Raw genomic sequence first — 56571 nt, 5'->3', positions numbered from 1 at the left:
GCCTATCTGCGCCATCCGAGCATCAGCGCCGAGAACATCGGCATCGCCGAGGTCGGCGCCCTGCTTGTCGAGATGCTCACAGGGATCGGTCTCGACGCCGGTCTTGTCCCCACCGAGGGTTATCCGATGGTGGTGGCGCGCTGGGAGAAGGCGCCTGGCAAGCCGACCGTATTGCTCTACGGACATTACGACGTGCAGCCGGCCGATCCGATCGAGAAATGGATCTCGCCGCCGTTCGAGCCGACGATCCGGGACGGCAGGCTCTATGCGCGCGGCGTCGGCGACAACAAGGGCCAGCACTTCGCCCAGATCCTGGCGATCGAATCCCATCTCAGGGTGCACGGCGAACTGCCCTGCAACGTCATCCTGCTGCTGGAGGGCGAGGAGGAGATCGGCAGCCCGCATATCGCCGGTTTCGTGCGTGCCAACGCGCATCTGTTGAAGGCCGATCTCGCCGTCACCGCCGACGGCCCGCGCCATGCCAGCGGCGCGCCGACGATCAAGTTCGGCTCGCGCGGCGTCGTCTCCTTCGAGCTGCGCTGTCGCCATGCCAACCGCGATGTCCATTCCGGCAATTTCGGCGGCGTCGTGCCGAACCCGATCTGGACGCTGGTTCACCTGCTCGGCACGATGAAGAACGCGGCCGGGGAGATCACCATCGAGGGGCTGCATGATGCCATCGAGCCGCCGGCATCAGAGGAATTGGCGGCGATCGAGCGTCTGCCGCTCGATATCGAGGCCATCAAGAACAGCCTTGCCCTGAAGCGCCTCGACGCGCCTGCCGACCGGCCCTTCTACGACCGTCTCTGCTTCCAGCCGACGCTCACCATCAACGGTTTCCACGGCGGCTATGGCGGCCGCGGCAGCAAGACGGTGCTGCCGAACGAGGCCTTCGTGAAATGCGACATTCGCCTCGTCGAGGCGCAGGACGCCGAGGACATCCTGCGCAAGGTCCAGGCCCATGTGGCGAAACATGCCCCCGAGGTCGAGTTCGTCGCTCAGGAGATGGGAATGCAGCCCTCGAAGACGCCGATCGCCTCGCCCTACACCGCGTCGCTACGCCGCGCCTTCGTCGCCGCCCATGGCGAGGAGCCGCTACTGGTCCCAGCCGGCTTCGGCAGCCTGCCCAACTACGTCTTCACCAAGCTGCTGGGCATCCCTGCCTTCGTCACGCCCTATGCCAATCCGGACGAAGCCAACCATGCGCCGAACGAGAACATGACGCTGGACTGCTTCTACAGCGGCTTGCGGACGGGGGCCGCATTGTTGCATGAGCTCGGCCAGTTCCGGCACGAGGGCTAATGTCGCGAGAACGCGGATGTATGGATCGCAAGCGGTGCAACAAATGCGGTGTCGTCCCGGGCTTGACCCGGGACCCATAACCACAAATGCGAGTTGCGTTACGATGCTGGGGTCGCGATCCCTTTCACAACCGAACCCTGTGGTTATGGGTCCCGGCTTTCGCCGGGACGACGAGTTAGCGTTGCCGCGGGCAACGCAATCCACGTCAGGGCGCCACTCACTTCATCAACGCCTCGACCTCCTTGCGGAACGCCTGGCGCGAGCCGTCGCGGGAGTAGAACATGTGGCCGCCGGGATAGACCACGAGCTTGGTGCGGTCGCGGCCTACGAAGGCCGGCAGCTGGTCGAGGATGATCTTCGAGGCGAAATACGGCGTGGCGAGATCGAACAGGCCGTGCCCGATCAGGAGCTTCAGTTTCGGATCGAGCGCCAGCGCCTGGCGCAGCTGCGTCACCGACTCCGCCGGCGCGGTGCCGCGGCCGAAATCCCAGGCCTTGTTCACGCTCTCACTGAGCAATTGATAGGAGCCATCGGGGCGCCAGTTCAGCTTGCGCGTGGTGAGATCGACGGCGGCGCTGGTCAAGGGCGCCATCAGGGGATCGCCGGAGGGATCGCCGAAATGGAAGTAGCTGGAATCGGGATAGGGATCGAAGCCTTCGACAGAGGCGTCGTAACGTCCCGTCACCTTGCCGTTCTTGCGATCGAACTCCCTGCGGAATTCGCCGATGTCGAAACGCCCGACGAGCCTGCGGCTCACGGCCTGGTCGATGCCGGTGAAGCTTGCGACCTTGTCGGCGAGCCGCGTGGTGGCCTCAGCGTCGGCCTGGCCCTTGACGAGGTCGAGCAGGAAATCGCTGCGTGCGTAGGCTTCGACGTCGGCGAGATTCTCGCGCGTCACCGGCCCCTTGGCCTGTCGCGCCACCGCCGTCATGGTCGGCAGACTCGCGACATATTGCAGGATGCTGGAGCCGGAATAGTCGCGGAAGTCGAGCACCGGCGAGATCAGGACCAGGCCGCGCACGCCGACGCCCTGCTGCATTTGCAGATTGTGCACGACCTTGGGCCCGCGAATGCCGCCATAGCTTTCGCCGGCGACGTATTTCGGCGATGGCAGCCGGTCGTATTTCTCCAGCCAGCGGCGGATCACCAGCGCGACCGAATTGACGTCACCATCGACGCTGAAGAAGCGCTTGCGGACGTCTTCGGCCGTGGTGACGAAGCGGCTGTAACCGGTGCCGACCGGATCGATGAAGACGAGATCGGTGAAGTCGAGCCAGGTGTCGGCATTCGGCGACAGCTCGGGCGAGGCCGACGACACCGCGGCTTCGCCGTCGAACGAAAGCCGCCACGGCCCGACATTGCCGAATTGCAGCCAGGCCGACGCCGATCCGGGTCCGCCGTTGAACAGGAACGTCACGGGACGGTTCGCCTTGTCGGCGCCGTCGAGCTGGTAGGAGGTGTAGGCGATGTCGGCCAGCGGCTCGCCCTTGTCGTCGAACACGCGGATCGAGCCGGCCGTGGCGGTGAAGGCGAGCGTGCGGCCCGGCAATGCCAGCGACTGTTTGGTGGTGGAATCCGGCGGCAGGCGATGCGGTTCGGCGGTGGACGTGTTGGCAGAGGCGCTGGCATTGGGGCCGGCCTCGCCGCCGCGCCCTGCCCGGCCCTTCTGGCCGCTCGGGGGCTGCGTGCTCGAGGTCTGTGCGCTCGGCGATGGCTGCGGCTGCGGGGTCTCGTCGTCGGCGCGCGCCGCGGTCACAAGGCAGGCCACCAGCAGTGCGGCTGCGAGCCGTGTCGCAAAACTGTTAGCCATGTCGTTCACTCCCTGCGCCCAGATTTACGGATTCCCCTGCAAACTGCGATAGCTTGGCGACATCCGCAAGACATGAGACCATCCGACCCCCATCTCGACAAGGCCGCCGGGGATGTATAGACGAGCGCGGCGTAATCAGTGGCAAACGAGTTCGTGAGCGATGGCTAGCCCCAAGCGCTATGACAAGATCGCCTTCGTCGCCAGCGCCAGCGTGGAAGCGCAAGCCGCGCTCGAGCAGCTCACCGCCGCGCATGGCAACCACCCGATCGACAGCGCCGACGTCGTGGTCGCACTCGGCGGCGACGGATTGATGCTGCAGACGCTGCACGCCCAGATGCGCAGCAGCAAGCCGATCTACGGCATGCATCGCGGCACGGTCGGCTTCCTGATGAACGAATATTCGACGCACGATTTGCGCACGCGGCTTCAAGCAGCCCGGGAGTCGCTGATCAATCCGCTGCTGATGCGCGCCACCGACATCCACGGCGCCGTGCACCTGCATCACGCCATCAACGAGGTCGCGCTGTTCCGGCAGACCTATCAAGTGGCAAAACTGCGCATCCTGATCGATGAGCGTGAGCAATTGCCGGAGCTGCTGGCGGACGGCATCCTGGTGGCGACGCCGGCCGGATCGACCGCTTACAATCTCTCCGCCGGTGGGCCGATCCTGCCGCTCAATGCGGCGCTGCTGGCGCTGACCCCGATCAGCGCGTTCCGGCCGCGGCGCTGGCGCGGCGCGCTGCTGCCGAACTCCGCCTTCGTGGTGATCGAGGTGATCGAGGGCGACAAGCGCCCGGTGGCCGCGGTCGCCGACCACGACGAGGTCCGTGACGTCCGCCGCGTCGAGGTGCTGTCCGACAAGACCATCGCGATGCGGATGCTGTTCGACCCCGGCCACTCGCTCGAAGAGCGCATCCTGCGCGAGCAGTTCGGGCACTGATGGCGGCGTCCCCTCGCGGCAACCAATCATTAACCTCGGGCAGGATATGGTTAATTTCGGGTAATACCGCGTTGGCCCGGTATGCCCGTTCAGGACCGGACCATGTATCGCATCGACTTCAACAAGCTGCGATTTCTGATTTGCGACGACAATCCGCACATGCGCCGCATCCTGCGGACGCTGCTGCATTCGTTCGGCGCGCGCGAAGTCTACGAATCCGAGGACGGCGCCACCGCGCTCGAAATGTACACCCATTACGTGCCCGACATCGTCATCACCGACTGGTCGATGCCGATCTTCGACGGGCTTGAGCTGGCGCAGATGATCCGGCAACCGGAATCCAAGGGCAATCCCTACGCGCCGATCATCATGCTGACCGGGCACTCCGAGAAGCGCCGCGTGACCGTCGCGCGCGACGCCGGCGTCACCGAATTCCTGGCCAAGCCGATCTCGGCCAAGGGGCTCTACCAGCGGATCCTCAACGTGGTCGCCAATCCGCGGCCGTTCATCAAGACCAAGACCTATTTCGGCCCCGACCGCCGCCGCAACACCACCAACGCCTATATCGGCCCCGAGCGCCGCGGCAGTGGCGAGGTCGAGGTGATGCAACAGCCGTCGCTGCTCGATAAAGCGCGCACGAGCATCTAGGAGCCGTCATGACCAAAGACAAACCCGGCACGATCGAGGTCAAGAGCTTCGGCACGCACCACGTGATCACCCAGCCGAACCCGCTGCGCAAGGTGCTGCTGCGTGTCCCAGAGAGCGATCTCGACGATCCGGTCGGGCGCGCGGAGAAGGCGCTGGCCGGGCTGTCGGGCGAGTTCAAGGACTGGATGACGGTCGAGGCCGACCGCCTCTCCGCCGCTTATGCCGAGGTGCAGCGCACAGGTTTCAACCGTGAGACGCGCGAAGAGCTGTTCCGCGCCGCCCACGACATCAAGGGCGATGCCGCGACGTTCGGTTATCCGTCGGCGGCTGTGGCGGCGGAAAGCCTGTGCCGCATCATCGAGCACGCGCCGGATCTCAAGGCGGTACCGCCAGCGCTGATCGCGCACCACATCAATGCCGTGCAGGCGATCGTGCGCGAGCGTACCAAGCTCGACACCGTTGTTGTATCAAGCGTGCTGAGCAAGCAGCTGCGCGGCATCACCGACGAATTCCTGACCTACGCCAACCGCGACCGGCCCGAGCATCTCGAGGCTATCCTGGCGCCGAGCATCGTGCCGAACGAATAGCGGCGCGCGATTGGTCACCGCAGTTGCGGCAGCCGCTTCAATCGCCATCTGTTGCTGAAATGCGGCTTAAGCCGCGATGAGATCGTCGTAAGGCAGCGCCGCGATCGCGTCTTCGGCGGCGAGCTCATCGCAGAACATCCGCGCATCCTCCCGCGCCGATTCCGTCGCAAAGCGGCGCAACAGGATCAGCAAGGGTTCGGCGGCGGAATGGTCGGTCTCGCAATGCGTCAGCACCCGCTCCACCATGCGGCGATGCAGCCGCGCCGCACCGTCGCCGCTGTCGACATAGCCCATCTCGTGGGTGGCCTCGAGCGCAACACGAAATGCCGCGAAAGTAGAGTCCGGCAAGCCGGCGCGGATCAGCAGCGCCTGCAGGCCGCTGCCGCCGCGATCGTTCAGCAGCGCCGACACGCGCGCATGGGGCAGCCCCGACAATTCGGCGAGCGCCGCCCCGAACAGCTCGAGGTTGCCGGACAACAATGCACGCAGGATCAGTCCGGCGGTGAGCTGGCCGGTGGCGCGCAGATGGGTGATCAGGCCGCGCATGTCCTCGCCGAACGATTGCGCCGCGATGTTCACCGTGGAGCGTTCGCGCGCCTCGCCCGTGACCCGTTCCGCCCGATCGGCGCCGAGCCAGTTCCGCGCCACCGCGAATTGCGCCAGCGTGTCGGACAGCTTGGCGACCAGCACCATGCGCGTCGCCGACGGCAGGTCCTCGAGCTGCAGCAGCGATTCCCTGATCGCCGCGAGATGACCGTGGCGCTCGGCGATGCGGTCCCAGGAGAACGGCGCGAGGCCGGCGTATGGATTCTCGATCAGCTCGAGCGCCGCCGCCGGCGAACCGACTTCGGCGATCGCGGCGGAGACCGAGGCCGGCAGATTGATGCGGCGCGCGATCGCGCATTGCATCTCATCGTTGCCGGTCGCGACGAGGTCGACGAGGTCGGCATCGATCAGAAGTGGGGAATGTTCCAGCACCGGAAGCGCGATCGAGGGCTGGTCGACCGACAAGGCCTGCACGATCGCGGCGGGCGCCTCGGCGCTGCGCGCGAACACATCGGCCATCGCCTGCCGCACCAGCGGGGACGGATCGTCGAGCAGCATCAGCAGCGCGCCTTCGGCTGCGATGCGATCCTCCTCGGTGAGATCCGAAATGAGCCAGGCCCGCGCCAACGCCCGGGTTGCCTCTGCCCGCTCGCCTGCGGGAGCGGTCCTAATCCAACTAATGAACTGCCGAACGATCATGGTCCTGCCGGCTTACGCAACGAGACGGCATCGGCAACGCGATGCCACTACAAGGAAAAATAAACCATGACGCTTAACAAAGGGTTCACCATAAACGTTTGGGATTATTGACGTTTCGTTAAGACGCCCGAGGCCCGTGAAGGACGCGCGCGGGCCACAGCGTCGCTAGCCGCTGCTGTAGGTGCCGGAGGGATCGCTAAACAGGTCGAGCCGACCGGTCGCGCGGCCCGTGGTCGCCGCCGATGCGGTCGTTGACGACGAACTGCCCCACAACTCCTGCACCACAGGCGAAATCGGCTCTGAACGTTCGCCGCCCTGGAACAGCGAGCGGAAGGCCGGCACCTGCTGCGCGGACGCCGTCGTCTGCGAGGTCGCACTCACCGGCGTGACCGCCGGGAAGGTCGAGAGATAGGACGCGGTGTCCATGGTCAGCGCAGGCGTCGGCGTTGCACTTGCGACCGCATAGGGGTTCGTCGTCTCGCCGCCGCCCGCCGCGGCGAAGGCGGTCCGCGTATCCTTCGAATTTGCGGCGGCGGCATAGCGCGTGGTCAGGACCGAATAGACCTGCGAGACGCTGCGCGCACTTCCCGACTTGTCATAGAAGATCGACTGGTTGGCGGAGGCGGCTTTCGGAAACATCGCAGCCGCATTGGCGCTCGGTGAGTCCTCGGCGCTCGAAATCAGCTTGGCGGCGCCGCCGACCCCCATGAAGTGGGCCATGTAGAGCTCGGAGTCGGTCGGGCGGCGGCCGAGCTTGCCGGTGAGCTTGAAGCTGTTGGATTGGGTCAGCGCCGCCGCCATCGACGACGACGCATCGGCATTGTCGCGCAGCTTCATGATCGCGTTGCGCGCGGAGGGATCACTGACCGAATAGCTGCCGTCGGAATTCCTGGTGATGGCGTCGGCATATTTGCCGTAACCGAGCTGGCCGCCGGCCTCCTTGACGGTGCCGAGCCAGGTCTGGTCGATGAATTGATAAAGCCCGTGTGCCGACGACGTCGAGGCGCCGGCCTGCGGATTGAAATTGGATTCCATCTTGGCGGTCGTGAGCAGATATTCGAAGCTCGTGCCGGTGGTCGAGGCCGCCTGCTTGATCGAGTTCGCGATCTGCAGGCGTGAGGAATCGACACCTGCCGCAGCCGAGGCATTGATTGTGTCGACCGCCATCTGTCCGATGCCTTGGCGGGCGCCGGCAATCGGCACCCAAGCCCTGTCAGCTTGCCGCAATTATGGTTAATGGCGCGTTAAGGTATACCCCATCAGGGCTGGGCCGCGTAGTAGCGCGCAGCCTGGTCGATCTCCTCGGGCGTCATCTGGCGGGCGACGTTGCGCATTTGCTGGCTGATGTCGTTGCGCCGCGCGCCCGACGCGAGGCTCTGCAGCTGTGCCTTGATGTAAACCGCCGACTGACCGCCGAGCCAAGGGCTGCCCGCCTTGTTGTCGATGTCGCCGTGACAAGAGCCGCAGGGCGGTATGTTGCGCATCGGCGCCCCCGTCACCACGATCGCCGGCGCCGGAAGCCCGGCATTGAGATTGTTCGAGGGCACCCGCGGCAGATAGGCGTAGTAAGCCGCGACGTCCTTCATGTCCTGGTCGCTTATCGCCGCCGCGAACGGGCTCATCACCACGCTGACCCGCGCGCCAGCCTTAAAGTCGTTGAGCTCCTTGTAGGTCACCGCGGCGAACTGCCCGGCGAGGTTCGGCGAGTTGGCGTCGCTGACGCCCTGCGGTCCGTGGCAGATCGCGCAGCGCTGCGACAGCGTCGCGCCTCGCCCGATCGAGACCTGGTCGGGCTTGGTCAGCATTTCCGAAGTCATCACGACGTTGGAGGTCCTGAACTCCGGCTTGATGGAGGCGTCCTGCACCGTCGCGCGCGGCACGCCGGCCGCGCTGCAGATCGCATCCCAGATGCCGCTGAGTTTCAGGTCCGGCTGCGCCAGCGGCAGCCAGATCAGGCCCACGACCGCCGAGAACGCGGCAATTCCAACCGTGATACCGACGCCGGCGACGAACCAGGGATTGCGCAGCGAGACCAGCGGCTGATCGCTCATCGGCTCGCTCCGACGTAGACTGCGGGCACGCTGGTCTCGTTCAGCACCATCAGTTGCGCGATCGGAAAGCCGTAATTCACGACGGTGAGGCCGATCATCAGCGCAAGCCATAGCCCGAAGGAATTGAGTGCGACCGGGATCCGCGCGGGCATGTGCAGAGGCACACTAAAGCGGTACGCACCCGCCTCCCCCCTCGTGCCGAATTGTCCGCGGATCAGCACGAGCATGAAGAGAATGCCGGATACCAGCAGGATGAATCCGCCGATGGCCGACACCACGACCGAAAAGGCCTGCGGCGAGATCGCGGGATTGGCGTAGTCGTAGAAGGCCATACGGCGCGGCATGCCGAGAATGCCGACATAGTGCCACGGGAACGTGGTGACGATCATGCCGATGAACCACAGCCAGAGCTGCGCGCGCATCAGGCCGAAGCTTTCGAGCGCACGGCCGGTCAGATGCGGCCACAGATCATAGGCGATCGCGAAATACATGATCACGATGGCACCGCCGAAGATCAGGTGGAAATGGCCGGTGATCCATTGCGTGTTATGCACGCTGGCGTCGAGCTGATAGCTCATGTTGATGAGGCCCCCGGCGCCGCCGAAGCCGAGCATGACCAGCGACAGCGCGGTCGCGAGCATGATCGGATTGGACCACGGCAACGCCGTGATCCAGCCGAACGCGCCCCGCCCGCCGCGCAGCCGGCTTGCAATCTCAGCCGACGCGCAGATCGTGAACACCGTGAGCAGCGTCGGCAGCGCGACGAGGCCGGTAAACGCCGAATGCATGAACTTGAAGCCGGCGCCCACTTGCGGATCGGCGAACAGGTGATGAACGCCGATCGGCATCGCCACCACGACAAACAGGATAAAGGAAATCCGCGCCATCGCATCGCTGTAGAGCCTGCCGCCGATCGCGCGCGGGAAGATCGTGTAATAGGCGATATAGGTCGGCATCAGCCAGAAATAGACAATCGCGTGCAGCGTCCACGAGAAGAACACGCGCGCCAGGCCGGCATCGATCGTCGACTTGAACCCTAGCGCCACCGGCAGGATCTGCAGCAGGATTTCCAGCGCCGCACCGACCGCGGTCCAGCCCCACAAATAGGAGCCCGCGACATTGGCGAACATCGGAAGCGGCACCGGCTTGCCCGGGTTGTCGCGCTTCCAGATCGTGAAATTGATCGACGTCAGCGCGACCCAGATCCATGAGCCGACCACGACCATCACGACGCCGATGTAATAGAAGGGATTGCCGATCATCGGCGGATAGAAGGTGTAGAGCACCGAGGCGAGCCCGAGCGACACCGGAACCATCGCGACAACAGCGCCGACGGCAACCAGCAGGAAGCCGACCCAGGCCCAGCGCCGTCCGACCAGCGGCTTCTCCAGCGACGCCTCGGTGATGGCGTAACCAAACCCCATCGCGATCAAGGTCGGAAAGACATAGCCCATCGCCGAGCCATGCGCGGTGACCGAGCGATAGTAGAGCTCGGGATTGAAGTGCCAGGCATTCAGCGGACTGCGCACGAACATCTGCCAGGCGCCGAGCACCAGCGCCACGGCAAACACGATGAAAGCGAGCCAAAAGTGCGCGAGGATAAGCCGCTTGTTAGTCAACACAGGTCAGCCTCCGCTTTGCCGCAGCCATGTTCAGGAATGCGGCCTTGTCGACGACCTTGACCTTGCCCCACATGCCCTGATGGCCGATGCCGCAGAATTCCTGACACGGCATCATATGCTCGCCGGGCGCCTTGAAGCGCACCTGAAGCGCCGAGACATAACCGGGCACCAGCATGGTGTTGATGTTGGTACCCTCGATCAGGAAGCCATGCACGACGTCGGCGCTGGTGGCGCGGAAGGTGACCGGCGTCTCCGACGGCACCACGACGCATTGCGGCGTAAAGGAATATTGCTGCCCGATCGCACGCACCGTGACGGAGCCGTCGGCTTCCACCGCGCTGCCGAGATTGCTCTCGATAAACTCGCCCGCAAGATGCAGCGTCTTGGGATCGGCGGTCTCGACATGGCCCTGCGGCATCGTCGCCTGATGGATGCCGATATACGCCGCCATGCCGACCAGCAGGCCGACGATGATGATCGACAGCGTAGCCCAGCGGCGCTCGATCCGCGCCGTGACGGCTTCGCCGGGGCTGTGCTCCGTCTCGGTTGCCATCAGCCCGTGCTCCGCGGCAGGAACACCAGCAGATAGAATGCAAACCAGAGCCCGATCACGATGGCCGTCGCAATGCCGGCCACCGCGACCGCGCCGCCCGGACCAGCGCGCACGATGACTTCGACCGCCTCGTCTTCCGAGCCGGTTACCGACGATTGCGGCGAAGATGAATTGATCATGATCGCGCCCCTAATTCAGCGTTGCCGCGCGCAGCTCATTGGCCTGCCGCGCCGAGACCGGTTCGCCGCGGTTACCCCATGACGCCCGGATGTAGGTCACAACGGCCGCGACTTCATCGTCCGAGAGCTTGTGCGCGAACGGCGGCATGCCAAAGGGCATCGGATTGCCGGCCGTGCCCGGCGGATAGCCGCCATTGAGCACCATGCGGATGGCGTTGACCGCGGAAACCATCTGGATCGACTGGTTGCCGGCGAGCGGCGGATAGTCCGGCGGCATGCCCTGCCCGTTCACGCCATGGCAGCTTGCGCATTCGCGGTCATAGAGCTGCTTGCCGAACGAGAGCAGCAGGCTGCTTTCGGCCGACGGCAACGGCGCCGCCGCCTTTTCCGGCGACGCGCCCTGCGCAAGCCCCTTGAGATAAACCGCCATCGCGCGGACGTCATCATCGTTGAGATATTGCAGGCTGTTGTAAACGACCTCGGCCATCGGCCCGTACACCGCGCCCTTGGCAGAGACACCCGTGCGCAGATAGTCGACGATCTCTTCGATCGTCCAATCGCCGAGTCCCGCTTCCTTGTTCGAGGTCAGCGACGGTGCGTACCAGTTCTGCATCGGGATCAGGCCGCCCTCGAACGCTTGCGACTGGGAACTGCCACCGAGCGCGTTGATCGCGGTGTGGCACATGCCGCAATGGCCGAGGCCTTCAACCAGGTAGGCGCCCCTGTTCCACTCCGCCGACTTGCTCGGGTCGGGTTCGAACGCCCCTTCCTTGAAGAACAGCGTGCGCCATCCGAGGATCAGCGAGCGGTTGTTGAACGGGAAGGTCAGGTCATGCGGCTTGTTGACCTGCTTCACCGGCGGCACCGTGCGCAGATAAGCGTAGATCGCGTCGCTATCCTCGCGCATCACCTTGGTGTAGGAGGCAAACGGCATTGCCGGATAGACCAGGCCGCCATCCGGGAAGCGGCCGCTGTGCATCATCCGGTAGAACTGGTCCGACGTCCACGTACCGATGCTGGTCTGCGGATCGGGCGTGATGTTGGACGTATACAGCGTGCCGAACGGCGTCTTCATCGCAAGGCCGCCGGCGAAGGTCTTGCCCTCGCGCGCGGTGTGGCAGGCGATGCAATCGCCGGCGCGCGCGAGATATTCGCCCTTCGCAATCACGACTGGATCTACCGGCTTCTGCTGCGCGTACACCGCGATCGGCGACAGCGTCAGCATCAGTGCGGCAAACATTCCCTTTGAGCCTCGCGGCATCGGTACGATCCCTTCAACGCGGTTCGCTGCCGCATTCGAGCGGCATTGGGAGGCTCCCACGTGGCGCGAAGGATGGATCCGGTGGCGCCGGGCGCGACGACAGATAGGCAGCGACCGCCTTTACGTCGTCCTCGGTCAAAAGGCTCGCGACGATTTGCATGCAGTCGGGCGCAATCGCGGTGCGCGTGCCGTAGCGCCAGCCGCCGAGTTGGCCGCTGATGTAGGCCGCGCGCAGGCCGAGCAATCCCGGAATGCCCGGCTCCATTCCGCCGAGGGTCGGGCCGTGGCAAGCCGAACAGGGCGGAACGGCATGCTGGGCGTCTCCGTTCTTCACAATCGACTCGCCGCGGGCCAAAACCTCCTTGCTGTCTGTCGGAGGAGCCGGCGCCGGAAACGGCGGCCGAAGCGAGGCAAAATGCTCTGCAATCTTCTTCAGGTAATCGTCAGGCAGAAACTCCAGGAGAAAGTTCATCGGCGGATATCTCCGCCGTCCGTCCCTGAAGGCAATCAGCTGATTGTAGAGATAACCGGCAGGCTTGCCGGCAAGGCGCGGGAAATAGACGTCGCTGGTGCCCTCGCCCTCGGCGCCGTGACAGGACGCGCAGGCAAGAACGCGGGCGGCCATCGTATCGGGCGCGCGCTCCGTCGTTTGCGATTGCGCCCCACCGATTGGCGATGCGACGAACGCGAGAACCGCGATCAGCCGCAGAAAACGATGCATCACCGTTCTAGGCCTCCAGCGCGATGATGCGAGACTATAGTCACATCGCGAGGCAGGAGGCGCGCCTCAATTCAATAAGTCAATTGCTTCCGTTCAGTTAAAGCTATTTGCGATAGATTTTTGCCGGATCGAACAACCGCTCAGCATCGACAAATGACAAACTGATGTCACCCCCCGCGCCATTCACCCTGCGGTAGAAGCACGAGCGCCGCCCGGTGTGGCAGGCCGCGCCGGTCTGCTCGACACGAAGCCACACCGCGTCCTGGTCGCAATCCATCCGCATCTCGACCACGCGCTGGGTCTGGCCGGAGCTTTCACCCTTGCGCCAGAGCGCATTGCGCGAGCGGCTGAAGTACCAGGCTTCGCCGGTCGCGATGGTCTTGCGCAGCGCTTCGTCGTTCATGTGTGCGACCATCAGCACGTCGCCGGTTGCGACATCGGTCGCGACGCAGGTCACGAGACCTACCGCGTCGAATTTGGGCTGGAACGCCAGCCCCTCTTCGCGATCGTGATCGTGGGTCGATGTGGACACGGCAAACCTCGCTTAAGGGAATGCGAGGTTACCGGTTCGGTCCTCGCACCAGGGACAGGAAACGCTGCTGCTCCGCCGGATTGTCGCGGAAGACGCCGGTGAAGCGGCTGGTGAACGTCGTCGCGCCATGCTTGGCGACGCCGCGCACCGACATGCAGGTATGCTCCGCCTCGATCAGCACCGCAACGCCACGCGGTTTCAGGACCTCATCGATCGCAGCCGCGATCTGGGCGGTGAGATGCTCCTGGGTCTGCAGGCGGCGGGCGAAGATGTCGGTCAGCCGCGCAAGCTTGGATAGGCCCACGACCCGCTCAACCGGCGTATAGGCGATATGCGCCTTGCCGTAGAACGGCATCATGTGATGCTCGCACTGCGAGGTGAATTCGATGTCGCGGATCAGGACGAAGTCGTCGTATCCAGCGGTTTCGCCGAAGGTGCGGTTCAGCACCTCGGCCGGGCACTGGTGGTAGCCCTGATAGAGCTCGTCATAGGCTTCGACGACACGGCGCGGCGTATCGAGCAACCCTTCGCGGCCCGGATTCTCGCCGATATAGCTGAGCAACGTGTGCACCGCCTGCTCGGCCTCGGCCCGCGACGGGCGCGGCTGGTCGGCGCGGACGGCAGCGGCCATGAATTCAGAAGGGTCGAGCTCGCCCGGACGAGTCTCGGGACTCTTGCCGTCAGATGGCTTGTTCGGGCGGATCGATTTGATCAAGGCGTCCATGTCTTCTCCGTTCGACCGGCCCAGGCATTTGCCCTTGGGCCGGAGGTGTCACCGGGCAGACGGGGCGGATTTACAAACCGCCGGGCGCCTGAGTCCCATCCTTAAAGCACCGCAACGACCTGATCAGGCCGCAACGCTGGCATGGCCGGACTATGCTTCCGCCACTGCTGTTCATATATAGGACGGTGAAACCCAGCCGCCAAGAGCGCCCGGCACCACCGGAACCAGGCATCTGCCCCCATGCTGAACGACATTTACAACAAGCGGATCATCGAGTTGGCCGGCAATATTCCGCGTCTCGGCAGACTGGCCGAACCCGATGCCAGCGCCACGGCCCATTCCAAACTGTGCGGTTCGACCGTGAAGGTCGACCTCAAGATGGACGGTCCTGTGGTGACCGACTTCGCCCATGATGTGAAGGCCTGCGCGCTCGGCCAGGCCTCCTCCTCGATCATGGCGAGCCAGGTGGTGGGCTCGACCGCTGACGAGTTGCGCGAATTGCGCGAAACCGTCCGCAAGATGCTGAAGGAAAATGGCCAGCCACCGCAGGGCGGCAAATGGGCCGATATCGCGCTGCTCGAGCCGGTTCGCGATTACAAGGCTCGCCACGCCTCGACCATGCTGACGTTTGACGCCGTGGTCGATGCGATCGGCCAGATCGAGGCCAAAGCGAAGCAGCCAGCTTAGGAATTCAATTGAGCCCTATTGTGCGGGCTGAGTCGGCGCCGCTGCGCCACCGGTCGGAGCAAGAACCTCCGCGGTCTTGGTCGCCTTCGCGGTTTGCGATTGCGCCTCGCCGTCCATCGCACTGCTGACGAAGCGATCCCTGGACTTGGCTTCCGATTTGGCTTCCGCGACCGGGACGCCGCTGTCCTGCCGCGGCAGCACGTCGGCGACAGCATCGGTGGTCACAAGATTGGTCAGCCGCAGTTCGGCCGGCGACAATTCGTGCAGCTCTTCCCACGGCGGCACACTGAGCGCCAGCGACAGCAGGTCGCCTGCACCGCCCATGTCGAAGGTGTATTTGGCGAGGCGGCCGATATCGCGCTCGACAATCATCAGATCCTGCGCGTTGTAGCTCGCGGCCCTGGCATCATCGGCGCGGTCGCCCATCCAGATCTGGTGGACGCGGATATGGGCGGCCTGCGGGACAAAGCGGGTTTGGCCCGACAGCAGCAGGAACACGCACATCGACTCGCAATAGGCATCCGGCACGACGCTCGCGCGTTCGCCCTGCGGCGTCTGGCTGACGATACTGGTGCCGACGGTGGTCAGCGCGCCGAGGCCGCGGAACCGGCGGCCAAGCGTGATCGCGTCATTGACCGACCCACCGCTGGAGTCGAGCACGATGGTGGCGCCATTGAGCTGGCGGCCGCGCGCGAACTCGTCAAAATCCTTTGGGCTATCGACGGTGATGATGCCGACCGCGGACACCCAGCCCCTGCAATTCGGCTGGCACGCGATCCAGCTGAACTTCATCGGCAGCTTGCGTTCTTCGAGGGTCGAGCTTGCCTGCGCCGAAGTGCCCAGCGTCGACACGGTGCCGGGAATTGCGATGCAAAGGCCGACGGCGCCGAGAAGCGCCCAGCCGCGCAATGAAAGCGACCTCACAAGCCTCAATTTGGTTCCTTCCCCCAAGCCCCTGAAACGAGCGGTGGCAACGGCCCCATGTCAACGCGCCATGATTCTGTCACTGCAGCGTCGTCGAAACGGTAACCTTGCTGACCCGGACCGTCCATAGCACCCTTGTTGCAGCGCCATTCGCGCGCTGCGATAGTTGCGAACTGTGGCGTAAATATCTGCAACAGCACAGTTCCTTGGCTTGGAACCCCCGCAAGACTACGTACATAGTTGCGATATGCCGCCGACAGATCATTCATCCTCACATCCAAACAGATGCACGGAGTGTGCCAGCATCACGCGCCGGTTGCCGCGCAATTTCGGCCGCGGCCTGATCTGGATCTACCGGCACACATTGTCGCCGCTGGTCGGCTACAACTGCCGGCACCTGCCGACCTGCTCGGTCTATGGCGATGAGGCGATCGAGCGCTTCGGACTTTGGGCTGGCGGATGGATGACATTGGCGCGGTTGCTGCGCTGCCAGCCCTGGGGTACGTCCGGGATCGACAATGTGACGCCGACGAAACCGCCCGGCGCGCGTTGGTACTTGCCCTGGCGGTATGGCCGCTGGCGCGGCGTCAACCCGAATTGACGGATCGCTGCAGCGCTTCCAGGCACGCCGCGCATTGCTGACACGCGGAACCGTGGCTGACTTGCCGCATTGTTTGTTTGCCCCGGTTGGGAGGAAACAACAATGCGCTGGAAAATCAGCCACAACGGGCACGATCCCCGGCAGATCGATCTGCTGGCCGTGCTTGCCTTGCTCATTCTGATTGTTGCCGCGTACGACTACTTCATGCACCGCCCGGAGACGCCGAGTACCACGGCGTTCATCGTGCCGAGCCAGAACGTGCACTGGTGATGCGGCGAACCTTGGTTCGGGGCTAACGCCAGAACCAGGAGCCGCCTTGTGGTGGCGGCGGCGGTGGACGCGGCTTGCGTGGCCGCGGCCTTGGCGGCGGTGCCGACGGCGGCTCGTCGGCCGATGAGGTCGCCTCTGCCGTGCCCGTGCCGTCATCGGGCAGCCTCACAGACAGCAGCAGATTGGACTCGTGGGTACGCCAGCGATAGCCGATGCCGAAATCGATCGGCTGCGCGCGGCGAAACAACTCGGCGTAAGACTCCTGGTAGCGCCCCGGGAATTCGCCGATCGGGCCAAGGTAGCGGCCGAACGGGAAGAAGCGCCACTTCTTCGGGCTGTAATAGCCAAGCGGGACTCCGGAATCGTCCTGGATGATCGTCGCGCTGTTGGCGAGGATGAAACTGCGCACCGTAGAGAAGTTGCCGGAATGCAGTAGATAGGACGCGCTCTTGATGAGACTGTTGCCGGGTCCAAGCGTCGCGCAGAATTTCAGGAAGCCGCTCGCCTTCGCGCCGGAATTGGAGAGATCGGTCGAGAAGTAGTACAGCGTCTTCTCGACCCCGTCGGAGCCTGCAAAGGTGATCTTCGTCCCATGGACCACGTTGCGCGCGGCTGCATCGGCGCCGACGTTAAGCGTGCCGTTCTCGTCGATGGTGACCGGCTTGACGTCGCGAACCGTCTTGCCGGAACGCGCCAGGAACACATAGAGGATCGGCAAGGTGCCGCTGACCTCGCCGGCGTGCAGGTCGACCTTCATCTGCTTGGTGATGAAGAAGGAGAAGCTCAGGATCGATCCGAGCGAGCGCTCGACGCTGTAAAGCGCGTTGTTAACAGCGCCGCGCGGCAACTTGGCGAGGTCGGGCACGGCGCCGGGCGGCTCCAGCGCGCTCAGCACGTAGGTCGTCGCCCTGCCGTAGAACGCGTTGGCGTAGAGAAAATCTGGCCCTGAGAACATGTAGAACATGGTCGGCTTGGGCGCGGCGAGATTGGTGTCGGACCAGGCGCGGATCTTCGACAATTGCCGCGCTTCGAGCTGGGCGAAGGCGCCGTCGAAGAATTTCGCATGCCGTTGCCAGGCGGGGTCCTTGGTCAACGGGAGCAACGGCGAATCGGCGGATGGCTGCATGCCGGCAAGGAAACGCGCGGTGTCGTCGGGTGTCACGTCGGCGGCGCGCACCGGCATGACAGCCGCCACCAGCATCGCGGCCACCAAGGTCAACGCCAGGGCCAACGTTCTCGCGGACAACAACATTTTCATTCTTAACCCGGGTGTTCGGTCGCAGGCTGATCGGGCCGCTTGCGGAAGATCGCGTAGATCAAAAGGCCTGAAATCATGATCAAAATACCGAGCGCCGACTGCAGCGGGCGCTGCGTCAAGAGATAGTACATCATGAAGCCGGTCACGAGCAGGAAAACCACCGGCGTGATCGGGTATCCCCAGGCACGATAGGGCCGCGGCAGTTCGGGATGCGTGATGCGCAGCTTGATCACGCCAGCCACGGCGAAGAACGAGCAGAACAGCAACGCGAACTGGATGAAATCGAGCACGGCCTCGAAGCTGCGGGTGAACAGCATGAGGCTTGCGACCGTGACCTGGAACAGGATGGCATAGACCGGCGCGCCACTGGCCGATCGCCGCGCGAACAGATTCAGCGCCGGAATATCCTCACCCATCGTCATCATCACGCGCGGGCCGATCCACATCATCGCGCTGATCGAGGAGATCAGCCCGACGCAAATCATCGCGCCGACGACGCGGCCGCCGACCTCGCCGAAGATATAGCTGCCTGAAATCCGGGCGACGTCGAGCTGGCCGGCGAGCTTGTCGATCGGCGCCGTGTGCAGGAACACCGCGTTGAGCGCGACATAGAGCACCAGCACGATCAGCGTGCCCGACAGCATCGCGCGCGGCAGGTTGCGTTCCGGCAGTTGCATCTCGCCGATGATGTAGGTCGCGGCGTTCCAGCCGGAGAACGAGTACATCACGAACACCAGGCTGATGGCGAACGGGGCGCTCAGCACGTGGGTGGGGTCCGACGACGACGGCGCAAACGACACCGGCTGCGGCGTCGCGATCATGAAGCCCGCCACCAGGAAGGCGACGATCAAGACCACCTTCAGGATGGTCGCGACCAGCTGGAACGTCGAGGAATGCCTGACTCCGGTGAGCTGCACGATCGACACCAGCCACACCACGCCGATCGCAAGCGCGAGCGGCGGCACGCCAGGCAGGACCGCGCGGCCGTACTCGCCGAACGCCATCGCCGCGAGCGCAACCGGCGCGGCAAAGCCGACGGTCGCCGACACCCAACCTGCCAGGAAGCCAAAGGCCGGGTGATAGGCCCGGCCGAGGAAATTGTATTCGCCGCTCGAGCGCGGAAACATGGCGCCGAGTTCGCCATAGGAGAACACCCCGCACAGCGCGACGATACCGCCGACGGTCCACAACAGCAGGATGGAGAAGCCGGACGGGATGTCCTTGACCTGGAAGCCGAGGCTGGTGAAGACGCCGACGCCGACCATGTCGGCCACAACGATCGCGGTCGCCGTCAGGACCGAAACGGTCGAGCCAGTGCCGGGGAGCGGGCCGCGCAACGCCGCGCTTCCCGTAGGTGATGCCGCCATCTCGACCGTACCTTCAGCCGCCGTGCGCCGGAGTGCCGCCATGGTGCAGGCTCGCGGCGTGCAATTCAAGCAGCGTTAACAATGGTTTAAACTGGGACATGAAAAAGGTTTTATAATACCTCTTTCCCGCATCCAGCTTGCCCGGTCGTCGCCGGAAATCGCAAACGCAGCGCCCCTCCCACAATCAGGACACGATTGAGTGGTCTCATGATGCCTTCCGGATGTGGGGAAACGCTCCGGAAGCTTAACGTGACCTAAACACCGACAAGCCAAAATACGTCGTTTGCCGGTGGGTGTGGGGCAAAGGGTGGATGTTCGGGGCACAGCCGAAATTCGACAGTCATGATCGTGTGGGCCGGGTGATTTCACTGGGCGCGACACGGCATGCGCGATCGTCTCGCCGGCGCGGCCGCTGGATCGTAGCCGGCTGCATCCTGATCCCGCTGGCGCTGCCCCTCGCCCAATGCGGCAAGGCGCCGAACGCCGGCATGTTGGCGGCCAACACCCAGGCAACCGGCGATACGTTCGAGGATCGCTTTCCGGCACCGCAGTTCAAGGATCGCTTCCCGACCGAGAAGGAGAGCCTTGCTCCGTACCAGCGGACCGCGGCCGCAGCACCAGCTCAGTCGGCGCCGAAAACCGCGCCCTCGCCGGTTCGCGTCGCCTCGATCTCGCCAACCTTGACGCTGCCGCAACCGACCGAGCGCGAGGATATGACCACGCTGGTCAGCATGAAATCTTCCGCCTTCCCCTATTTTGGCAACAACCCGCGCACCGACGCCCCCTTCCTCAATGTCGGCAACGGCGACCGCCGCGGCCATCGCAGCTATGGCGGCCGCGTCTTCTGGCAGAGCGAAACCTACAATGACAACCGCGTGCTGGTGCACGTGCCCGAGAGCTTCGACGCCAACAAGCCCGGCGTGATCGTGGTGTTCTTCCACGGCAACGGCGCGACGCTTGAGCGCGACGTGCGCGACCGCCAGCAGGTGCCGCAGCAGATCACCGATTCCGGCGTCAACGCGGTGCTGCTTGCGCCGCAAATGGCCGTCGATGCGGCCGACTCCAGCGCCGGCAAGTTCTGGCAACCGGGCGGCTTCAAGCGCTTCCTCGACGAGTCCGCGAGCCATCTCGCCCGTCTCTACGGCGACCCGAAATCCGCGCAAGTGTTCGCCAACATGCCGGTGGTGATCGTGGGTTACAGCGGCGGTTTCCTGCCGACCGCCTGGAGCCTCGAGGTCGGCGGCGCTGCCAGTCGCGTCCGCGGCGTGCTGCTGCTCGATGCGGTCTACGGCGAGCTCGACAAGTTCGCGTCCTGGATCGAGAACAACCGCACCGGCTTCTTCGTCAGCTCCTACACCCACTACACCAGGCCGCGCGACCGCGAGTTGATGTCGATGCTTCGCGGCAAGGGTATCGCCGTGAGCGAGAGCATGGACGGGCCGCTGCGTCCCGGTAGCGTGGTCTTCGTGCAGACGCGCGACGGCATCACCCATCGCAGCTACGTGACACAGGCCTGGACCGAATTTCCGATCCAGGCCGTGCTGACCAAGATGGCGGCGACGCCAGCGTTGACGCGCATGGCGAGCGCGCCAACGAGCCGCTGAAGCGACGCCCTGCGCGCCTGTCTGCCCTTTCAAATTTCGATGTTGACGGCTGCACGAAGTGTGAACCAGTTCACATTTGGCGCCTTGCGCCTCCCATAGGCTTGCTCCGGGGATAGTGGCTGGGGATGGGTGTGAGGGAAGGCCTATATCGCGTTGAATATCATACCGTTCACGGCACCGGCACCGGCGTGCTCTACGCTACCGGCGGCAAGCTGCGCGGCGGCAATTCGGCTTTCGCATTCGTCGGTAACTACAATGACCGGGTCGATGGCATTCAGGTCAAGATCTCGACCCTGCGTCACAATCCCGATCCGGACGCCAAGTCGCTGTTCGGGACCGACAGGATCACGCTGATGCTGAAGGGCACCGAGAATGGCGACATGGTCGACTTCGAGGGCGAGGCGCTGCAAATGCCAGGCGTGCACTTCAAGGCGGTCCTGACGCGGATCGCCGACTAGATCCTGTTTTGCCGCGTTTTCTTGCGCTCAGTGCGCGGGCGCGACGCTTACGCTTGGCAATGCAGCCGCCGGCAACGGGCCCGCGGGCTTCGGGACGGAAGTGGGCGCCGGGCACGACGCCAGAAGCTGCGTCCACGCCGGCTCAAGACCGGTCGTACCGATGTCGAACGTCGTGGGTCCGGCTTTGCCGTCTGATGTCGACGGGCTTTCGCCCACCTGCAGATGCTGAGCCGCCAACATCGCCTTGAGCGTATCAGGCCTCACCGCGTCGCTCCAGACCTCGTATTTTCCGACCCGCGCCGGATATCTCCCGAACGCCACCGACTTGTCGGCGTCGGCCATCATCACCACCGTGCTCTTGCCGGCGGTCCTCTCGTCGAACTCCCGCACGAACATCAGCCGCGCGCGATCCTTGTTCTCGCAGAACAGGCGCCACTCCATCGTGCGGAACGAGGCGCCGTTGTCCTTCCTCTCCAGCGCGATCTTGCGGATGAAGGGCCGCGCCTCTTTCTCCAGCGTCCATGTCGTTTCGGGCAACGGCCGCGTATCGATCCCGAAGCGATAGAGCTCGGGCCGCGTCAGCACGTGGTGGTCTTCGAACTTCACCGTCCGGATCAGATCGTTGAGCTCGCGGCTGATCCCCATTGCCGAGACATAGGCCACGCGATCGCGATCGGCTGTCACCATCTGGCGCTGCCTGTAGTCCGCGACCGCCTGCGGAGGCGGATGTCCGTGGACCACGAATGTCAGCTTGGAGTTATGCACGGCCATCGCCGCGTCGGGCGCCACCTCGCGAGACGTCGCCCCGAGGAACAGGTAGCCGCAGGCCGAATTGCACATCGCGTTGCGGGTGGTGAGTTCGGCCTCGACCTCACCGCTTGCGTTCTTGACCTTCAGGCATGCGGCGTCGACCTGCGTGCCGGCGGCGCACGCGGTCGCGTTGGTCCGGCCGATCCGGGCGACCGCCTTGCGGCCGCGCAGCAACCGTCCGATGGCGTAGGACTGCTCGACGTTGCCGCCGGGCGAATGAAGGTAGATCGGGCGCTGCGTGTCCTTGACGCCGGCGAGGAAACGGCGAATGCGCGGCGCCGCATCCCGATCGATCTCGCCTTCGATGGCGATCCAGCTGTTACAGCCGGGCCCGCACGCGTCGGGCGCTCCCTTGGCAAGATAGATCGTCAGCCTGGGCGCAAATCCGACCTTCTCGGCCGGTGTTTCTTCCGCACGCAATGCGCTCGGGATCGACAGTGAGGCCACGAGAAACAGAATGCGGGCAAACATGAAATGACGGGACCACTCGCGGCAGGAAAATAGCTCCTGACGTTAGACGATGACTGACGGGGTCGCAACGTTCGGTGGCACGCCGGACACCGGTTGTTCCGCCAGTCCCAGCGCTCCGTTTTTCTTGATATTGCCAGCTTGTTCTGCCCGAATCCCCTGCTATACCGCTGTTTCTGCTTACCTGCGCTCGTTCGCAGGAGTGAGCCCCAGGAGACATCAATGACCGACACGCCCAAGTCCGAATCCGGATTCCAGTACGGCCTCTCGAACCTCAAACCCGCCGAACCCTTGCACAAGATCGCGATCACCTTCCCCGACGGCGCAAAGCGCGAATTCCCCAAAGGCACCACCGGCCTCGACATTGCCAGGGGCATCTCGCCCTCGCTGGCCAAGCGCACGGTGGCGATGGCGCTCAACGGCGCGCTGAGCGATCTCAACGACCCGATCGAAGCGGATGCGCGGATCGATTTCGTCGCACGCGATGACGCTCGTGCGCTGGAGCTGATCCGGCACGATGCCGCGCATGTGCTGGCCGAAGCCGTGCAGGCGCTGTGGCCGGGCACCCAGGTCACGATCGGCCCTGTCATCGAGAACGGTTTCTATTACGACTTCTTCCGCAACGAGCCGTTCACGCCGGAAGACTTTGCCGCGATCGAGAAGCGGATGCGCGAGATCATCGCGCGCGACAAGCCGTTCACCAGGGAAGTTTGGGATCGCGAAAAGACCAAGCAGGTGTTCCGCGACAAGGGCGAAGCCTTCAAGGTCGAGCTGGTCGACGCCATTCCCGGCAACGAGCCGATCAATATCTATTACCAAGGCGACTGGTTCGATCTGTGCCGCGGCCCGCACATGACTTCGACCGGCAAGATCGGCAACGCCTTCAAATTGATGAAGGTCGCCGGCGCCTATTGGCGCGGCGATTCCAACAATCCGATGCTGACCCGCATCTACGGCACGGCCTTCGCCAAACAGGACGATCTCGACGCTTATCTGAAGCAGATCGAGGAAGCCGAGAAGCGCGACCACCGCAAGCTCGGTCGCGAGCTCGACCTGTTCCACTTCCAGGAGGAAGGCCCGGGCGTGGTGTTCTGGCACGCCAAGGGCTGGACCATCTTCCAGCAGCTGATCGCCTACATGCGGCGGCGGCTGGCCGAGGACTACAGCGAGGTCAATGCGCCGCAGATCCTCGACAAGTCGCTGTGGGAAACCTCCGGTCACTGGGACTGGTATCGCGAGAACATGTTCGCGGCACAGTCGGCCGGTGACGAGGCCGAGGACAAGCGCTGGTTCGCGCTGAAGCCGATGAACTGCCCGGGACACGTGCAGATCTTCAAGCATGGCCTGAAGAGCTATCGCGACCTGCCGCTGCGGCTCGCCGAATTCGGCGTCGTGCACCGCTACGAACCATCGGGCGCGATGCACGGCTTGATGCGCGTGCGCGGCTTTACGCAGGACGACGCGCATGTGTTCTGCACCGAACAACAACTCGCCGACGAGTGCCTGAAGATCAATGATTTGATCCTGTCGACCTATGCTGACTTCGGCTTCGACGGCGAGCTCACGGTGAAGCTCTCGACCCGGCCCGACAAACGCGTCGGCACCGACGAGATGTGGGATCACGCCGAGCGCGTGATGGCGACCGTGCTGTCGGAGATCAAGGCCAAGGGCAGCAACCGCATCAAGACCGAGATCAATCCGGGCGAAGGCGCGTTCTACGGGCCGAAGTTCGAATATGTGCTGCGCGACGCCATCGGCCGCGACTGGCAGTGCGGCACGACCCAGGTCGACTTCAACCTGCCCGAACGGTTCGGCGCGTTCTATATCGACCACGACGGCGGAAAGAAGGTGCCCGTCATGGTGCATCGCGCGATTTGCGGCTCGATGGAGCGCTTCATCGGCATCCTGATCGAGCACTACGCCGGCAACTTCCCGCTCTGGCTCGCGCCGACCCAGCTGGTGGTGACGACCATCACCTCCGAAGGCGACGACTACGCCAAGGTGGTGGCAGCAGCGGCGCGCCGCGCCGGCCTGCGGGTCGAGATCGACCTGCGCAACGAGAAGATCAACTACAAGGTCCGCGAGCATTCGCTGGCCAAGATCCCGGCGCTGCTCGTCGTCGGCAAGAAGGAGGCGGAGACGCATTCGGTCTCCGTCCGCCGCCTCGGCAGCGAGCGCCAGACCGTGATGCCGACCGATGAGGCGATCGCAGCACTGGTGGATGAAGCGACCCCGCCGGACGTGAAGCGCGCGCAATCGGCGGCCTGATCTTCACAATCGGTCTAAACTGGCTTTCGCAGGCCCGGCCGTGCCCCTATCTCGGGGGCACGGCTACCACGCTCCCAAATATCCCTGCCAAGGACATTTTCCGTGCCCGATGCGATTGAACTTCTGAAGACCCGCCGCTCGATGAAACCGCGCGAGATGACCGGGCCCGGCCCCTCGCCGGCCGAGCTCGAGACCATCCTGACCATCGGCGCGCGCGTGCCCGACCACGGCAAGCTCGCGCCTTGGCGCTTCATCGTGTTCGAAGGTGAGGCCCGTTCCCGCGCCGGTGATGTGATCGCGAACGTCTTTGCCATGAAGCATCCCGGCGCGCCGGCATCCGATATCGAGATTGAGAAGAAGCGCCTGACCGATGCGCCGCTGGTGATCGGCCTGGTCTCCTTCACCAGGCCACACCCGAAAGTGCCGGCGTGGGAGCAGGAGCTGTCGGCAGGCGCGAGCGCGATGAACCTCGTGACCGCGGCAACCGCGCTCGGCTACGGCGCCTGCTGGCTGACCGGCTGGTACGTCTCCGACCGCGACGTGCTCGACGGCCTGGGTTTGAAGGCGGACGAAAAGCTCGTCGGCCTGATTCATATCGGCACCCCGACCAAGCCGAGCGAAGACCGCCCGCGCCCTGCGCTGTCGGAGATCGTGACGCGGTTCTGAGATCGCGCTCGCGGCGTCTACGCCGCCTTCGATGCCCGTGTGGCAAATCCCGCCAGCAGTGCCCCGATCTCGCCCGCGGGCCTCGCCGCGCTGAACAGAAAGCCCTGTACCTCGTTGCAGCCTTCGGCGCGCAGCCAATCGAGCTGGTCGATGGTTTCGACGCCCTCCGCGGTCGTGGTGATGTTGAGGCTGCGGCCGAGCCCGGAGATCGCGCGCACGATCGCGAGGCAATCCGAGCGCCGCGCCAGATCCTTGATGAAGGACCGGTCGATCTTGATCTTGTCGAACGGAAAACTGCGCAGATAGCTCAGGCTGGAATAGCCGGTGCCGAAATCGTCCATCGAGATGCTGACGCCAAGCTCGCGCAGCTGATGCAGGATCGCGAGGTTGGCCTCGGTCTCCGCCAGGAACACCGACTCGGTGATCTCGAGTTCGAGCCGGCGCGGCGACAGGCCGGAATGGGCCAGCGCCGAAATCACCGCCTGAACCAGGTTGCGGCTGCGGAACTGCACCGGCGACAAATTGACGGCGACCTTGACATTGGAGGGCCATTTCACTGCCTCCGAACAGGCCTCGCGCAGCACCCATTCGCCGAGTGCTACGATCAGGCCGATATCTTCGGCAACCGGAATGAACTCCGCAGGCGAGACCATGCCCTTCTGCGGGTGCGGCCACCGCAGCAGCGACTCGAAGCCGCTGATGCGATCCGCCGCGATATCGACCAGCGGCTGATAGTGCAGTTCGAATTCGCCATTGGCGAAGGCCGCACGCAGGTCGCGCTCCAGGTCGCGGCGCTTCTGGGCCTGCTGATCCATCTCGGGTTCGAAGAAATGGTGCACACCGCCGCCCTCGGACTTGGCGCGGTACAGCGCCATGTCGGCGTTGCGCATCAGCTCCTCCGTCGTCATGCCGTCGCTCGGCGACAGCGCAATGCCGATGCTGGCACCGACCACGATGTCGAGCCCGTCGATGGCGTACGGCGCGCTCAGCACCGCGATGAGTTGCTCGGCAAACGCGCTCGCTTCGTTCGGCGAAACGTCGGCGGCGAGCACGATCGCGAACTCGTCGCCGCCGAGGCGGGCCGCCAGATTGTCGCCCTGCACCGCCGCTCTCAGCCGCTCCGCCACCAGCTTGAGCAGCCGGTCGCCCATCGGATGACCGAAGGAATCGTTGACGTTCTTGAACAAATCGAGGTCGACGCACATCACCGCGACGCGCTTGTTGCCGGACCGGCTGCGCTCCAGCGCCTCGCACAGGCGTTCCTGGTAAAAGTCGCGGTTCGGCAGGTTGGTGAGCCCGTCATGGTGCGCCATATGGGCGATCCGCGCCTCGGCGGCGCGGCGCTCCGTGATGTCGACCACCGCGACCAGATAGCCGTCGCGGCCATCGAACGCCACCTTGCGTCCGAATGTCAGCACATGGATCTCGCTGCCGTCGGCCTTGATGTGCCGCCAGTCGCGGCTGGATTGATAGACGTCGCCGATCTCGCGCAATGCCTCGCTGTGGAGAGCCCATTCATCCTGCGGCCAGATCTCGCGCAGCGTCATGCCGAGGAATTTTTTGCGGGCATATCCATAGTGCTGAACTGCGGCATCGTTGACGCTGAGGAACTCCATCGTGCCGGCGTCGAACACCCACATCGGCATCGGGTTGTTTTCGAACAGCAGGCGGAATGAATCCTCGCGCCGCTTCATCGCGGTGACATCGGAGACCGTCAGCGACAGCATGTCGCCGAATGCCGTGACGCCGAGCCGAAGGCAGCGATCGCCGCTGTCGATCTCGAACTGCCCACCGCCGCCTCGTCTGACAAATTCGCGCAGCCGCTCGATCACTTCCGGCGCCGCAAGCGGGTTGCCGCCGGCGCCGAGCCGGCGCCACAGCAAATCGGTCGCGGGCTGCATCAAGAGCCTTGCGGCACCCTGGTTGAGATGCACGACCTGGAAATCGGACGGCTCGCCGCGCGGATCGCGGATCGCGGCAAGCGACAGCACGCCCTCATCGGTGGCGGAGAAGATCGTATCCAGCAGATTGTACTGCGCATCGCGTTCGTTGACGTAGACGCCGACCAGCGTGCCGCCCCAGCGCGATCGTGTCGGCAGCGCCAGCACGTCATAGGTCCGCACCAGGCCGTCACGCACGCAGTGTGCCGACGCGAGATAGGGACGGCCGTTCGCGTGCGCGCTCGCCGCGGCTTCGCCGAGCGCGGTCGCGCAATCCGGCGGCAGCGCGCTGAGCGGGATATCCCAGCGCTCATCGTTCAGCCATGTCTGGATGTAGCGGCCGGTGTGGGAGACGCGCAACGCGCCATCGTCATTGCGCAGCAGTGCGATGTGATCCGCGAGCCGGCCGAGGCTGCCGAGCATCACGTCTTCGTAGCGCGGCAGCTTCTCACCCAGGCTGACGGCCGCCTGCCACTTGCGCTGCAGGACCGCAACGTCGGCGAACATCTCGCTGCTGAACTTGGCTGATGTCTTTTCCGGTTTTTTGTTGGCCACGACCACGGCACGCCCCACTCACGCAAACGCTTGTCCCCGCGAGCATCCAAGTCAGCGGCGCTTAACGCCGTGTAAAAAATGTGGAAATGGCTTGCTGTCGCGGTGATTGTGACGGCTTAAAGTCGCGCGATGGTTAGTGCGCTTTAGCGACTATGACGGTTGCATGAAACGCGACTGCGTCAGCCGTCAGCGCGCAACGACCTCGACCTCGCCATCGACGCCGTTGACGACGTTGAAGGGGCGCTCGAATACCTTGCCCTCGTTCTTGGCGATCGCACGATATTCGCCCTCGGAGAGCACGACGCGCGGGAATGCGCCGATCGATTCCTTGATGACGTCGCCACCCGGCGTGATCACCGACCATGCGGTGTTGGCGAGCGCCTCGCCGCCCTTGTCGCTGACGAGCTTGAGCGTGATCACGGCGGCGCGATGGGTGACGGTGACGTCGGTCAGCTTGCCGGCCTGGACGCGGATATCCGAGCGCACCACCGAGTTGGCGTCGCCATAGTTGGAGACGATGTAGTAGGTCCCCTCCGGCAGCAGCGCGACGTCGCCGGCGGCGACGTTCGGCACCAGCGCACCGCGATCCGAGCCGTCGAACTGGCTGCCCTTGTAGATCCCGAACGAAATCTGGTTGGCGGGGATCTTGCTGGTGCCGACGCGGCCCTCGATCCGCAGGCCACCGGCCGGCAAGACGAAAGATTCACGGTCGGTCTCCGATTTCAAATTGACCGCGCGCACGGCGCTCACGAGGCCGAGCGCGACGTGGACGACATAATTGCCCGGCGGCAATACGATGTTGGGGGTCGGCCCGCGCTCCTCGCGGACCAGCTTGAACGTGCCGTTGTCATCGGGCTTGTCGGAGAACACCCGCCACACCAACCCGCTGTTGATGACGGGAAGGTCCTTGCCGTACCGCGCCGTCAGCGAGAGCACCGCCTGACCCGCGGTCGAAGCGCCCGGCGGGGGCACCACCGGCGGAACAGTCGCGATCGACGGTTGGACGATGGTCGGCTGGGTCAGCGGCCCCGGCAGGACCGGCCCGGAAGCAGCCCCGGACGGTGGCGCCAGATTGAGCGCCGGGCCGGACGGTACATCCGGGACCGAGGCCGGCGGCACCGGCGGCGGCCGATCGCCGAACAACTGGGCCGAGACGGGACCGGGAATCACGGCGGTTGCGATGGCGGCGAGCACCAGCAGCGGGAGAAGCCGTCTGCCCCACCCACATCTGCCGATGCCATTGCGCCTCAAAGTCATCGCCATGCTTTTCAACGAAACCGCGGCAAATTCAAGCCTTCCCTATTGCTCAGGACGGCACCGTCCCCGATTGGAACCCGGCCGTTCCAGCCGACGTTAGTCAAAGCGTCGCGGTCAAGTCGTAATCTCTGGCTACGGCGACCCCGCCGGGCATAAACCATGCATATAAACCATGGATAATGACGATTCTGGCGGAGCCGTGCCACGGGGCCTAGTCTCCCGCCCCGAAGGAGATGCTGTCGTGCTGGATAGCTGGATGGGTCGAGGCCATAGGGGCTCCGATGGACCCGACAAAATAGGATTGGGAACGGTTCGCCGTCCCGTGATCGGGCTTGCCCTCGGTGGCGGGGCCGCACGCGGGTTTGCCCATATCGGCATCATCAAGACCCTGCTGGCCCACGGCATCGTCCCCAACGTCGTGGTCGGCACCTCGATCGGCGCCGTGGTCGGTGGCGCCTATGCCGCCGGGCATATCGAGACACTGGAGCAATGGGCCCGCGGCCTGCAGCCGCGCAGCGTGCTCGGCTACCTCGACATCCGCCTCAACGGTTCCGGCCTGATCGGTGGCACCAAGCTGGCCGCCGAGATCGAAGCGGCGCTGGGCAAGGTCATGATCGAGGACCTCGCGGTCAAATTCGCCAGCGTCGCGACCGAAGTGCGCACCGGGCATGAGATCTGGCTGACCCATGGCAGCATGGTCGACGCCATGCGCGCCTCCTACGCCCTGCCCGGCATCTTCGCGCCGGTCCTGATCGGCGATCGCTGGCTGGTCGACGGCGCGCTGGTCAACCCGGTGCCGGTGTCGGCGGCGCGCGCGCTCGGCGCCGAGATCGTGATTGCGGCCAACCTCTCCAGCGACGTGTTCGCGCACTCCACCACGATCTACAATCATGGCGCAGCCGCCGCGCCCGAGGTGACGGTGGCGGTGACCGCCGAGGCCGCGCCCGACCCCGAGCCGCCGAAGCGCCGCTTCGGCCGCTTCTTCTCCGCAGAGCGTACCGTGAAGCGCGAATTCTTCGGCAGCGCGACCCGGCCGGGTATCTCGAGCGTCATGGTCGACGCTTTCAACATCATGCAGGACCGCATCACCCGCGCGCGCCTCGCCGGCGATCCGCCGGACATGCTGATTTCGCCGCGCGTCGGCCAGATCGGCTGGTTCGACTTCCACCGCGCCGACGACCTGATCGCGCACGGCATCCGTGCCGCCGAGCGCGCGATCGGCGCGATCGAGGAAGCGATCGATATCCTGGTGCCGTCGACCGGCAATGGCACCACGGGCAAATAGCGCTCAGGCGGTCTTGATATAGTCGCGCAGCGCCTCCTGCTCGTGCTCGTATTCCTGCACGCGGCGCTTGACGATGTCACCGATCGAGATCAACCCGACCACCTTGCCGTCCTCGACAACAGGCAGGTGGCGGAACTTGCCCGTCGTCATCATCTCCATGATCCCGCTGACCGTGTCGGACTGGCGGCAGCTGACGACCTTCTTGGTCATCACCGCGCTCACCGGCTCGTCCAGCGCGGCAGCGCCGCGCTCACCGATCACGCGCACGATGTCGCGCTCCGACAGGATGCCTTCCATCCGGCCCTGGCTCATTACCAGCACCGCGCCGATCTTGCGCTCGCCGAGCAGCTTGACCGCGGCCGCCAGCTTCGCGTCGGGCTCGACGCTCAATATCTGGTGGCCCTTGGTATCGAGAATGGAACGTACCGTCATTGTCGCCTCCTTGAATCCGTTCGCGTCCCCTTGAACGGGGATCGAGCCTGTTCGTTGAGCCTTCAATCAACAGGTCCGCGCCGATTTCGGTTCCAGGGCGCGGACAATAGCGCGCGGCTGTATTTTGTCAGCCCGGCTGCCTTCGTCGTGAAGATGATGGAGGAATTCGCCCCCTCCCGCAAGCGGCGATCAGACGCGGCCGGACTGATCCACCGACGACGCATCTGCAGCATCATCTCGCGCGCGCGGTATCGGATCGAACAGCGAGAACAGCAGCAGGCCGGCGAGAAAGCCGCCGATATGGGCCTGCCAGGCAACGCTCGCGCCATCGCCAACACCGATCGCGAGCGAGCCAACCCCGAACACGATGTTGACGGCAAACCAGACCGCCAGGAATCCGAGCACGCGCCGGTCGCGCAGCGCGCGCAACAGCGGCAGCGCCGGCACCTTGGCCGCAGCCTCGGCGTCGCCCCGGCTGAACGAGAGGAAGCTGCCCTTCACGAAAGCGAAGCGGATCGCCGCCGCCATCGTCCCCGACACCGACGCCGATGCACCGATCATCGGCGCAATCGCATGCTCGTGGGTCACGAGATGCGCGAGTGCGCCGGCAGCCGCCGTCACCGCCATGAAAACAAAGAACCTGATAGCGCCGAAGCGCCGCGCCAGCGCGCTGCCGAACGGCAACAGCCACAGCACGTTGAAACCGATATGGGTGAGATTGGCGTGCAGCAGCGAATAGGTGACGAAGGTCCAGACCTTGGCGCCGGCCCCGCCCGGAAAGGTGATATCGAGCAGCGTCGAATCGTAGCGCTTGGGGATGAAGCCGAAGACATCGATCGTCCAGTTTTCCAGCTCCGGCGGCAGCAGCACCCGCAGATGGATCACCGCGATCAGCACGATGTAGGCGGTGAGCGCCGGCGGCAGCGTCAGGATCGGCTCGCGCGGCGCCTCCGGCGGCGGCGTGAGCGGGGATTCGGGTGGGGAGTCCAAGGGGGTCGACGACCTCGAATACGGCGGTTGAGCCTCAGATAGGCGGCTTACGCGGCACAGTGCAAGTGCACAATCGGCTGATCGGGCAACTCTCCGTGTCCCGGACGCGTCGCAGCACGCAGTGATGCGACGCAGAGCCGGGACCTCCGGCCTTGCGCGCCGGATAACCGAGCACAAGGCCAAGCTCGTTCCAGGCTTCACGCGACAATACAATGTCGACCAGCTGGTCTATTTCGAGGCGTTCGACTCCATCCTGGACGCACGCGCACGGGAGCATTCCCTGAAGCGATGGCGGCGGGCATGGAAGATCAAGCCGATCGAGGAGCTCAATCCAGATTGGCGGGATCTGGCCGATCAGCTGAATTCGTGAACGGGTTTGGCATGGGTCCCGGCTCTGCAGTGCACCGCTGCGCGCTGCACTGCGTCCGGGACACGAGACATTTCCAAAAGAAGAGGGAGGGTGCTGAGAACACCCTCCCTCATTCGGTTGATCTTCTCGCGCCCCAGAAGGACCGGGGGTCCATCCCCACCCCTCCCCGCGCGACGACCAAACTGTTTGACGCCACCTGTCAACGTAAGCCGCCGGCCCTTGGAGGCAACCGGCGCAAACGGGAATGGCACGACCCTACGCGGGCCCGCCGCGGGTGCCAAGCGTATAGTTAAATTTACGTTAACGACGCAAAGTCGTCGATAAACCGCCCAAAACGCGGCCCCGGCATGGACGCTGCAAAGCCTTCCCTGCACAACAGAGAAGGGAAGGCGCGTGCATGAAACCGGGACAGATGTGTCCCGCTGAAACATGCGCCGGGCAGGGTTCTTCGAATGAAACATAAGTCCAGCCGCGAGTTCTTCGCATATTGGAATGCGAAGCGCGGCGATGCGCGCGCACCTGACCGGAGCGAGTTCGAGCCTTCCGCGGTGCGCGAGCTGCTGGCTGACATTTTCGTGCTGTCCTATGACAACGAGGCCGGATATCCCTTCCGCGTTGCCGGCACCCGCACCTCGGCCCTGCTCGGCTGCGACCTCAAGGACCGGAGCTTTTCCGCGCTGTTCACCGGCGGAAGCCGCAGCGACATCGAGGAGATCATCAGCGCCGTCGCCGAGGAGACGCTGCCTGCGATCGCAGGCCTCACCGCAACCACCGAGACCGGCGAGCGCGCGCATCTCGAGCTGCTGCTGCTGCCCTTCACGGCCCGCGTGCACGTGCCCGCGAGCCTCACCGGGCTGCTCGCCCCGTTCGAGGACAACGCCACGAAGCTGAGCGATCTGGTGCTGACCTCGTGGCGCTATCTGCACCCGCCGGAGCGATTCGTGCCGCGCGCGTTGCGAAAGCTCGCGATCGCCCGCGGCCTGATGGTCTACGAAGGCCTGCGCTAGTCTAGCCGCCTGCACTTCAGCATCACACCTTGTTCAGTGTCATCACCCGCGCATGCAGTGAGTTACAGTGACAGTGCTGGACTGCACCCCTTGCCCGCGGCCTGATGGTTTAAGAAGGCCTGCGTTGGGAGCAAAGCCCCTGGCCGCAGACCGCCCTGCTCGGCTTGCGCCCGGCGCCATGGAACTCTATTAGCTGTTGCGCCGCGATGTCGGATCGCCATTCCCTCATATCGCATCCGCGGCCAGGCTGAGCGCAGGGCATGTTTCGGAGCTCGATCAGGCAAAAGATCGTCGGCATCGCCGCGGGGCTGATCGTCCTTGCGGTCATCACGTCTGTCCTGTCGATGGTGATGGCGGGCCAGGTCGGTCATCTGCTCGACGAGCTGACCAACCGCTACATCCCCGCTTACGCCCACCTCGCCCGCGTCAATGTCCGTTCGCTCGAGCGGTCGCTCGCCATGCGGCGGATGATGATGGCGAAGATGCAGGGACCGGCGGAAGACGAAATCTACGCAGCCGCGCACAAGACCTTCGATGAGATCAATCCGGTGATCAACCAGGAGGCCGATGCCGCGCGCAAGTTGATCGGCGCGATCATCGACGATGCCTCGACGCCTTCCGACAACGCCGCCCTCGGCCGCATCGACGACCGGATCGACAATGCCCTCAACGACCTGCTGGTCCGGCTGAATACCGAAAACAAGACCATCATTGATCAAATTGACGCGAAGGATTTCGCTTCCGCCAGAAAGACGATGCTCCACGCGGAGGCCCTGCGCGACGACTTCAATAGCCGGATCGAAGGCATTCGCGCCGACATGCTGGCCCAGGTTGGCGCCAGTGCCAAGACCGTCATGGCCGCCCAGCAGCGCGCCATCATCGTCTCGGCCATCGTCACCGTGATTGCGGCAGTGCTCGGCTTCGTGTTCGCGATGCTGGTCGGCAGCGGCATCACGCGCCCGGTGATGCGGCTGCTGGAAGGCACCCGCGAGGTCGAGGCCGGCCGTCTCGACGGCACGATCAGCATCACGACCCAGGACGAGATCGGCCAGCTTTCGGCCGCCTTCAACCGCATGATCGAGACCCTGCGCCACAACCAGCGCATCCGCGAAACCTTCGGCCGCTACATCAATCCGCGGATCGCCGAGGGTCTGCTGGAGCAGCCGGCGCTCGCCGCCACCGAAGGGCAGCGCCGCGTCATGACGGTGATGTTCTGCGACATGAAGGGCTTTACGTCCCTGAGCGAAGGCGTGACGCCGCGCGGCCTGGTCAAGATCATGAACCTCTATCTCTCGACCATGTCGGCACCGGTCCATACCCATAACGGAATCATCGACAAATATATCGGCGACGCCATCATGGCGTATTGGGGGGCGCCCTTTGTCGAGGAGGCCGAGCAGACGCATCTCGCGGCGCTGGCCGCGATCGACATGACCGGGCGCGTCGCCCAGTTGCGCAAGGACCTGCCCGAGCTGCTCGGCGTGCGCGCGATCCCGACCGACTGCGACATCCGCATCGGGATCGCCACCGGCGAGGTGCTGGTCGGCAGCATCGGCTCCGAATTCATGATGAGCTACACCGTGCTCGGCGACACCGTGAACCTCGCCTCGCGGCTGGAGGGCGCCAACAAGTTCTACGGCAGCCGCTCCCTGATCTCGGAGGCGACCGCCGCATCCTGTGCGGATACGATCGAGCTGCGCGAAATCGACCGGCTGGTCGTGGTCGGCCAGACCCAGCCGCAAACTGTGTTCGAGATCATGGGCAAGTCGGGCGAGTTGACGCCGGCACAGTCCGAGCTGCGGCAGCACTATGCCGTTGGCCTCGCGGCCTATCGCGAGCAGCGCTGGGACGATGCGGAGCGTGCATTCGCGGCGGCGCTGGACGTTGTGCCGGGCGATGGCCCATCGGTGGCATTCAAGGCACGCATCGAGGCATTCAGACAGATCCCTCCCGCGGCGGATTGGAATGGCGCCTGGCATCTCGAGCATAAGTAGATGCGGTTCACGGCCCGCTAAAGCTGGGCCTCGATCGCCGCCTTGTCGATGACCGACCATACCTGCACGATCTTGCCGCCGCGAAATTCGTAGAACACGTTCTCGGCAAACGAGACCCGTCTCCCGTCGACATTAAGGCCGAGGAATTCGCCCCTTGGCGAGCAATCGAACGCGAGCCGGCTTGCGACATGAGCCGTATCGCACACCAGCAGATCGATGTTGAAACGAAGGTCCGGTATGTCGCGAAAGTCTTGCTCCAGCATTGCGCGATAACCTGACAGGCCGAGCTGCCGGCCGTTGTGGTGCACGTCAGCGTCAACAAACTGCCCAAGCCGCGGCCAGTCCTGCCGATTCAGGCAGGCAATGTAGTGTCGGTAGATGTCGGCGAGATCCGTCTCGTTCATGGTCTTGCACCTGTGCTTCCGCGACCTTCGTCAAGCCGGGCAGTCAGCTCCCGCCCCGCCAACAATATCCCGGACATCGAATCCGTTCCCGCCCGCCCCGATGCCGCCGTGCCGTCCGGCTGGTCCGCACACATCGCGATTCTGACACCAAAGTTAGTTTCGACCCCGTTGCCGCAAACAATTTTTCCAATCGAGGGGAATGTCTGCGGTGGCGGGGAGTTATTGCTTCAGACCCACGACTACCCCGTTCGAACCCGGCGGTTTGCATGATCAAGTCACTGATGAAGCTTGCGACGCTTGCGGCGACCCTCGCGGTGCCGCTCATCCTGTCCTCACCGCCGTCCGCCATAGCGGCCGGAGGCGGAGGTGGCGGCGCGGACTACAGCACCCCGGCGCCCTCCCCGCCCCAGCAGAAGGACAAGAGGACCACAAGAACGAAGAAGCCCAGCAAGCAGGGCCTGGCAGATCCGGCGTTCCGCGAGGGCTACCGCGCGGCCTATGCGACAATCTATGAGCGCAACGACTATGCCGCAGGGATCGATCAGCTCCACGCGCTCGGGAACGACGACCATCCGAATGTCGCCAATCTGATCGGCTACTCCTATCGCAAGCTCGGCGACTACAAGCTGTCGCAGGTCTGGTACGAGCGCGCGCTGAAGGCCGATCCGAACCACGTGCTGACCTGGAACTATTACGGCCTGTGGCAGATCGAACAGGGCAACCGCGATCAGGCGCAATACCATCTGAGCCGGATCGCTGCGATCTGCGGCACCGACTGCAACGAGTATCGCACGCTGGCGGCGGCGCTCGAAAAACCGCCGGGCACCGGGCTCGTCTACTGACAGCAGCCCTGCTGCTTAAGCCGTTGGCCTCGGCGCGTGCCATCCGCTACGGTGGCGCGCAAACCATGCGAGACCAACATGTCCGAATTGATCGAAATCGCCACGCTGCAACTCAAATTCCTGCAGAGCAAGGAGACGACCGGCGGCAGCATCGATCTGTTCGAGATGACGCTGCAGCCGAACGCGCGGATGCCGATCCCGCATTATCACGAGAGCTGGGACGAGACGATCTATGGGCTATCCGGCGTCTCGACCTGGCGGGTCGATGGCCAGGACATCGATCTCAGCCCCGGCGAGACCGTGTTCATCAAGCGCGGCATCGTCCATGGCTTCACCAACCGTTCGGACGGTCCGTCGACCTGCCTGTGCATGCTAAGCCCCGGAGTGCTGGGGCCGCAATATTTCAGGGAGATCGCGGCACTGATGGCCGCCGGCGCCCCCGATCCGGCCAGGATGAAGGAGACGATGCTGCGCCACGGGCTGGTGCCGGTGGCAGGGTGACAATCCAAGGCATCACGGATCCTCCACGGTCCGGATCGCCCGGATAGCGGCGTCAGCGGCGCCGTTTCTTCGCGGCGCGCGGCTTCGGCTTCGCTTTCGCAGCTTTGACACCGGCCTTCCGTGCTGGCTTGGCAGGAGCGCGCTTGGCCTTGGAGGATGCGGCAGGCTTTCCTGCTTGCGTGCCGGACGCGCCGCCTGATCCGCCGCTGGAAACGGTGTTGGCCTGCAAGTTGACCGTAAAGCTGTCGCCAACGCCGGTCTTGCCTGACGGCGGGTCCACCGTCACAAACACACCGGCGATCGAGGTCGGCGACACAGTCAATCGCAGAAATCCGAAGGTGTTATCGTTGTAGACGTCCAGCCTGAGCGGATTGCCGCTCGCATCAGTGCCGGATTGCGGAGTCGTCTGTGAAGGCGGACGACGGTTCGGCGGCTTCAAACCCGGTAGATTGTAGTAGCCCCCCATTCCGGCGACGAGATAGGGGATCTGCTTCTTGCCAACCGTTCGGGTGTATCGCTCATACAGATGGGCGTGGCCGGAGAGATACAAGTCCGGCTGAATTCCGGCAGCCTCGCAGGCGTCGTCGATTTGCTTGAGCATGGCCGGACTCGGCACATGCGTGGGACTGCCTGTAAATGGCGGGTGGTGCGTCACGATGACCAGCGCGCGCCCCTGGTTTTTATCTCGTTCGGCTTTCGCGGCGACCAGCTGCTGCTTCAAGAACGTCAACTGGGCGTTGCCAACCTTTGAATTTGCGATGACGCCCTCGGTGCCGCCCTCGCTCGTATTCGAATAGAGACCGATGAACTTCACGAAAGGAGCGTTCAGGGTGAAGTAGACCCCCGGTTGATCCATGGTGGTTCGAACCGCGCCTTGGCTATCCGAACTTCGCGTGGGTTGGCTGGTGCAGAAATTGGCGATGAAGGGAGCCAGTGACTTGGTGGTTTCGCCGGTGTAGATGGCTCCATCGTGATTGCCTGGAACGGCAAAGATCGGCGCATTGTAATTGCGGTACGGATCGTAGAACTGCGAGAAGTAGTATTGCTCCTCACCGAAATAATAGACCACGTCGCCCAGATGATACCAGAAGGCGGCTCCGCCTGAGAGGTCTTCGGCCATTGCGTCGGCCACGGCAAACTGGAATTCCGGGCTGTGAATTCCGCCGGTGTCACCTACCGCATGAAAGGTGATCTTGCCGGCCTTCTCGATTTTTTGCACGAGGTCGGCACCGATCACCGCCGACAACTCCATCGGGGTGGTGCTTCTGGCCGCCGGGAATGGTTCGAGTTGCTCGAGGCCTTTGGCGGCCGAGTCGGCGTCGATTTGCTGCTTGCTGAAGCTGCTGAAATTATCAGGAGTTAGATCGGGATCTCCGAACGCGCGGGACATGGCTCCCTCCTCGTATATGGAGTTTTCAGCAATTCAAAATCTGCGGTTTCGGCACGATCCGCCAAATGGCCAGCGAGCATCGAATGCGATATACAATAACAGGTTGCGTTCAAACTCAAGTTAAAAACCGACCACGTTATCGCCTCCGGCGCTTGGCCCCGGGCCGTGGACGGCTCCCAGTCGGCCGCCGGGCGTTGCCGGCAGAACCTGCCACTCAGCGGCGGCCAGGACGCAACACTGGGGTGCAGGCAACGGTCCCTTCTGTAATCCGAGTTGAAAGGTCAAGCCCCTTTTCTCGAGGCGGGCGGGATGTCCGGTTTCAGGGTAGAAGCGGCCAACCCAAGATCGAGTGCGGAGGTCTCACTTTGACCTATTTCGGAAGTCGGGCCTAGCCGGAATACGGCGTGCTTTGACACGTCGGCTAAAATAATGAGCGACCTATTGACCGTCGAATGGACCGTGACTGGCAGCGTTCTTAGCGGCGGAGGTCGCCGGGTTTAGCCGTTGGTGCCGATGGAAGAAGGCACGATGGCCAGTTCGATAGGCTACAGCCACACCGCTGTGATGCAGAACCGCCCGTGGAAAGATTTCCCCGATATTCCGCATGCCGTGCCGACACCGTTTGTTCCCAGTTCGGCAGAAGCTGGGGCTAGCTAGACCGACCGGGGTCGGCGTGTCAGCCTGACGCTCACTTTTGACCCGAAGCGTCCAATACCGAATTGTCTCCTACTTTCCGCAGATCATCGGAAGCGGACACTCGGGTACGTTGGCGCAGGGCGTCGTCACGTGTCTACGGAGGCGAAGATTTGTGCTAGCGCTGAGGTCTCAGGCCGCACGCCGTGGTGCTCAAGGAGGACAGCGACGGCCGGCCAAATCTCAACTTGATGACTGAGGTCCCAGAGTAGGAGAAATTTTTCGTAGTGAGCAACGAATGTCACGTCCATCACCGCCAACAGCAATAGTAGCGGTTCGCCGAATTGAGTGGTGTCATCTTCCCACAGACTTGCCGTGCTGCGCATAGCCTCTTCGGCGCATTTCAGTGTCTTCGCATACCGTGAAACCCACCGTTCGACCCTCTGCCGTGACGCGGGCCCTGCAAGGGCCGACCGCCAGAAATCTGGACTGTAGCCATCCCATGGATCGTGCGAGGTGAACTTGTATTCCCCGCCCTGCTCAGAACCGAAGAAGCGCTCCGCGTCAAAGCCTTCGACGCGGAGGCGGATCTGGAAGCAGAAGGTGTCGTCGTCCGTCACCTTGGCCTCGATCTCGTCCATCGCGTGATCCAGTTCGTCGAAGATCTTCTGCCAGTCTCCCGCTGCTGTAGGCTTGCTCGCTTGGACATGGACAACGAAAGCCCGGTCGTCCGGAACGACTTCAGTCCTGATCACGTCTGAATTCCCGCTGCTGCCCAGCAATGTTAGCGCATACGCTTTAACTCCATGTTAAACGCAACAAAACCGGCTGAAGCAATGGGGACAGTTTCTGATTTGGACCCGGTTTCTCGCAGCCCGACGTCCGCAGCTGGTCGAAACTGCCGTCACCTAGGGCCAAAGTCGTCGCCGATTTCGTCTCTGGCCCGCTGCTGCCGGTCGACCACACCGTTAATAACGGTCGGTGCTGCGGGTCTGTACGAATTACCAAGCCTATTGGATCACCCTTTGGCAACTAGTCTAGCTGTGCAGGATCTTGGCCAAGTTGGCCGGACCCTTCTGGCGGCGGCAAATTGCACTCTTGCCGGGTATGAAAACACTTTGAGCCTTCTGCAGCGCGACGCGTAGCTAAGCGGGCGAGGGTGTCGTCCGATACCAGTGGTGAGCCTGGTAACTTCCGGGTTTGGCAGATTTTGTTGTAAAAGTCGGTTGAGACCGGCAACGAACCGTGATTCCATTCTGCTGCCGCGAATCTCGGCGAGGTCGATCCATGATGGGCCGTCTGAAGAGTGACCAAGGTCAACTGTTCTACGAGTTTCACCTTAGCGAGGCGGTTCCCGAAGACCATCTGGTGCGGAAGATCGATAGTGCTCTCGATTTCTCCTGGCTTCGCAGCGAACTTGCACCGCACTATTCGTCGATGGGGCGCCCGTCGATCGACCCGGAACTGATGATCCGGATGCTGGTCGTGGGGTATGTCTTTGCGCTCCGCTCGGAGCGGCTGATCTGCCGTGAAGTGCAGGTGAACCTCGCCTATCGCTGGTTCTGCAGGCTCGGGATCGAGGACGCCATCCCGGATCATTCGGCGTTCTCGCGGGCCCGCAACGAGCGCTTCCGCGAAGGAGATGTTTTTCGTCACGTATTCGAACGGGTCGTTGAGGCGTGCATCGTGGCCGGTCTGGTTGGTGGCGAAGGCTTTGCAGTCGATGCGAGCCTGATCCAGGCCGACGCCAACAAGCAACGCTCGATCGCTGGTCAGGATTGGCGCAGGGATCGCGATCCCAAGAGGTCCAGCCGTGCCGTGAAGGAGTATCTGGCGACCCTTGACGACACAGCGTGGGGCGCCGCCAGCGACGTTGTTCCGAAGTTCGTTTCACCGTCCGATCCCGCGGCCCAGTGGACCGGAGCTCACAAGGGACCGGCGTTCTTCGCTTACTCCGACAATTATCTCATCGACGTGAAGTTCGGCGTCATCCTTGATGTCGAAGCCTCCCGCGCCATTCGCCAGGCCGAGGTCGGTGCAGCAAAGACCATGATCGAACGGACCGAAGAGCGCTTTGGTCTCAAGCCAGAGCGGCTTGTCGGTGATACCGCTTACGGGGCGGCTCCGATGCTGAACTGGCTGGTCGAGGAGAAAGGCATCGCGCCGCACATCCCTGTGTTCGATAAATCGAAGCGGGATGATGGCACCTTCTCGCGCAGCGACTTTCGATATGACCCGACAAGCGACGTCTACCACTGCCCAGCGGGTAATATCCTAACGACGACGGGGACACTCGTGAATGGTGGAACCACACTTATCTATCTAGCGAGGAAGCATGACTGCGACGGCTGCAAACTCAGAGCGCAGTGCTGTCCAAAGGTCCCGTTTCGCAAGATTCCACGCGACCGGCACGAAGCCGCGCGCGATGTTGCCAGGTCCCTGGCTGGCACCGATGGGTTCGACCGGTCGCGACGAGAACGCAAGAAGATCGAGATGCGGTTCGCGCACCTGAAGCGCATCCTGAGGCTCGGTCGGCTTCGACTGCGTGGTCCGCGAGGCGCCCAGGACGAGTTTGTTCTGGCCGCTATCGCTCAGAACCTAAGGCGGCTCGCATCGCTGGCTGCGCGACCGCCACCCGCTCAGGCTCTCTGTATTGCATAGCGTAAAAGTTGCGTAGAGAGCGTCGGGGGCGGGGGATCAAACCCCGTCGCTCCAAGTGAAATGGCCGAACAACATCATCAGTCACGGCCGACTTTTACAACAAAATCGGCACTTTTCGGACCTCCGCTTTTATCCTCCAAATGTTTGCTATTGGGGCAAACTGAGAAATGATTTTTGGGCGGCCAGCCCTTCGGGCGGTCACGCTCTAGTCTCGGGCATAGATCCGCGACCGGAGCCACCGCTCGCCGGTGTCTCCGCCCATTCGGGTAACGATCGTTGCCGCATCATGCGGCTATCGTTCCGCAATCCACCACCGCCTGGCCCGCGCTTCTGTCCGGAGTCAACCCTACGGCATGCTCCATGATGGGGTCCGGCGAGTTAGGTCGTCCAAGCTCACAGCGCGTGCTTGAGCACCGCACAGGGATCGAAACGGACTGACCCTCCCCACGTCCTCGGCAGAGCAGATCGTTACGCCGGGACGATCCTTATGTGGGTTGGGTCACAGGCGGCTTTCCGAAGCGGAAGTCCGTTTCCTCGACCCACATCCGATGCATGATAATTGCGAGTTTGCGGGCAACTGCCACGCACGCTTTCCTGGACCCGATACGTTTGGCGAGCTTGACGCCCCAGGCTCGAAGTGTCGACCACTTTTTAGAAATCCGCATGTGCGAGTTCGCGGCCTCATAGAGCGCGTGCCGCATCAGCTTGTCGCCGCACTTGCTGATATTGCCTGATCGATCAATCTCACCCGACTGATAGACGCGAGGGGTCAATCCCAGGTGCGCCGCAACGGCCTTGGAATCTTTGAACCGGTTCGGATCGTCAATCGTGGCTTTGAACGATAGGCTCACAAGCGGACCAACGCCGGATACGGTCATCAACCGCTTGCAAACATCATCCTTGCGAGCCATTTGCGCAAGCTGCCGATCCATAAGGGCTTTGTGCTTACGCATCATGTTGCGCGCTTCGAGCAGCGGCTCGATGGCCATACGCAAGTCAGGCGCATCCGCGAGCAGAGTTTCGACCCTCGCCGCAAACCGACTTCGGTGCACTGCACCAAGCTTTAACCCATGCACCTTCATCAACCCCCGGATAGTGTCTTCGATCGCCAGCATGTGATCGACGAACTTCTTGCGCGCGATCAGGGTCGTTCGGAGCAACTGTGACGCTTTGCTCTTCACATGAACCGATCGATAGTGTCCGAGGCGCATCATCTCAGCGATGCCGCGCGCATCGCTGCGGTCGGTCTTGTTGGGTCGAGATGACAAGAAGCGCTGTGCATGCCGGGTCTCAATGCAGACGATCTGAAACCCACTCTCAACCAATGCGCCGTAAAGCCATTCGGATAGCGGACAAGCTTCGATTCCGACGAGAGCGATTTTGTCTCGCCAAGGCGAAAGCACCTTTACCAATGGGACCGGCTCGCTTTCGGCTTTGCCTTCCCATACCGACGAGCCATCCGCTTCGACGACGCAGATTGACGTCATTCTTAGTGAAACATCCAGTCCGACATACAGGGCCATCGCTTGTCCCCTTTGCTGGGCCGAATCAACCCCAGCACAAGATTAGCAAGTGGCCAGGATCGGATTACCCCAGCTCCCGCGCCGCCTCAGACTCTCGGGTGGAGACCGCCGCCAAAATCGTCGCGCGCCGCCCCGAAATCCCGCTCGGGGAGACGACCATCGGTCCCGCCTTCACTGTCATCTCTTTGTCATGAATTATCCCGACAGGTTCTGCCGGACCAGTTCGAGGATACGCATGGACTATTTCAAACGCTTCAACTTCCTGTTCGCCGCGCCGGTATTCGAATCCGACGACCTCGAAGGCATCCGCTTCAACCAGATCATCGCCGAAATCGAGCGCTCCGGCTTCGAAGTGGTGCGCGCCCGCAAGCTTGAGGATGCCGAGATCGCGGTGCAGACCGATGCTGCGATCGGCTGCATGGTGGTCGACTGGGGCAAGAAGGGGCTGGAGGGCAAGACCGCGGCGCTGATCAATCTGATGCGGCGGCGCGGCCTCGACTTCCCGATCATCCTGCTGATCCGCCGCAAGCGGTTCGAGGATTTGCCGGTCGAGGTGCTCGATTTCATCGACGGCTATGTGTTCCTGTCCGAGGAGACTCCGCCCTTCATCGCCAAGAACCTGATCTCCAGGCTCAAGCAATATGCCGAGAATCTGAAGACGCCGTTCTTTGGCGCGCTGGTCGACTATGCCGAGGAAGGCAACCAGCTCTGGACCTGCCCGGGCCACAATGGCGGCGTGTTCTACAGCCGCAGCCCGATCGGGCGCGTCTTCGTCGAGCATCTCGGCGAAGCGGTCTTTCGCGACGACCTCGACAATTCCGTGCTCGACCTCGGCGACCTCCTCACCCACGAGGGGCCGGCGCTGCGGGCGCAAAAGGAGGCCGCCAAGATCTTCGGCGCCGAGAAGACCTATTTCGTGCTCAACGGCACCTCGACCTCCAACAAGGTCGCGCTCGGCTCGCTGGTCACCGACGGCGATCTCGTGCTGTTCGACCGCAACAACCACAAGGCCGCCCATCACGGCGCGCTTTTGATCGGCGGTGGCATCCCGGTCTATGTGCCGACGGTGCGCAACGCCTGGGGCCTGATCGGCCCGATGCGCTGGGACCTGCTCGAGGAAGGCGCCCTGCGCGACGCCATCCGCAAGCACCCGCTGGTCAAGGACGAGAACGCCTGGAAGAAGCCGCGCCCGTTCCGCGTCGCCGTGGTCGAGCAGTGCACCTATGACGGCACCATCCACAGCGCGGAGATGATCCTCAAGCGCATCGGCCATCTCTGCGACTACATCCTGTTCGACGAGGCCTGGGCCGGCTTCATGAAATTCCACCCGATTTATGCCGGCCGCTTCGCGATGGGCCTCTCTGATCTGGGCCCCGAGGCGCCCGGCATCATCGCGACCCAATCGACCCACAAGCAGCTCGCGAGCTTCTCGCAGGCCTCGCAGATCCACATCCGCGACCGCCACATCAAGGGCCAGAAGCGCCGCGTCGAGCACCGCCGCTTCAACGAAAGCTTCATGCAGCACGCCTCGACCTCGCCGTTCTATCCGATCTTCGCCTCGCTCGACGTCGGCGCGCAGATGATGAAGGGCCGCTCCGGCGAAGTGCTGTGGGACGACACGATCCGGCTCGGCATCGAGCTGCGCAAGAAGATCCGCGCGGTCAAGCGCGAGTTCGAGGAGAAGGAGACGCGGGCTGAGCGGCGCTGGTTCTTCGAGCCGTTCGTGCCTGACCGGGTGATGATCCCGGATGTCGCGCGCGAGGGCGGCGTCCACAATGTCGCCTGGGAGAGCATCTCCACCGACCAGCTCGCGACCAACCCGTCCTACTGGCAGCTCAAGCCCGGCGAGAGCTGGCACGGCTTCGCCGAGACGACGGCGGGCTTCGCCATGACCGACCCGAACAAGCTCACGCTGCTGACGCCCGGCTTCGACCACGCCACCGGCGCCTATGCCGACCACGGCATCCCCGCCCCCGTGGTGGCGCAATATCTGCGCGAGAACCGCATCGTCGCCGAGAAGAACGATCTCAACTCGCTGCTGTTCCTGCTGACACCGGGCGTCGAGGCCAGCAAGGCCGGCACGTTGATCTCGGGGCTGGTCGCCTTCAAGAAGCTGCATGACGAGAACGCGCTGCTCGAGGACGCCATCCCCGAATTCTACCGGCGGCGGCCGGGACGTTATGCCGGCGTGCGGCTGCGCGATCTCTGCGGCGACATGCACCGCTTCTTCCGCGACGCCGGCGTCAGCACGTTGCAGGCCAAGCAATTCCTGCCGGAGCATCTGCCCGAGATCGCGATGTCGCCGCGCGAGGCGGCGCGCTATCTGATCCGCAACGACGTCGACTATCTGCCGATCGACGAGATCTTTGGCCGCATCGCCGCAACCCCGTTCGTGGTCTACCCGCCCGGCATCGCCACCATCGTGCCCGGCGAGCTGCTGTCGGAACGCAGCAAGCCGATGATCGATTATCTCAAGATGTTCGAGGCGAGCTTCAACACCTTCCCGGGCTTCGAGGTCGAGATCCAGGGCGTCTACAAGGAAATCGATGCGTCCGGCCGCGTCCGCTTCTATACTTACGTCGTAGCGCAATAAGCGGACGGACTGCACGCAATGGAGAATGATCACAAGCGCGCGGCGCACGCCGAGATCACCGTCCGCGCCTCGCGCGACAGCGACGTCGACGCGATGCTCTCGATCTACCGCCGCCACATCCGACATGGGGTTGACGACAGTGTCGACGATTCCGGCACGCCGGAGCCCGACGATCTGCGCGACCGCCGCAAGAATTTGCGCAACACTCGCCTGCCGCATCTGGTCGCGATCTGCAACGGCGAGGTGGTCGGCTACGCCTATGTCGTGCTGTTCCGCAAGCGCCCGGCCTATCGTTACACGGTGAAGCACTCGATCTACGTGCATCACCAGTATGTCGGCCAGCGCGTCGGCGGAAAGCTGCTGCAGGAATTGATCGACACCTGTGCCGCGGCGGGCTTCCGCCAGATGATCGGCTATATCGACAGTGACAACACCGCCTCGCTGACACTGCACGAGCGGTTCGGCTTCGCCCGCGTCGGCCATTTGCCCGGCGTCGCCTATCGCCACGGCCACTGGTCCGACAGCGTGATGATGCAGCGCTCGCTCGCCGCGGGGAGTACCGAGCCGCCGCCGCCGCCGCCGCTGTCGCGAAGGTGATGGGGTTTGCGCAACACTCACTGCTGTCGTCCCTGCGAAAGCAGGGACCCATAACCACAGGGTTGAGTTGCTGAAGCGGGCTGTGGCCCCAGCGTACGCAATAACTGGCATTTGTGGTTATGGGTCCCGGGTCAAGTCCGGGACGACACCGAATTTGTTGCGCATGCTAGCCGATGGCGCGACCGACCACCTTGTTGCGGGTGATCGGCGGATGCGCGCGCCCTATTCCAGCGTGAACCCGACCCGCAACGTCACCTGATAGTGGCCAACCTTGCCACCTTCGATGTGGCCCCTCGTCTGCACGACTTCGAACCATTTCATGTCCCGGATCGTCTTTGACGCGCGAACGACGGCGTTGTCGATCGCCGCTTCGATGCTCTTGTCGGATGATCCGACGAGTTCCAGGATCTTGTAGACGTGATCCTTGTCGTGGCTGGCGGGCATGGTGACCTCCTGGATGATGACGCTGGGATGGCGTCGGAACGATCTAACGTGCCGCGTCGCCTTCGGTGCCATCTCCGCGCCTGTATTTGTCGAGGCGTCCGCCCATGGCATGGGCCAGGTTCTCGCCCGGCGCGGTCCGCCCGGACCTTCACGTTGTCGTGTGCGCGCTGCCAAATCCTCGCCTTCCGCTCGAACCCCTTTCCATCAGGCCCCGTCCAATCTCGCGAGCGGGCCATTCCGGTTTCGCCAACCGAAGGATGGAATTTCCAATGTCGACCAGATCAAGATTATCAACAGCAGCGTTGATCGCTCTCGCCACCACGACCACGTTCGCGACATCAGCAGTGCTGATCACCTCCGTCGCAACGACGGTCCTGACGACGACGGCCGCCAGCGCGTTTCAGCCACGCATCATCGTGCGCTGCAGCCCGTTCTTCGACGAAGGCTGCGGGCAGCCCACCCCGGCGACGGATTTGAATCGTACGCGAGACCGCGACATCTCGCCGGCCTACATGAAGCAGTCCGATCCGCGCTATAATGGTAGCATGCTGAGCGCGGGCGGTGGCGGAGGAGGCGGCGGTGGTGGTGGTGGTGGTGGCGGCGGCCGCTAGGTCACACCGACATTGCGGCGCGTAGCCCGCATGAGCAACGCGATATGCGGGAGCACACCCCGGAAATCGCGCTGCTCATCCGGGCTACATGCTCACATCGCGGCTACCGCCTGATCTCCTCCGCGGCGCGGACCAGCGGCCGGTCGGAAAGCTGGATCGGGCCGGAGAACGGCGTGCTCATGTCGAGGATCAGATAGATCGCGGCCGAGATCAGCAGGGCTGCAGCCACATAGGTTGAGATCACCACCGCATTGCGCGGCGCGCGAAAGCCGAGCGTGACGAACATCAGCGTCAGCCACGCGACCAGGATGCCGATCATCGGCGACGGAAACGGGTTGTCGGCCTGCTCCGAAAAAGTCCAGCGCTGCTGCTGCAGCTGGCGGTAGACCGAGCGGGCCTCGTTCCACAGCCCGATCTTCTGCTCGTCGTCGAACCGCAGCGACCTCAGGCTGGTGCCGACCTCGTCGAGCAGGTGCTCGGAACTCTCGGTGGCCCGCACGATCGGGACGTCCTGCAGCGCATGCTCGACATAGGCGAGCAGCCGGTGGCGCGGCTCGTCGGCGCTGGGGCCGAGCGGCCGCAGCGTGCGGTCGAGCATGATGATGTCGGTGGCGAAGACGTGCAGGTTGCGGTCGATCGCCACATAGGTGTTGGCGGCGTTGTTCATCATCAGGCCGAGCAGCAGCGAGGGCATGGTGACGAACAGGGTCGCGACCAGCCGCACCGACGTGTTGGTGTCGTCGGTGCGATGATGCTCCTGGAGCCGACCATAGACCGCCATGCTCGCGAGCGACGCACCGGCCAACAGCAGGAAAATCAGGAGTGCGACGACGAATGCAACCACGGCTTGCGAAGACCTGCGATAGAATCAGCCGATAGCATAGCAAGCGCGCCGCCGGCGTACATGCCCCGTTGACTGCCCCTCCCCACGCGCTATCCATCGCGGGACAGGCTTTGGCCCTGGACGGAGCGCGAGAGCGCCCGTAAGGAGCGCAAGAGCGCCCTGGAGGAGAACGACGTGCATATTGTCGACGATAGCGAGGTCAACCGCGTCCTGACCTTCCCGCTCCTGGTCGAAGCGATCGAGGCCGCGCACCGGCGGCCGAAGATCGCGGTGCGGGACGGCTATCTCGGCGACGACAAGGGCCAGCAGCTGGTGACCCGCAGCGCGGTCGATGCCGGCCGCTTCATGATGACCAAATTGTACACCAGCTTTCCAGCCAACCTCGCCGACGGCAAGCTGCCGGCCGTGCAGGCGGTCTGCGTGCTGTTCGACGGCAGCAACGGCCAGCCGCTCGCGGTGATGGATGCCTCCGAGATCACCCATTGGAAGACGGCCGCGGACTCCGCGCTCGGCGCCAAGCATCTCGCGCGGTCCGACGCCGAGACATTGCTGGTGGTCGGCGCCGGCGAGATGGCGCACTGGCTGGTGCGCGGGCACCGCACGGTGCGGCCGTCGCTGCGGCGCGTGCAGATCTGGAACCGGACCACTGCGCGCGCACAAGAGCTCGCTGCGGTGCTGGAACGTGAAGGCATCGCCGCCGATGTTGTCACCGATCTCGACGCCGCCACGCGCGAGGCCGATATCATCACCACCTGCACCCGCTCGCGCCAACCGCTGATCAAGGGCGCAAACTTAAGACCCGGCACCCATCTCGACCTCGTCGGCGGCTTTACGCCAGAGACCCGCGAGGCCGACGACGAGGCGGCGAAACGTTCGCGCGTCTTCGTCGATCGCCGCGAATCTGCCTTTGACGGCGTCGGCGACATCCTGCAGCCGATCGCCAGCGGCGCGATCAGCGAAAACGACGTGCTCGGCGATCACTACGACCTCGCCACCGGCAAGGTCGCTGGCCGGCTGTCAGAAGATGACATCACCTTCTTCAAGAACGCCGGCGGCGGGCACCTGGATTTGATGACGTGCGAGACGGTTTTTCGGGCGTTGGGGAAGGAGTTGCGGTGAAGCGCTTGGCTCGGCTGCCAAACCGTCATTGCGAGGAGCGAAGCGACGAAGCCATCCATCTCTCCGCGCAAGTGGAAAGATGGATGGCTTCGCGGAGCCTGTCATCGGGCGCGCGTTCGCGCGACCCGTTGGCTCGCAATGACGACCGAACCGGTTGATCGACGCTACTCCGCCGCCAACTGCACCGGTGCATCCAGCTCCGCCGAGACCTTCGGCGGCGACATCGGCAGGCTGTAGAAGCGCCGGCCCAGCGCGTTGTGGACGGCATTCGCCACCGCGGCCATGACAGGCACCAGCGGCACTTCGCCGACGCCCTTGATGCCTTGCGGATGCTTTGGGTTCGGTACCTCGACCAGCACGGTGTCGAGCATCGGCAGGTCGGAACAGACCGGCATCCGATAATCGAGGAAGCCGGGATTATCGACCTTGCCATCCTTGTTGTAGATGTACTCCTCGTTCAGCGCCCAGCCGATGCCTTGGGCGACACCGCCCTGGAGCTGGCCTTCGACATAGCTCGGATGCACGGCGCGGCCGACATCCTGCACCGCGGTGTAGCGGATCACCCGCACGATACCGAGATCGGCATCGACCTCGACGTCGCAGATGTGCGTGCCGAAACCGCCTTCGGCGCCTTGCGTGTTCAGCTGCACGCTGGCACCGATCGGGCCGCCCTGCGACGGCGCCTTCTCGGCAAGATCAGCCAGGGTCAACGGTTCGAACTGGCCGGCGTTGGGGCTCGCCGGATGCGCGGCGCCGTTCTCCCATTTCACCGCGTCCGGGTCGATGTCCCAGATTTTCGCGGCGCGCTCGCGCAAGGTTGATATCACCTTGTCGGCGGCCTGCGTCACCACCATCGCGGACGCAAACAGCACGCGGCTGCCGCCGGTGAGGTTGGAGAAGCCGATCGTTTGCGTGTCGCCGATGATCACGGAGATGCGCTTGTAGTCGATGCCGAGCAGCTCGGCGCAGATATTGGCGATGCCGGCGCGGGAGCCGCCGATATCAGGATGGCCCGTGGTGACGACGACGTTGCCGTCCTCGGTGATGTTGAGCTGGGCGGAGGATTCGCCGCCGGCGTTGAACCAGAAGCCGGATGCGACGCCCCTGCCCTGAAGCTTGCCGAGCGGCGCCGAATAGTGCGGATGGGTCTTCGCGGCCTCCAGCGTCTCGATATAGCCGATGCGGGGGAACACCGGGCCGTGCGCGGCTTTGGTCCCCTGCTTCGCGGCGTTCTTCAACCGCAGCTCCAGCGGATCCATTTTCAGCGCCTCGGCGAGTTCGTCGAGCACGCATTCCACGGCATAGGCGCCGATCGGGGCGCCCGGCGCGCGATAGGCCGCGACCTTGGAGCGGTTGGAGCAGACGTCAAAGCCTTCCGACAGAACGTGCGGGATATCGTAAGGCGCAAAGCTGCAGCCGACGGCGCCGCGGATCGGCGAGCCCGGAAAGGCGCCGGCCTGCAGATAGAAACTGCCATGCGCGGCGACGATGGTGCCGTCCTTCCTGGCGCCGATCTTCACCGTGCTCTTCGAGCCTGATGTCGGCCCGGTCGCGCGCATCACCTCCTCGCGCGTCATCACCATCTTCACCGGGCGGCCGGACTTCTTCGCCAGCAACGTCGCCAGCGGCTCGAGGTAGACGATGGTCTTGCCGCCAAAACCGCCGCCGATCTCGGCGGGGATGGCGCGGATGTCGCTCTGCGGGATGCCGGTCAGCATCGACGTCATCGCGCGGACCATGAACTGGCCCTGGCTCGACGACCAGATCGTGGTCTTGCCGTCGGCGGCAACCGAAATCAGGCAGGCATGCGGCTCGATATAGCCCTGGTGCACCGGGCGCGTGGTGAAGGAGCGTTCGATCACGACCTCGGCGTCCTTGAATCCTTGCGCGATGTCGCCCTTCTTGACCTCGATCCGGGCCATGATGTTCGAGGGCTTGCCGTCGAACTTGTGCCACTCATGCAGGACCGGCGCGTCGGCCTTCAACGCGTCGTCGATCTCGATCGCCCAGGGCAGCACCTCGTAATCGACCTCGATCAGCTTGCAGGCTTCGGCCGCGATCGCCTCCGTGGTCGCGGCCACGGCAGCTATGGGGTGGCCCGGGAACAGCGCCTTCTCGCGCGCCAGCACGTTGCGGCACATCCAGCGCATGTCCTGGATGCCGAGCATGACGGCGCCCTTCGGAATCGTGAAATCGACGACGTCGCGCGCGGTGACGACCGCCTTGACGCCGGGCAGCGCCTCGGCCTTCGCGGTGTCGATCGATTTGATCCGCGCATGCGGATGCGGGCTGCGCAACACCTTGCCCCAGATCATGCCGGGCATGGTGGTGTCGGCGGCGAAAGCCGCCCGCCCCGTCACCTTGTCGACGCCGTCGGGCCTGATGGTGCGCTGGCCGATCCATTTGTTGTCGACGACATTCATTGGGCTGCCTCCTGGATCCCCTGCCGCATCTCGGCGGCGGTCTCCATCACCGCGCGGACGATCTTGTCGTAGCCGGTGCACCGGCAGAGGTTGCCGGCGAGCCAGAAGCGGACTTCCTCTTCGCTGGGATCGGGGCTCTTCTTCAGCAAGGCTGCGGATGCGACCAGCATGCCCGAGGTGCAGATGCCGCACTGGAGCGCGGCGTGCTCCAAAAACTTCTGTTGCAGCGGATGCAGCGTCTCGCCGCTGGCCATGCCTTCGATGGTCCCGATCTCATGCCCCTCGGCTTCGGCCGCGAGCATCAGGCAGGAGCAGACCAGCCGATCGTCGAGCGTGATCGAGCAGGCGCCGCAATCGCCGGATGAGCAGCCCTCCTTGGAGCCGGTCAAGCCCAATTGCCCGCGCAACGCGTCGAGCATGGTCTCGTAGGGCTCGCAGAGGAATTCCACGGGCTCGCCGTTGACGGATGTCGTGACGTGCAGTTTCGCCATGGTGTCAATTTCCTCCGGCGCGCCGGGCTGCGATCGCAACGGTGCGCTTGAGCAGCACGCCTGATGTTTTGGTGCGGTAGGCAATGGTGCCGCGCTTGTCGTCGATCGGACGGCAAGCGGCGCGGCACGCAGCGGCGGCAGCTTCCAGCGCGGTGTCATCGAGCTTCGAGCCGATCAGCGCCTTGGCAGCCGGCTCGACCAGCAGCGCGGTCGGCGCCACCGCACCGAGCCCGACGCGGGCCGCGGTGCAGACGCCGTCCCTCAAGGTGAGGCTGACGGCGAGGCCGACCACCGCGATGTCCATCTCGGTGCGCGGGATCATCCGCAGATAAGCATCGCTGGAGCCCGCGGGGCGCGGCGGCAGCGCAAAACTAACGAGGATTTCGCCCGGCTTGAGGTTGGTGCGGCCGGGTCCGGTCGGAAAGTCCTCGACCTTGGTCTCGCGGCGGCCATTCGGGCCCTGCACGGTGACGACGGCACCGGCTGCGATCATCGCCGGCACGCTGTCGCCGGCGGGCGAGCCGTTGCAAAGATTGCCGCCGGCGGACGCCCGGCCCTGCACCTGCTTGGAGCCGATCAGGTTGACGGCCTCGAGCACGCCGGGCCAGACCTTGCCGAACCGCTTATGTTCCAGCAGCGCCATGCCTGAAACGGCAGCGCCGATGCGGAAGCCGCCATCGGCGGTCTCCTCGATGTCAGTCAGCTCGCCGATCTTCTTGACGTCGACGATCAATCCCGGCCGCACCAGGCCGGAGCGCATTTGCACCAACAAATCGGTGCCGCCTGCCATAATGCGGGCGGCACTTCCGGCGGCAGCGAATGCGCCAATCGCTTCATCAAGCGAGCGCGGTGCTACGTATCGGATATCGGTCATGTCGTTGTTTAGCTCTCCCTCGGCTGCTCGTTCCCTTGGTACGTGGGTGACCTTGTGGTTTGGCCGGCAGAAACAACAGCCTACACGGCGGAGTGCGATCCGAACAGCCTCCGCTGCCCTTGCGAAGTGGCGGTCTCCCATGCAGCGCGGACAGTTGCGTGCCCCTGGCGGGGCATGGCGATCCCACATCGTGAGAGTCCCCGCGGCGGCGCAATCACGCGATAGTGTGACGGCGCTACATAAAACCCTCGCCGCTCCGAACCATAATCGCGCGATGAGTAGTCCCTCCGGCGGCGGACGGCCATTCGTTCGCAATCGTCACAAATCCCGCATTCTGGCGCTTGCCGCGGCGCTGGCGTTCTGGTTGCCGGCGCCAGGATTCTCGGGCGCAGCGCCCGCCAAGGGCGAGGTTTGCGCGAGCTGCATCCGCATTCGCGTGGGCGTTCCCACCATCGTGCGGGGACCCGCCGCCGACATTGCCGACAACAAGTTCAGCGAGATCGCGCTTCCGAACGGACGCTTTCGCGGCTTCGACGCCCATGCCGAGACGCGGGCGATCGATGGTATCAGGCCATCGGACATGGGCGGCCCCGCCCGGGTGGTGCTGCGGCCGGGCCCGCCGGGCAGCGTCGATTCCTGCGGCCAGTGGCTGAACCATGCGGAGCGCACCGGCGCCACCGTCCTCGGCTTCATCCATGACGAGACCGCCTGCAACTATCCGGCGGGCCAGACCCACAAATCGATGTCGCTTGCGACCTCATCCGACGACGGCCTGACCTGGCACGACCTCGGGCAGATCATCACCGGCACCGACCGCCCGACGCCGGGCAAGAACACCGGCGAAGGTGACTGCACCGCCGTCGATGGTCGCGACAGCTTCTACTACCTCTACTGCTTCCGTCCGCGGGACGGCGCGCTGATCGCGGCGCGCGCGCCACTCGCCGATCCCGGCCCCGGCCAATGGAAGAAATATTTTGACGGCAAGTGGGACGAGCCCGGGCTCGGCGGCCAGGCCACACGTTTGATGAACGGGTCGGGCAGCAGCGTCGCGCGCTGGACGGCAAGCGGCGAGCTGGCGCTGACTGGCTGGGTGCCCGGCGGTCTCGGATTGTTCCTGACCCGCGATCACGTCACGCTCAAGGCAGTGCCGGAGCCACTGTTGGTGCTCGACCCCGGCGTCTGGCAGCGCCCGGCGCCGTCCGAACTCGTCACCTATCCGGTCCTGCTCGACGCTGCGACCGGCGGTAACCAGCTGTCGAATTCATGGTTGCTGGTCTACGCCTACTGGCCGCCGGGCGGCGGGCACGCGGACAAATATCTGGTGGTCCGGCCCGTGGATGTGTCGCGCAGCGATACCCAAGCGACCCCGCAGGTCGGCGTGCAGCTCGCGCGCTGGTACAATTCAGCGCTGCACGATCGCTGGTCGACGACGGGGCCGGTCCCCGGCAATGGCACGTCCTACCGGTTCGAAGCGCAATCGGGCTACCTGATGACGGCCGCGGCCGCCGGGGCTCCCATGGTCGAGCTCGAAGACTGCGTCAGCCTGCGGCCCGGCCATCCCGATCATCTTCTCGCCGAGAAGGGATTTTGCGAAGCCCACGCCTATCAGCGGTTGCGCACGGCCGGCTGGGTCTCTGCGCAGGCGCAGCCCGGAACGATTCCGCTCTACCGCTGCTACAACGCGCGGGAGCAATCGCACTTCGCGTCGAATGCGGCCGATTGCGAAAAGCTCGGCGCGAACGAGCGCCTGCTCGGCTATGCCCTGAAGCCGTGAGCCCTGTTCCCTGTGCGGCGGCGCAGCCCTCGCTTGCCTGAAGCATCGGATTGGTGAAACATGCCCGGCGCTGCAGGATGCGTCTGCGCCAATCAGGAGACAGCGAATGCCCTACGTTTCGCGCCGGACCCTGCTCAAGCTTGCTGCCGGCGTGCCGTCGGCGATCGCTGCCCCGGCGATATGGACATCGCAGGCCTCCGCCGCCGCCGGCCGGAAGGCCATCACTGCGGTGATGCACTCGGACCTGCGCATCCTCGATCCCGTCTTCACGACGGCCTACATCACCCGCGACCATGGCTACATGGTCTACGACACGCTGCTCGGCATCGATGCCAGCTTCAAGGTCCGGCCGCAGATGGCGGACTGGACCATCTCCGACGACAAACTCACCTATACCTTCACCTTGCGCGACGGCTTGAAATGGCATGATGGCCCGCCCGTCACCGCGGAGGACTGTGTCGCCTCGCTGAAGCGCTGGGGCACGGTCGACGGCATGGCGCAGAAGCTGGCCGAGTTCACGGCATCGCTCGAGGCGACCGGACCGACGACGATCGTGCTCAAGCTCAAGGAGCCCTACGGCCTCGTGCTGGAGAGCATCGCAAAGCCCTCCTCCTATGTCGCGTTCATGATGCCGAAGCGGCTGGCGGAGACACCGCCGGGCAAGCAGATCGCCGAGCAGATCGGCTCGGGCCCGTTCAAATTCGTCCAGGGCGAATTCCAGCCGGGCGTTAAGGCGGTCTACGAGAAGAATCCCGATTATGTTCCGCGCAAGGAGCCGCCGGACTGGACCTCCGGCGGCAAGGTCGCGAAGGTCGATCGCATCGAATGGATCACGATGCCCGATGCGCAGACCGCGGTCAACGCGCTTCAATCCGGCGATATCGATTTCCTCGAGCTGCCGCCGATCGACCTGCTGCCGGTGCTCGAGCCCAATCCCGATCTGACCGTCGCCGTGCTCAACAAGTTCGGCTTCCAGATCGAGGGGCGGATGAATTTCCTGCATCCGCCATTCGACAACGTCAAAATCCGCCGTGCGGCGTTCCTGGCGTTGAACCAGAAGGATGTGCTCGACGCCACCATCGGCAACCCCAAATATTACGAGATCTGCGGCGCGTATTTCGCCTGCGACACGCCACTCGCCAGCGACATCGGCGCCGAGACGCTGATCAAGGGCAACGGCCTGGCCGAGGCCAAGAAGGCGCTGGCTGAATCGGGCTATGACGGCACGCCCGTCGTGATCATGATTCCCGGCGATAACGCGATACTGAAGTCGCCGCCGATCGTCGTGGCGCAGCGGCTCCGCGACGCCGGCTTCAATGTCGATGCGCAGGTGACCGACTGGCAGACCGTGGTCAGCCGCCGCGCCAGCATGAAGCCGCCGAAGGAAGGCGGCTGGAACATGTTCTTCACCTTCACGGGCGCCACCGAAGTGATGAACCCGATCGTCAACGGCCAAATCGC

The 56571-nt window shown here is 64.1% G+C and carries 53 protein-coding genes (2 of these 53 running past the window's edge); 24 read left to right on the top strand and 29 right to left on the bottom strand.

The annotated features are described in order from the left end of the window. A protein-coding gene (locus tag UP09_RS26915; protein WP_044541346.1) for a M20/M25/M40 family metallo-hydrolase crosses the window boundary here: on the top strand, positions 1-1302 show its 3' portion. The gene continues 78 nt to the left of window position 1, outside the view; 1302 of the gene's 1380 nt are visible here — the last part of the coding sequence; its start codon lies off the left edge, out of view; it ends in the stop codon at positions 1300-1302. 217 nt (positions 1303-1519) lie between these two features. Here UP09_RS26915 and UP09_RS26910 read toward each other — a convergent pair whose 3' ends face one another. Next, complete coding sequence (locus UP09_RS26910) at positions 1520-3112, bottom strand: S10 family peptidase (protein WP_044541345.1); 1593 nt, start codon at positions 3110-3112, stop codon at positions 1520-1522. Between the two features lie 160 nt (positions 3113-3272). Between UP09_RS26910 and UP09_RS26905 the strand changes: the two genes are divergently transcribed. The 3 genes from UP09_RS26905 (at position 3273) to UP09_RS26895 (ending at position 5287) form a co-directional block, all read left to right on the top strand. Further along, positions 3273-4052, top strand: coding sequence for an NAD kinase (locus UP09_RS26905; protein ID WP_044541344.1), 780 nt, complete (start codon positions 3273-3275; stop codon positions 4050-4052). Positions 4053-4154: 102 nt separating this feature from the next. After that, positions 4155-4700, top strand: coding sequence for a response regulator (locus UP09_RS26900; RefSeq protein ID WP_044541409.1), 546 nt, complete (start codon positions 4155-4157; stop codon positions 4698-4700). Positions 4701-4708: 8 nt separating this feature from the next. Further along, positions 4709-5287, top strand: coding sequence for an Hpt domain-containing protein (locus UP09_RS26895; RefSeq protein ID WP_044541343.1), 579 nt, complete (start codon positions 4709-4711; stop codon positions 5285-5287). A gap of 66 nt (positions 5288-5353) precedes the next feature. On the opposite strand, the gene UP09_RS26890 is transcribed toward UP09_RS26895, so the two are convergent. The 10 genes from UP09_RS26890 to folE all read right to left on the bottom strand — a co-directional run bounded on the left by UP09_RS26890 (position 5354) and on the right by folE (position 14175). After that, positions 5354-6532, bottom strand: coding sequence for a DUF2336 domain-containing protein (locus tag UP09_RS26890; protein ID WP_044541342.1), 1179 nt, complete (start codon positions 6530-6532; stop codon positions 5354-5356). Between the two features lie 165 nt (positions 6533-6697). Then, complete coding sequence (locus tag UP09_RS26885; protein WP_044541408.1) at positions 6698-7699, bottom strand: transglycosylase SLT domain-containing protein; 1002 nt, start codon at positions 7697-7699, stop codon at positions 6698-6700. A 92-nt stretch (positions 7700-7791) separates the two neighbouring features. Beyond that, the gene (locus UP09_RS26880; protein WP_044541341.1) at positions 7792-8583 is read right to left on the bottom strand and encodes a c-type cytochrome; all 792 of its coding nucleotides are present in this window, start codon (positions 8581-8583) and stop codon (positions 7792-7794) included. Continuing rightward, positions 8580-10205: a b(o/a)3-type cytochrome-c oxidase subunit 1 gene (locus tag UP09_RS26875; protein ID WP_044541339.1), complete on the bottom strand. Its 1626-nt coding sequence runs from the start codon at positions 10203-10205 to the stop codon at positions 8580-8582. Before UP09_RS26875 ends, UP09_RS26880 begins: the two co-directional genes overlap by 4 nt. Beyond that, a complete protein-coding gene (locus UP09_RS26870) occupies positions 10195-10758 on the bottom strand; it encodes a cupredoxin domain-containing protein (RefSeq protein ID WP_044541407.1) in 564 nt (187 codons plus the stop codon). Before UP09_RS26870 ends, UP09_RS26875 begins: the two co-directional genes overlap by 11 nt. Next, positions 10758-10937: a membrane protein gene (locus UP09_RS26865; protein WP_044541338.1), complete on the bottom strand. Its 180-nt coding sequence runs from the start codon at positions 10935-10937 to the stop codon at positions 10758-10760. The genes UP09_RS26870 and UP09_RS26865 overlap by 1 nt, the downstream gene beginning before the upstream one ends. 10 nt (positions 10938-10947) lie before the next feature. Continuing rightward, positions 10948-12162 carry a c-type cytochrome gene (locus UP09_RS26860; RefSeq protein ID WP_044541406.1) on the bottom strand — a complete coding sequence of 405 codons (1215 nt, stop codon included), beginning with the start codon at positions 12160-12162 and terminating at the stop codon, positions 10948-10950. Positions 12163-12211: 49 nt separating this feature from the next. Beyond that, a complete protein-coding gene (locus UP09_RS26855) occupies positions 12212-12919 on the bottom strand; it encodes a c-type cytochrome (RefSeq protein WP_044541337.1) in 708 nt (235 codons plus the stop codon). Positions 12920-13022: 103 nt separating this feature from the next. Continuing rightward, a complete protein-coding gene (gene hisI, locus UP09_RS26850; protein ID WP_044541336.1) occupies positions 13023-13451 on the bottom strand; it encodes a phosphoribosyl-AMP cyclohydrolase in 429 nt (142 codons plus the stop codon). Between the two features lie 28 nt (positions 13452-13479). Further along, on the bottom strand, positions 13480-14175 hold the full coding sequence (gene folE / locus UP09_RS26845) for a GTP cyclohydrolase I FolE (RefSeq protein ID WP_044541335.1): 696 nt from the start codon (positions 14173-14175) through the stop codon (positions 13480-13482). A gap of 240 nt (positions 14176-14415) precedes the next feature. On the opposite strand from folE, the gene UP09_RS26840 reads away from it, so the two are divergent. After that, positions 14416-14862 carry an iron-sulfur cluster assembly scaffold protein gene (locus UP09_RS26840; protein ID WP_044541334.1) on the top strand — a complete coding sequence of 149 codons (447 nt, stop codon included), beginning with the start codon at positions 14416-14418 and terminating at the stop codon, positions 14860-14862. 15 nt (positions 14863-14877) lie between these two features. Here the strand turns inward: UP09_RS26840 and UP09_RS26835 are convergent, their stop codons facing one another. Both UP09_RS26835 and UP09_RS38205 read right to left on the bottom strand, forming a co-directional pair. Then, positions 14878-15795, bottom strand: a complete 918-nt coding sequence (locus UP09_RS26835) for a COG3904 family protein (RefSeq protein WP_044541332.1) — start codon at positions 15793-15795, stop codon at positions 14878-14880. Continuing rightward, positions 15792-16055, bottom strand: a complete 264-nt coding sequence (locus UP09_RS38205; protein ID WP_197082748.1) for a hypothetical protein — start codon at positions 16053-16055, stop codon at positions 15792-15794. The genes UP09_RS26835 and UP09_RS38205 overlap by 4 nt, the downstream gene beginning before the upstream one ends. On the opposite strand from UP09_RS38205, the gene yidD reads away from it, so the two are divergent. Then, positions 16034-16387 (top strand): membrane protein insertion efficiency factor YidD, encoded by a 354-nt coding sequence (gene yidD / locus UP09_RS26830; protein WP_082070300.1) that lies wholly within the window; start codon positions 16034-16036, stop codon positions 16385-16387. The two genes, UP09_RS38205 and yidD, sit on opposite strands and share 22 nt — an antisense overlap. A 102-nt stretch (positions 16388-16489) precedes the next feature. Further along, positions 16490-16657 (top strand): hypothetical protein, encoded by a 168-nt coding sequence (locus UP09_RS38200; protein WP_197082745.1) that lies wholly within the window; start codon positions 16490-16492, stop codon positions 16655-16657. 22 nt (positions 16658-16679) lie between these two features. On the opposite strand, the gene UP09_RS26825 is transcribed toward UP09_RS38200, so the two are convergent. Further along, positions 16680-17909, bottom strand: coding sequence for a hypothetical protein (locus UP09_RS26825; RefSeq protein WP_044541404.1), 1230 nt, complete (start codon positions 17907-17909; stop codon positions 16680-16682). Positions 17910-17917: 8 nt separating this feature from the next. Beyond that, positions 17918-19282: an APC family permease gene (locus UP09_RS26820; protein WP_044541403.1), complete on the bottom strand. Its 1365-nt coding sequence runs from the start codon at positions 19280-19282 to the stop codon at positions 17918-17920. 311 nt (positions 19283-19593) lie between these two features. Between UP09_RS26820 and UP09_RS26815 the strand changes: the two genes are divergently transcribed. After that, positions 19594-20886, top strand: coding sequence for an alpha/beta hydrolase (locus UP09_RS26815; RefSeq protein ID WP_349643932.1), 1293 nt, complete (start codon positions 19594-19596; stop codon positions 20884-20886). 131 nt (positions 20887-21017) lie between these two features. Next, positions 21018-21344, top strand: coding sequence for a GrlR family regulatory protein (locus tag UP09_RS26810; RefSeq protein WP_044541401.1), 327 nt, complete (start codon positions 21018-21020; stop codon positions 21342-21344). A 27-nt stretch (positions 21345-21371) separates the two neighbouring features. Here UP09_RS26810 and UP09_RS26805 read toward each other — a convergent pair whose 3' ends face one another. Beyond that, positions 21372-22625, bottom strand: a complete 1254-nt coding sequence (locus UP09_RS26805) for a hypothetical protein (RefSeq protein WP_044541331.1) — start codon at positions 22623-22625, stop codon at positions 21372-21374. Between the two features lie 219 nt (positions 22626-22844). Between UP09_RS26805 and thrS the strand changes: the two genes are divergently transcribed. Beyond that, entirely contained in the window at positions 22845-24890 is a 2046-nt protein-coding gene (gene thrS, locus UP09_RS26800; protein WP_044541330.1) for a threonine--tRNA ligase, read from the top strand. Between the two features lie 102 nt (positions 24891-24992). Beyond that, positions 24993-25556 (top strand): nitroreductase family protein, encoded by a 564-nt coding sequence (locus UP09_RS26795; protein WP_044541329.1) that lies wholly within the window; start codon positions 24993-24995, stop codon positions 25554-25556. A gap of 17 nt (positions 25557-25573) precedes the next feature. On the opposite strand, the gene UP09_RS26790 is transcribed toward UP09_RS26795, so the two are convergent. Together UP09_RS26790 and UP09_RS26785 are read right to left on the bottom strand one after the other, a co-directional pair. Continuing rightward, positions 25574-28003 (bottom strand): putative bifunctional diguanylate cyclase/phosphodiesterase, encoded by a 2430-nt coding sequence (locus tag UP09_RS26790; protein ID WP_044541400.1) that lies wholly within the window; start codon positions 28001-28003, stop codon positions 25574-25576. A gap of 234 nt (positions 28004-28237) precedes the next feature. Further along, positions 28238-29308 carry an RgsD C-terminal domain-containing protein gene (locus tag UP09_RS26785; RefSeq protein WP_044541399.1) on the bottom strand — a complete coding sequence of 357 codons (1071 nt, stop codon included), beginning with the start codon at positions 29306-29308 and terminating at the stop codon, positions 28238-28240. Between the two features lie 241 nt (positions 29309-29549). Between UP09_RS26785 and UP09_RS26780 the strand changes: the two genes are divergently transcribed. Next, the gene (locus tag UP09_RS26780; RefSeq protein WP_044541328.1) at positions 29550-30593 is read left to right on the top strand and encodes a patatin-like phospholipase family protein; all 1044 of its coding nucleotides are present in this window, start codon (positions 29550-29552) and stop codon (positions 30591-30593) included. A gap of 3 nt (positions 30594-30596) precedes the next feature. On the opposite strand, the gene UP09_RS26775 is transcribed toward UP09_RS26780, so the two are convergent. Both UP09_RS26775 and UP09_RS26770 read right to left on the bottom strand, forming a co-directional pair. Beyond that, a complete protein-coding gene (locus UP09_RS26775) occupies positions 30597-31025 on the bottom strand; it encodes a CBS domain-containing protein (protein ID WP_044541327.1) in 429 nt (142 codons plus the stop codon). 189 nt (positions 31026-31214) lie between these two features. Further along, positions 31215-32015: a rhomboid family intramembrane serine protease gene (locus UP09_RS26770; protein WP_044541326.1), complete on the bottom strand. Its 801-nt coding sequence runs from the start codon at positions 32013-32015 to the stop codon at positions 31215-31217. A 124-nt stretch (positions 32016-32139) separates the two neighbouring features. On the opposite strand from UP09_RS26770, the gene UP09_RS26765 reads away from it, so the two are divergent. From UP09_RS26765 to UP09_RS26755, 3 genes are all read left to right on the top strand, one after another. Next, positions 32140-32385 (top strand): GIY-YIG nuclease family protein, encoded by a 246-nt coding sequence (locus UP09_RS26765; protein ID WP_044541325.1) that lies wholly within the window; start codon positions 32140-32142, stop codon positions 32383-32385. 452 nt (positions 32386-32837) lie between these two features. Beyond that, on the top strand, positions 32838-33392 hold the full coding sequence (locus UP09_RS26760) for a PAS domain-containing protein (protein ID WP_044541324.1): 555 nt from the start codon (positions 32838-32840) through the stop codon (positions 33390-33392). Between the two features lie 260 nt (positions 33393-33652). Next, positions 33653-35386, top strand: a complete 1734-nt coding sequence (locus UP09_RS26755; RefSeq protein WP_044541323.1) for an adenylate/guanylate cyclase domain-containing protein — start codon at positions 33653-33655, stop codon at positions 35384-35386. A 17-nt stretch (positions 35387-35403) separates the two neighbouring features. On the opposite strand, the gene UP09_RS26750 is transcribed toward UP09_RS26755, so the two are convergent. Then, positions 35404-35790 carry an ester cyclase gene (locus UP09_RS26750; RefSeq protein ID WP_044541322.1) on the bottom strand — a complete coding sequence of 129 codons (387 nt, stop codon included), beginning with the start codon at positions 35788-35790 and terminating at the stop codon, positions 35404-35406. A 266-nt stretch (positions 35791-36056) separates the two neighbouring features. Here UP09_RS26750 and UP09_RS26745 point away from each other — a divergent pair, with 266 nt between their 5' ends. After that, positions 36057-36632 (top strand): tetratricopeptide repeat protein, encoded by a 576-nt coding sequence (locus UP09_RS26745; RefSeq protein ID WP_052833223.1) that lies wholly within the window; start codon positions 36057-36059, stop codon positions 36630-36632. A 78-nt stretch (positions 36633-36710) separates the two neighbouring features. Next, on the top strand, positions 36711-37133 hold the full coding sequence (locus UP09_RS26740) for a cupin domain-containing protein (protein ID WP_044541321.1): 423 nt from the start codon (positions 36711-36713) through the stop codon (positions 37131-37133). A gap of 52 nt (positions 37134-37185) precedes the next feature. Here UP09_RS26740 and UP09_RS26735 read toward each other — a convergent pair whose 3' ends face one another. Beyond that, positions 37186-38523, bottom strand: a complete 1338-nt coding sequence (locus UP09_RS26735; protein ID WP_052833222.1) for a metallophosphoesterase family protein — start codon at positions 38521-38523, stop codon at positions 37186-37188. 782 nt (positions 38524-39305) lie between these two features. Further along, entirely contained in the window at positions 39306-39911 is a 606-nt protein-coding gene (locus UP09_RS26730) for a hypothetical protein (protein WP_044541320.1), read from the bottom strand. A 532-nt stretch (positions 39912-40443) separates the two neighbouring features. Here UP09_RS26730 and UP09_RS26725 point away from each other — a divergent pair. Further along, positions 40444-41817, top strand: a complete 1374-nt coding sequence (locus UP09_RS26725) for an IS1182 family transposase (protein WP_044541319.1) — start codon at positions 40444-40446, stop codon at positions 41815-41817. Positions 41818-42302: 485 nt separating this feature from the next. Here the strand turns inward: UP09_RS26725 and UP09_RS26720 are convergent, their stop codons facing one another. Beyond that, positions 42303-43340, bottom strand: a complete 1038-nt coding sequence (locus tag UP09_RS26720) for an IS110 family RNA-guided transposase (RefSeq protein ID WP_044541318.1) — start codon at positions 43338-43340, stop codon at positions 42303-42305. A gap of 235 nt (positions 43341-43575) precedes the next feature. Here UP09_RS26720 and UP09_RS26715 point away from each other — a divergent pair, with 235 nt between their 5' ends. Both UP09_RS26715 and UP09_RS26710 read left to right on the top strand, forming a co-directional pair. After that, entirely contained in the window at positions 43576-45933 is a 2358-nt protein-coding gene (locus tag UP09_RS26715; RefSeq protein WP_044541317.1) for an Orn/Lys/Arg family decarboxylase, read from the top strand. An 18-nt stretch (positions 45934-45951) separates the two neighbouring features. Next, entirely contained in the window at positions 45952-46530 is a 579-nt protein-coding gene (locus tag UP09_RS26710) for a GNAT family N-acetyltransferase (RefSeq protein WP_044541316.1), read from the top strand. Between the two features lie 222 nt (positions 46531-46752). On the opposite strand, the gene UP09_RS26705 is transcribed toward UP09_RS26710, so the two are convergent. Then, positions 46753-46974 carry a dodecin gene (locus tag UP09_RS26705; protein ID WP_044541395.1) on the bottom strand — a complete coding sequence of 74 codons (222 nt, stop codon included), beginning with the start codon at positions 46972-46974 and terminating at the stop codon, positions 46753-46755. A 269-nt stretch (positions 46975-47243) separates the two neighbouring features. Here UP09_RS26705 and UP09_RS26700 point away from each other — a divergent pair, with 269 nt between their 5' ends. Next, complete coding sequence (locus UP09_RS26700; RefSeq protein ID WP_156164794.1) at positions 47244-47585, top strand: hypothetical protein; 342 nt, start codon at positions 47244-47246, stop codon at positions 47583-47585. A gap of 103 nt (positions 47586-47688) precedes the next feature. On the opposite strand, the gene UP09_RS26695 is transcribed toward UP09_RS26700, so the two are convergent. Further along, positions 47689-48429 (bottom strand): bestrophin-like domain, encoded by a 741-nt coding sequence (locus UP09_RS26695; protein WP_044541315.1) that lies wholly within the window; start codon positions 48427-48429, stop codon positions 47689-47691. 174 nt (positions 48430-48603) lie between these two features. Between UP09_RS26695 and UP09_RS26690 the strand changes: the two genes are divergently transcribed. Next, positions 48604-49548 (top strand): ornithine cyclodeaminase family protein, encoded by a 945-nt coding sequence (locus UP09_RS26690; RefSeq protein ID WP_044541314.1) that lies wholly within the window; start codon positions 48604-48606, stop codon positions 49546-49548. Between the two features lie 164 nt (positions 49549-49712). On the opposite strand, the gene UP09_RS26685 is transcribed toward UP09_RS26690, so the two are convergent. Genes UP09_RS26685 through UP09_RS26675 form a run of 3 tightly spaced genes read right to left on the bottom strand, consistent with a single transcriptional unit; the run spans position 49713 to position 53327 of the window. Continuing rightward, a complete protein-coding gene (locus tag UP09_RS26685) occupies positions 49713-51971 on the bottom strand; it encodes a xanthine dehydrogenase family protein molybdopterin-binding subunit (RefSeq protein WP_044541313.1) in 2259 nt (752 codons plus the stop codon). Then, the gene (locus UP09_RS26680; RefSeq protein ID WP_044541312.1) at positions 51968-52462 is read right to left on the bottom strand and encodes a (2Fe-2S)-binding protein; all 495 of its coding nucleotides are present in this window, start codon (positions 52460-52462) and stop codon (positions 51968-51970) included. Before UP09_RS26680 ends, UP09_RS26685 begins: the two co-directional genes overlap by 4 nt. Positions 52463-52466: 4 nt before the next feature. Then, positions 52467-53327 carry an FAD binding domain-containing protein gene (locus UP09_RS26675; protein ID WP_044541393.1) on the bottom strand — a complete coding sequence of 287 codons (861 nt, stop codon included), beginning with the start codon at positions 53325-53327 and terminating at the stop codon, positions 52467-52469. A gap of 283 nt (positions 53328-53610) precedes the next feature. Between UP09_RS26675 and UP09_RS26670 the strand changes: the two genes are divergently transcribed. Both UP09_RS26670 and UP09_RS26665 read left to right on the top strand, forming a co-directional pair. Further along, complete coding sequence (locus UP09_RS26670) at positions 53611-55110, top strand: hypothetical protein (RefSeq protein WP_044541311.1); 1500 nt, start codon at positions 53611-53613, stop codon at positions 55108-55110. A gap of 106 nt (positions 55111-55216) precedes the next feature. Next, a protein-coding gene (locus UP09_RS26665) for an ABC transporter substrate-binding protein (RefSeq protein ID WP_044541310.1) crosses the window boundary here: on the top strand, positions 55217-56571 show its 5' portion. The gene runs 256 nt beyond the window's last position; only the first 1355 of its 1611 coding nucleotides appear in the window; the start codon lies at positions 55217-55219; its stop codon lies off the right edge, out of view.

The organism is Bradyrhizobium sp. LTSP885 (genome assembly GCF_000938305.1).
Classification (GTDB): Bacteria; Pseudomonadota; Alphaproteobacteria; order Rhizobiales; family Xanthobacteraceae; genus Bradyrhizobium.
The sequence above is the reverse complement of the archived record's forward strand: the minus strand, read 5'-3'. Positions and strand labels throughout refer to the sequence as shown.

Bases quoted from the DNA above. Each gene is read 5' to 3' on its own strand.
- UP09_RS26910 (WP_044541345.1), bottom strand. From the start codon at position 3,112: ATGGCTAACAGTTTTGCGACACGGCTCGCAGCCGCACTGCTGGTGGCC.
- UP09_RS26905 (WP_044541344.1), top strand. From the start codon at position 3,273: ATGGCTAGCCCCAAGCGCTATGACAAGATCGCCTTCGTCGCCAGCGCC.
- UP09_RS26900 (WP_044541409.1), top strand. From the start codon at position 4,155: ATGTATCGCATCGACTTCAACAAGCTGCGATTTCTGATTTGCGACGAC.
- UP09_RS26895 (WP_044541343.1), top strand. From the start codon at position 4,709: ATGACCAAAGACAAACCCGGCACGATCGAGGTCAAGAGCTTCGGCACG.
- UP09_RS26890 (WP_044541342.1), bottom strand. From the start codon at position 6,532: ATGATCGTTCGGCAGTTCATTAGTTGGATTAGGACCGCTCCCGCAGGC.
- UP09_RS26885 (WP_044541408.1), bottom strand. From the start codon at position 7,699: ATGGCGGTCGACACAATCAATGCCTCGGCTGCGGCAGGTGTCGATTCC.
- UP09_RS26880 (WP_044541341.1), bottom strand. From the start codon at position 8,583: ATGAGCGATCAGCCGCTGGTCTCGCTGCGCAATCCCTGGTTCGTCGCC.
- UP09_RS26870 (WP_044541407.1), bottom strand. From the start codon at position 10,758: ATGGCAACCGAGACGGAGCACAGCCCCGGCGAAGCCGTCACGGCGCGG.
- UP09_RS26865 (WP_044541338.1), bottom strand. From the start codon at position 10,937: ATGATCAATTCATCTTCGCCGCAATCGTCGGTAACCGGCTCGGAAGAC.
- UP09_RS26860 (WP_044541406.1), bottom strand. From the start codon at position 12,162: ATGCTGACGCTGTCGCCGATCGCGGTGTACGCGCAGCAGAAGCCGGTA.
- UP09_RS26855 (WP_044541337.1), bottom strand. From the start codon at position 12,919: ATGCATCGTTTTCTGCGGCTGATCGCGGTTCTCGCGTTCGTCGCATCG.
- folE (WP_044541335.1), bottom strand. From the start codon at position 14,175: ATGGACGCCTTGATCAAATCGATCCGCCCGAACAAGCCATCTGACGGC.
- UP09_RS26840 (WP_044541334.1), top strand. From the start codon at position 14,416: ATGCTGAACGACATTTACAACAAGCGGATCATCGAGTTGGCCGGCAAT.
- yidD (WP_082070300.1), top strand. From the start codon at position 16,034: ATGCCGCCGACAGATCATTCATCCTCACATCCAAACAGATGCACGGAG.
- UP09_RS38205 (WP_197082748.1), bottom strand. From the start codon at position 16,055: ATGAATGATCTGTCGGCGGCATATCGCAACTATGTACGTAGTCTTGCG.
- UP09_RS38200 (WP_197082745.1), top strand. From the start codon at position 16,490: ATGCGCTGGAAAATCAGCCACAACGGGCACGATCCCCGGCAGATCGAT.
- UP09_RS26825 (WP_044541404.1), bottom strand. From the start codon at position 17,909: ATGTTGTTGTCCGCGAGAACGTTGGCCCTGGCGTTGACCTTGGTGGCC.
- UP09_RS26820 (WP_044541403.1), bottom strand. From the start codon at position 19,282: ATGGCGGCATCACCTACGGGAAGCGCGGCGTTGCGCGGCCCGCTCCCC.
- UP09_RS26815 (WP_349643932.1), top strand. From the start codon at position 19,594: ATGTTCGGGGCACAGCCGAAATTCGACAGTCATGATCGTGTGGGCCGG.
- UP09_RS26805 (WP_044541331.1), bottom strand. From the start codon at position 22,625: ATGTTTGCCCGCATTCTGTTTCTCGTGGCCTCACTGTCGATCCCGAGC.
- thrS (WP_044541330.1), top strand. From the start codon at position 22,845: ATGACCGACACGCCCAAGTCCGAATCCGGATTCCAGTACGGCCTCTCG.
- UP09_RS26790 (WP_044541400.1), bottom strand. From the start codon at position 28,003: ATGTTCGCCGACGTTGCGGTCCTGCAGCGCAAGTGGCAGGCGGCCGTC.
- UP09_RS26785 (WP_044541399.1), bottom strand. From the start codon at position 29,308: ATGACTTTGAGGCGCAATGGCATCGGCAGATGTGGGTGGGGCAGACGG.
- UP09_RS26775 (WP_044541327.1), bottom strand. From the start codon at position 31,025: ATGACGGTACGTTCCATTCTCGATACCAAGGGCCACCAGATATTGAGC.
- UP09_RS26765 (WP_044541325.1), top strand. From the start codon at position 32,140: ATGCGACGCAGAGCCGGGACCTCCGGCCTTGCGCGCCGGATAACCGAG.
- UP09_RS26760 (WP_044541324.1), top strand. From the start codon at position 32,838: ATGAAACATAAGTCCAGCCGCGAGTTCTTCGCATATTGGAATGCGAAG.
- UP09_RS26755 (WP_044541323.1), top strand. From the start codon at position 33,653: ATGTTTCGGAGCTCGATCAGGCAAAAGATCGTCGGCATCGCCGCGGGG.
- UP09_RS26750 (WP_044541322.1), bottom strand. From the start codon at position 35,790: ATGAACGAGACGGATCTCGCCGACATCTACCGACACTACATTGCCTGC.
- UP09_RS26745 (WP_052833223.1), top strand. From the start codon at position 36,057: ATGATCAAGTCACTGATGAAGCTTGCGACGCTTGCGGCGACCCTCGCG.
- UP09_RS26740 (WP_044541321.1), top strand. From the start codon at position 36,711: ATGTCCGAATTGATCGAAATCGCCACGCTGCAACTCAAATTCCTGCAG.
- UP09_RS26735 (WP_052833222.1), bottom strand. From the start codon at position 38,523: ATGTCCCGCGCGTTCGGAGATCCCGATCTAACTCCTGATAATTTCAGC.
- UP09_RS26725 (WP_044541319.1), top strand. From the start codon at position 40,444: ATGATGGGCCGTCTGAAGAGTGACCAAGGTCAACTGTTCTACGAGTTT.
- UP09_RS26720 (WP_044541318.1), bottom strand. From the start codon at position 43,340: ATGGCCCTGTATGTCGGACTGGATGTTTCACTAAGAATGACGTCAATC.
- UP09_RS26715 (WP_044541317.1), top strand. From the start codon at position 43,576: ATGGACTATTTCAAACGCTTCAACTTCCTGTTCGCCGCGCCGGTATTC.
- UP09_RS26710 (WP_044541316.1), top strand. From the start codon at position 45,952: ATGGAGAATGATCACAAGCGCGCGGCGCACGCCGAGATCACCGTCCGC.
- UP09_RS26705 (WP_044541395.1), bottom strand. From the start codon at position 46,974: ATGCCCGCCAGCCACGACAAGGATCACGTCTACAAGATCCTGGAACTC.
- UP09_RS26700 (WP_156164794.1), top strand. From the start codon at position 47,244: ATGTCGACCAGATCAAGATTATCAACAGCAGCGTTGATCGCTCTCGCC.
- UP09_RS26685 (WP_044541313.1), bottom strand. From the start codon at position 51,971: ATGAATGTCGTCGACAACAAATGGATCGGCCAGCGCACCATCAGGCCC.
- UP09_RS26680 (WP_044541312.1), bottom strand. From the start codon at position 52,462: ATGGCGAAACTGCACGTCACGACATCCGTCAACGGCGAGCCCGTGGAA.
- UP09_RS26670 (WP_044541311.1), top strand. From the start codon at position 53,611: ATGAGTAGTCCCTCCGGCGGCGGACGGCCATTCGTTCGCAATCGTCAC.